Origin of the sequence: Psychrobacter sp. YP14 (genome assembly GCF_003209315.1) — a bacterium.
Classification (GTDB): Bacteria; Pseudomonadota; Gammaproteobacteria; order Pseudomonadales; family Moraxellaceae; genus Psychrobacter; species Psychrobacter raelei.
The window spans coordinates 2,306,859-2,364,529 of record NZ_CP029789.1; the positions used below are offsets into that span (position 1 = coordinate 2,306,859).

General features: G+C 43.2%; 46 protein-coding genes and 3 tRNA genes (2 of these 49 cut by a window edge). 21 read left to right on the forward strand and 28 right to left on the reverse strand.

Annotated elements, in window-relative coordinates; translation table 11 throughout:
• From DLE54_RS09415 to DLE54_RS09450, 8 genes are all read right to left on the reverse strand, one after another.
• Positions 1-3,404, reverse strand: the 5' portion of a protein-coding gene (locus DLE54_RS09415) for a hypothetical protein (RefSeq protein WP_110816979.1). It extends 1,696 nt beyond the left edge of the window; 3,404 of the gene's 5,100 nt are visible here — the first part of the coding sequence; its start codon is at positions 3,402-3,404; the stop codon falls past the left edge of the window.
• A gap of 2 nt (positions 3,405-3,406) precedes the next feature.
• Positions 3,407-3,883, reverse strand: a complete 477-nt coding sequence (locus tag DLE54_RS09420; RefSeq protein WP_264755949.1) for a protein kinase — start codon at positions 3,881-3,883, stop codon at positions 3,407-3,409.
• Entirely contained in the window at positions 3,876-5,861 is a 1,986-nt protein-coding gene (locus DLE54_RS09425; RefSeq protein ID WP_110816981.1) for an integrase, read from the reverse strand. Before DLE54_RS09425 ends, DLE54_RS09420 begins: the two co-directional genes overlap by 8 nt.
• Positions 5,862-7,427, reverse strand: coding sequence for a site-specific integrase (locus tag DLE54_RS09430; protein ID WP_110816982.1), 1,566 nt, complete (start codon positions 7,425-7,427; stop codon positions 5,862-5,864).
• Between the two features lie 9 nt (positions 7,428-7,436).
• Entirely contained in the window at positions 7,437-8,597 is a 1,161-nt protein-coding gene (locus DLE54_RS09435) for a tyrosine-type recombinase/integrase (RefSeq protein ID WP_110816983.1), read from the reverse strand.
• Between the two features lie 227 nt (positions 8,598-8,824).
• On the reverse strand, positions 8,825-9,508 hold the full coding sequence (gene ssb / locus DLE54_RS09440; RefSeq protein WP_110816984.1) for a single-stranded DNA-binding protein: 684 nt from the start codon (positions 9,506-9,508) through the stop codon (positions 8,825-8,827).
• A gap of 96 nt (positions 9,509-9,604) precedes the next feature.
• Positions 9,605-10,969 (reverse strand): MFS transporter, encoded by a 1,365-nt coding sequence (locus tag DLE54_RS09445; RefSeq protein ID WP_011961207.1) that lies wholly within the window; start codon positions 10,967-10,969, stop codon positions 9,605-9,607.
• Positions 10,970-10,979: 10 nt separating this feature from the next.
• Positions 10,980-11,237 carry a hypothetical protein gene (locus DLE54_RS09450; protein WP_011961208.1) on the reverse strand — a complete coding sequence of 86 codons (258 nt, stop codon included), beginning with the start codon at positions 11,235-11,237 and terminating at the stop codon, positions 10,980-10,982.
• 267 nt (positions 11,238-11,504) lie between these two features.
• On the opposite strand from DLE54_RS09450, the gene uvrA reads away from it, so the two are divergent.
• The 4 genes from uvrA to DLE54_RS09470 all read left to right on the forward strand — a co-directional run bounded on the left by uvrA (position 11,505) and on the right by DLE54_RS09470 (position 17,959).
• Positions 11,505-14,483: an excinuclease ABC subunit UvrA gene (uvrA, locus tag DLE54_RS09455; RefSeq protein WP_110816985.1), complete on the forward strand. Its 2,979-nt coding sequence runs from the start codon at positions 11,505-11,507 to the stop codon at positions 14,481-14,483.
• 241 nt (positions 14,484-14,724) lie between these two features.
• On the forward strand, positions 14,725-15,960 hold the full coding sequence (locus tag DLE54_RS09460) for an AAA family ATPase (RefSeq protein ID WP_110816986.1): 1,236 nt from the start codon (positions 14,725-14,727) through the stop codon (positions 15,958-15,960).
• A 9-nt stretch (positions 15,961-15,969) separates the two neighbouring features.
• Positions 15,970-16,719, forward strand: a complete 750-nt coding sequence (locus tag DLE54_RS09465) for an RloB family protein (protein WP_110816987.1) — start codon at positions 15,970-15,972, stop codon at positions 16,717-16,719.
• Positions 16,720-16,855: 136 nt separating this feature from the next.
• Entirely contained in the window at positions 16,856-17,959 is a 1,104-nt protein-coding gene (locus tag DLE54_RS09470; protein ID WP_110816988.1) for an ArsO family NAD(P)H-dependent flavin-containing monooxygenase, read from the forward strand.
• A 56-nt stretch (positions 17,960-18,015) separates the two neighbouring features.
• On the opposite strand, the gene DLE54_RS09475 is transcribed toward DLE54_RS09470, so the two are convergent.
• Positions 18,016-18,297, reverse strand: coding sequence for a DUF503 domain-containing protein (locus DLE54_RS09475; protein WP_110816989.1), 282 nt, complete (start codon positions 18,295-18,297; stop codon positions 18,016-18,018).
• Between the two features lie 226 nt (positions 18,298-18,523).
• On the opposite strand from DLE54_RS09475, the gene DLE54_RS09480 reads away from it, so the two are divergent.
• Both DLE54_RS09480 and DLE54_RS09485 read left to right on the forward strand, forming a co-directional pair.
• On the forward strand, positions 18,524-19,582 hold the full coding sequence (locus DLE54_RS09480; RefSeq protein ID WP_110816990.1) for an alpha/beta hydrolase: 1,059 nt from the start codon (positions 18,524-18,526) through the stop codon (positions 19,580-19,582).
• A gap of 60 nt (positions 19,583-19,642) precedes the next feature.
• The gene (locus DLE54_RS09485; RefSeq protein WP_162617741.1) at positions 19,643-20,722 is read left to right on the forward strand and encodes an alpha/beta hydrolase; all 1,080 of its coding nucleotides are present in this window, start codon (positions 19,643-19,645) and stop codon (positions 20,720-20,722) included.
• Positions 20,723-20,851: 129 nt separating this feature from the next.
• Here the strand turns inward: DLE54_RS09485 and DLE54_RS09490 are convergent, their stop codons facing one another.
• Complete coding sequence (locus DLE54_RS09490) at positions 20,852-21,364, reverse strand: SMI1/KNR4 family protein (protein WP_110816992.1); 513 nt, start codon at positions 21,362-21,364, stop codon at positions 20,852-20,854.
• A gap of 325 nt (positions 21,365-21,689) precedes the next feature.
• Here DLE54_RS09490 and DLE54_RS09495 point away from each other — a divergent pair, with 325 nt between their 5' ends.
• The 5 genes from DLE54_RS09495 to gorA all read left to right on the forward strand — a co-directional run bounded on the left by DLE54_RS09495 (position 21,690) and on the right by gorA (position 26,599).
• The gene (locus tag DLE54_RS09495) at positions 21,690-22,322 is read left to right on the forward strand and encodes an NAD(P)H-dependent oxidoreductase (RefSeq protein ID WP_110816993.1); all 633 of its coding nucleotides are present in this window, start codon (positions 21,690-21,692) and stop codon (positions 22,320-22,322) included.
• 246 nt (positions 22,323-22,568) lie between these two features.
• On the forward strand, positions 22,569-23,543 hold the full coding sequence (locus DLE54_RS09500) for a DUF368 domain-containing protein (RefSeq protein WP_110816994.1): 975 nt from the start codon (positions 22,569-22,571) through the stop codon (positions 23,541-23,543).
• 238 nt (positions 23,544-23,781) lie between these two features.
• Complete coding sequence (locus DLE54_RS09505) at positions 23,782-24,570, forward strand: threonine/serine ThrE exporter family protein (RefSeq protein WP_110816995.1); 789 nt, start codon at positions 23,782-23,784, stop codon at positions 24,568-24,570.
• Between the two features lies 1 nt (position 24,571).
• Positions 24,572-25,024 carry a threonine/serine exporter family protein gene (locus DLE54_RS09510; RefSeq protein WP_011961217.1) on the forward strand — a complete coding sequence of 151 codons (453 nt, stop codon included), beginning with the start codon at positions 24,572-24,574 and terminating at the stop codon, positions 25,022-25,024.
• 219 nt (positions 25,025-25,243) lie between these two features.
• Entirely contained in the window at positions 25,244-26,599 is a 1,356-nt protein-coding gene (gorA, locus tag DLE54_RS09515; RefSeq protein WP_110816996.1) for a glutathione-disulfide reductase, read from the forward strand.
• Positions 26,600-26,725: 126 nt separating this feature from the next.
• On the opposite strand, the gene smpB is transcribed toward gorA, so the two are convergent.
• Positions 26,726-27,202 carry an SsrA-binding protein SmpB gene (smpB, locus tag DLE54_RS09520; RefSeq protein WP_011961219.1) on the reverse strand — a complete coding sequence of 159 codons (477 nt, stop codon included), beginning with the start codon at positions 27,200-27,202 and terminating at the stop codon, positions 26,726-26,728.
• A gap of 429 nt (positions 27,203-27,631) precedes the next feature.
• On the opposite strand from smpB, the gene coaD reads away from it, so the two are divergent.
• The 8 genes from coaD (at position 27,632) to DLE54_RS09560 (ending at position 37,531) form a co-directional block, all read left to right on the forward strand.
• Positions 27,632-28,141 (forward strand): pantetheine-phosphate adenylyltransferase, encoded by a 510-nt coding sequence (gene coaD / locus DLE54_RS09525; protein WP_011961220.1) that lies wholly within the window; start codon positions 27,632-27,634, stop codon positions 28,139-28,141.
• Between the two features lie 104 nt (positions 28,142-28,245).
• A complete protein-coding gene (locus DLE54_RS09530) occupies positions 28,246-28,497 on the forward strand; it encodes a YfhL family 4Fe-4S dicluster ferredoxin (RefSeq protein WP_011961221.1) in 252 nt (83 codons plus the stop codon).
• A 347-nt stretch (positions 28,498-28,844) separates the two neighbouring features.
• Complete coding sequence (locus DLE54_RS09535; protein ID WP_110816997.1) at positions 28,845-31,298, forward strand: YgiQ family radical SAM protein; 2,454 nt, start codon at positions 28,845-28,847, stop codon at positions 31,296-31,298.
• 188 nt (positions 31,299-31,486) lie between these two features.
• Positions 31,487-32,320 carry a DsbC family protein gene (locus tag DLE54_RS09540; protein ID WP_110816998.1) on the forward strand — a complete coding sequence of 278 codons (834 nt, stop codon included), beginning with the start codon at positions 31,487-31,489 and terminating at the stop codon, positions 32,318-32,320.
• 314 nt (positions 32,321-32,634) lie between these two features.
• The gene (locus tag DLE54_RS09545) at positions 32,635-33,972 is read left to right on the forward strand and encodes a homoserine dehydrogenase (RefSeq protein WP_110816999.1); all 1,338 of its coding nucleotides are present in this window, start codon (positions 32,635-32,637) and stop codon (positions 33,970-33,972) included.
• Positions 33,973-34,091: 119 nt separating this feature from the next.
• The gene (locus DLE54_RS09550) at positions 34,092-35,273 is read left to right on the forward strand and encodes a thiolase family protein (RefSeq protein WP_110817000.1); all 1,182 of its coding nucleotides are present in this window, start codon (positions 34,092-34,094) and stop codon (positions 35,271-35,273) included.
• Positions 35,274-35,751: 478 nt separating this feature from the next.
• Positions 35,752-36,600: a DUF2382 domain-containing protein gene (locus DLE54_RS09555; RefSeq protein ID WP_110817001.1), complete on the forward strand. Its 849-nt coding sequence runs from the start codon at positions 35,752-35,754 to the stop codon at positions 36,598-36,600.
• Between the two features lie 229 nt (positions 36,601-36,829).
• Entirely contained in the window at positions 36,830-37,531 is a 702-nt protein-coding gene (locus DLE54_RS09560; protein WP_110817002.1) for a YsnF/AvaK domain-containing protein, read from the forward strand.
• A 211-nt stretch (positions 37,532-37,742) separates the two neighbouring features.
• Here the strand turns inward: DLE54_RS09560 and DLE54_RS09565 are convergent, their stop codons facing one another.
• Positions 37,743-38,087, reverse strand: coding sequence for a hypothetical protein (locus DLE54_RS09565; RefSeq protein WP_110817003.1), 345 nt, complete (start codon positions 38,085-38,087; stop codon positions 37,743-37,745).
• Between the two features lie 66 nt (positions 38,088-38,153).
• Positions 38,154-40,931, reverse strand: a complete 2,778-nt coding sequence (gene secA, locus DLE54_RS09570) for a preprotein translocase subunit SecA (protein ID WP_110817004.1) — start codon at positions 40,929-40,931, stop codon at positions 38,154-38,156.
• Between the two features lie 393 nt (positions 40,932-41,324).
• Between secA and mutS the strand changes: the two genes are divergently transcribed.
• The gene (mutS, locus tag DLE54_RS09575) at positions 41,325-44,369 is read left to right on the forward strand and encodes a DNA mismatch repair protein MutS (protein WP_110817005.1); all 3,045 of its coding nucleotides are present in this window, start codon (positions 41,325-41,327) and stop codon (positions 44,367-44,369) included.
• Between the two features lie 223 nt (positions 44,370-44,592).
• Positions 44,593-44,916, forward strand: coding sequence for a ferredoxin FdxA (gene fdxA / locus DLE54_RS09580; RefSeq protein WP_011961232.1), 324 nt, complete (start codon positions 44,593-44,595; stop codon positions 44,914-44,916).
• A gap of 122 nt (positions 44,917-45,038) precedes the next feature.
• On the opposite strand, the gene DLE54_RS12205 is transcribed toward fdxA, so the two are convergent.
• The 15 genes from DLE54_RS12205 to DLE54_RS09655 form a co-directional block, all read right to left on the reverse strand.
• Positions 45,039-45,431, reverse strand: a complete 393-nt coding sequence (locus tag DLE54_RS12205) for a type IV pilin protein (RefSeq protein WP_011961233.1) — start codon at positions 45,429-45,431, stop codon at positions 45,039-45,041.
• 144 nt (positions 45,432-45,575) lie between these two features.
• Positions 45,576-46,148, reverse strand: coding sequence for a type IV pilin protein (locus DLE54_RS09590; protein ID WP_110817006.1), 573 nt, complete (start codon positions 46,146-46,148; stop codon positions 45,576-45,578).
• Positions 46,141-47,034, reverse strand: coding sequence for a hypothetical protein (locus DLE54_RS09595; RefSeq protein WP_110817007.1), 894 nt, complete (start codon positions 47,032-47,034; stop codon positions 46,141-46,143). The genes DLE54_RS09590 and DLE54_RS09595 overlap by 8 nt, the downstream gene beginning before the upstream one ends.
• On the reverse strand, positions 47,031-48,044 hold the full coding sequence (locus DLE54_RS09600; RefSeq protein WP_110817008.1) for a PilW family protein: 1,014 nt from the start codon (positions 48,042-48,044) through the stop codon (positions 47,031-47,033). Before DLE54_RS09600 ends, DLE54_RS09595 begins: the two co-directional genes overlap by 4 nt.
• A gap of 3 nt (positions 48,045-48,047) precedes the next feature.
• Complete coding sequence (locus DLE54_RS09605; protein ID WP_110817009.1) at positions 48,048-48,590, reverse strand: prepilin-type N-terminal cleavage/methylation domain-containing protein; 543 nt, start codon at positions 48,588-48,590, stop codon at positions 48,048-48,050.
• Positions 48,591-48,624: 34 nt separating this feature from the next.
• On the reverse strand, positions 48,625-49,146 hold the full coding sequence (locus DLE54_RS09610) for a type IV pilin protein (protein WP_110817010.1): 522 nt from the start codon (positions 49,144-49,146) through the stop codon (positions 48,625-48,627).
• Positions 49,147-49,327: 181 nt separating this feature from the next.
• Positions 49,328-49,936 carry a ComF family protein gene (locus DLE54_RS09615; RefSeq protein WP_227535202.1) on the reverse strand — a complete coding sequence of 203 codons (609 nt, stop codon included), beginning with the start codon at positions 49,934-49,936 and terminating at the stop codon, positions 49,328-49,330.
• 145 nt (positions 49,937-50,081) lie between these two features.
• On the reverse strand, positions 50,082-51,383 hold the full coding sequence (locus DLE54_RS09620; RefSeq protein WP_011961240.1) for a phospholipase A: 1,302 nt from the start codon (positions 51,381-51,383) through the stop codon (positions 50,082-50,084).
• 152 nt (positions 51,384-51,535) lie between these two features.
• Entirely contained in the window at positions 51,536-52,153 is a 618-nt protein-coding gene (locus tag DLE54_RS09625) for a DUF3465 domain-containing protein (protein WP_227535204.1), read from the reverse strand.
• Positions 52,154-52,352: 199 nt separating this feature from the next.
• Entirely contained in the window at positions 52,353-54,656 is a 2,304-nt protein-coding gene (locus DLE54_RS09630) for a protein-disulfide reductase DsbD domain-containing protein (protein WP_110817012.1), read from the reverse strand.
• Between the two features lie 231 nt (positions 54,657-54,887).
• The gene (locus DLE54_RS09635; RefSeq protein ID WP_011961243.1) at positions 54,888-55,922 is read right to left on the reverse strand and encodes a hypothetical protein; all 1,035 of its coding nucleotides are present in this window, start codon (positions 55,920-55,922) and stop codon (positions 54,888-54,890) included.
• 248 nt (positions 55,923-56,170) lie between these two features.
• Positions 56,171-56,246: transfer RNA gene (locus DLE54_RS09640), tRNA-His, on the reverse strand.
• A 56-nt stretch (positions 56,247-56,302) separates the two neighbouring features.
• Positions 56,303-56,379 (reverse strand) — tRNA-Arg (locus DLE54_RS09645).
• Between the two features lie 78 nt (positions 56,380-56,457).
• Positions 56,458-56,534 (reverse strand) — tRNA-Pro (locus tag DLE54_RS09650).
• Positions 56,535-56,691: 157 nt separating this feature from the next.
• Positions 56,692-57,671, reverse strand: the 3' portion of a protein-coding gene (locus tag DLE54_RS09655; protein WP_110817013.1) for a 5-methylcytosine restriction system specificity protein McrC. The gene runs 538 nt beyond the window's last position; the window shows 980 of its 1,518 coding nt (coding positions 539-1,518); the start codon falls outside the window, past its right edge — the gene reads right to left on this strand; its stop codon occupies positions 56,692-56,694.

The following is a 57,671-nucleotide window of genomic DNA, read 5'->3' on the forward strand; positions in this document are numbered from 1 at the left end:
TGTTCAACAACTGCTATGGCATCATCTCTTAAGTTATTATCAAACTGCATTCTAAATAAAAGAGTTTCTAAACTCTCTCCTCGCCACGGTTTGAGTGCCGCGTTCCTACGCTCTGCAATATATATTTCCCTCATAGGTTCTTGAAGCATAAAGAAGTTTAACTCGTTAGCTCCTCTTTCTTGAGACTTACGGTTAAAATCTAAAATATATAAATCAGCAGTTCTTAATAGAGGTAACGAAGATTTACCTATTTTTTCAGGAAATCCTGTTGCAACTGATGCTAAAACGGAAGTAAGCAACACAGAATTACTATTACGTAGCAAATGATTAAAAATAAACTCTATTTGGTTATCCTCATTACTACAAGTTTCAAGGTAACCTATTAACCAGTTCTCTAAAGCCATAAGAGCACATTGAAGCACGTCAGGTAATGTTGAATGTCCTCGATACCCTTTCCAAAGAAGAGGAGACGCATATTGCTTCACCACAGACCCATCATTTAGAATTAACTCTACCTCCCTTACTGTAATTTCTGTGCTGAAGAAATCACTAAAAAATATTTCCTCCTCGCTGTTAATAGACGGTGATGAAAAATCAGATTCAGCATGTTTCTGCGCTGTGATGTTACACAAATTAATTATAAAATTTAGTGCTTTTCCAATGTCAGTCTGAAGTAAATACTTGAATGGTCCTTTGGCACCACTGGCAGGTGGCGATAACCCCCTCATCTCATCAATCCCAAAAGACTCTTCTACATCAATATTTCTTGATAATCCATAGATTGAAAGGTCTTGTTCCTCAACTTCTCCTAATAGCCACTCATGCATGGCCAACTTGATTACGAGATCGGGACAGTACTTACATAGGATGGGAGTATTTAATCCATTAAGAGCTAAAACTACTAATTCATCAACATATGGTAGTCTTACGGGATTATTCTTAACAACAAGAACGTCTTGCAACAATAGCTCATTAAATTCTGTTTGAATTGCTGGTGCAACTTTCAATAAGGCGCTAATTATCTCTTTACGTTGCTCTTCATCTCGATAACTACTTTTTAAAGGTTCTAGCAACCATATAGTTAATAACCCAACTGTTTTTGCAGCTTCAGGCAAGTCATCAAATATATTAATAATGCCACACCATTCTTTTATTACTTCCGTAATATGCTTACGAGTTACTTTATTTAAATCATCTCTCACTGAATAGATGAAATCAAACAGTGCTTTCCATCCTTGACCATAAGGAATCAGAAATAAAGAAGTTAGCGTGTCATGCTTGTCAACTTGCTTAATCAGTCCAGCAAAACGAGGGTGTGGATTTGGCCTTTGACAAGTTATCCTGAGAATAAAACAGAATCTTATTAAAAGCTCGCATTCATTACGAAGTAACTGAGGTTTTAATGTGTTTAAAAAATCTTCTGGGGCATCGTGTTGTAATATCGCAGCAATAGTTTCATCTTTCCAAAAGCTCTCGATGTTGCTAACAAACACTCTTTCTATAAATTCGTTAATTGATTTGTCGTACTTTAGCTTTTCGTATAACCATAGCCTGAAAGCTCTACTAATTGCAGGCTCACTACCTATAGACTCAAAGAAAATTGATAATTCATGTGAGTTTTCGACATACTCATCTTCAATAAACCTTTCTAATGCCCAATCTTCCAACACATCATGGGTTAGACTTATTAGTGAAGTGGACTCATTCCTATTGATTAAGTTATCTTCTTCTAGCTTCGAGATTGCTTCAGGATCAAAGTTTCTATCAGATAATCCATACACCATCTTTTTCGCACGTTGTTTAGCAACTTCGACAAACGTATTTCTACGTTTTAATGGCATACCAGAGTTACGATGTGACTGCTTTTCAATCACTGAAGACCAAACAACATTCTTAAACTCTTTTTCTGTACCACCTGATATAAAATCTGCACCATTACTAAAGGCTACTACAGCAATCTGAATAAAAAATGGTATCTTAATAATATCTACTAATGCGCTGTTATTATTCAAGCTATTGAGCTGTGGGATTTGTTCGCAAACCTCATTAAGTTGATCTTGGTTAAAACCTTTAATGTTGATACTATTGAATCGTATACCACTAGATTGAAGGTAAGTAAATACTAATTGCTGATAAGCATAATCACGTCCAGTAGCAATAATTTTCCAACCTGTTTGGTTATTGATAAAATTGAGCAGATCAGTGAAGGCAGATGTATTATCAAATTCTAAAACTTTTTCCAAAGATTCAATGACTAGAATTTTCTCATTGATAAGTGAGAAATATCCTTCAATCTCACCTAAGGTAGATTTCATCCCCATAGATGCAAAAACGTCATTAATATGATTTTTATCTAAATCTTCTGCTCTAAGATAAAAGACTGGTATGTCTACACCCTTTAAATCTATGTAGTCTTTTACAAGCCCTGATTTACCAGTTCCTCTAGCTCCCGTGACAAATAAGAAGTCACAATCATAAAAACCTTCTGTTATTTGCGTTAGCTCTGCAACTCTATCTATATGAGTTTCCTTAATTGAGCTAGATATTGCTTGAAGGATATATTCACTACGTTCTCTAAGTTTTAGAAGGTCGTGTTCAAAATCTACTTTGCTCTTAGTTTTAAATAATGAATTTACCTCTTCAGAAATATTATTCTGAGTTAAGACTCCTGCATTTTGATTAAACTCTTGAACCCAAGTGATTATTTTTGATAAGACAAGAGAGGGTGATTCTTCTGTGTAACATTCAATGAGTGAGCATAGTAGATTTGCAACCACCGAATACTCATTATCTAAATCAAATCCAATAAGATGGAATATCTTTAAAAACTGCCATAGTTCATCGTCCGATACATTATTGCCATCATTTGCACGAGTAAGCTGCGTTCTAAATTTATCAAGCCTCTCCAATTTGGTTTTACTAGTGAACCCTACCGTATTTACCTTCTTAATAAAATCAGTTGAGCTTGATGAGTATCTAGCCCATTCTAATATTGGTAGTGTGTTATTGATATCTACTTTATGCAATTGACCTGTTATCAAGGCAATTGAGTCAACTTTAGGGTTAAAGTCATCACTCTTGAAATCTTTCCATCCACTTTTAATAACCTCTCCAAATACTGAATCCTCATTCTCGCTTAAGGTTATTTCATGCTTGATTTGTGCGTACAGTCTGCTTTCTTTACCAAAAGAATCTGAAGCAACTAAAACAAAATCATCAGTATTTACACCATCGTATTTATTCTGAAACTTTAGTTCCTTAGCTCTCGTGTTCTTCGATAAACATGGAACAAAGGATTGTGTTAAAAGCGATATAGCAAAAGCTGCTTGGACTCTAGTTTCGAAATTAACGCCACCACCACCTGTAGAGAATGGATTACTCTGTTTTTTTAACTCTAGACTCATATCTATACTCTTCCTGATGGCGGTATTTTCTTATCAAAAGGTCTAAGTATTTTTGCCGTCTCGCTCTTTGAAGGCAAATCTACATCTGATTCGTTTACTCTCTTGTCAACTTCAGAAACCTCAATACCTTTCTGTCTAATATGATAAGCAATCTGTTGCCAACGTCTGAACCACAGTTGCTCTTTCTCTTTATATGTGTCGAGTTCAACCTTAGTTCTTTCTAGCTCTACCAGCAACTTTTTATACTCTTCTTCAGTCTGTTTCTTAGACTTCACTAATCCGCCAGATAAGGCATGTTTAGCGTTATCATACGCTGCTTTTATTTCAGGCTTGGCTTGTAATGACTGCCTACTAAATCCAAACTTATCAACCAGTATTTTCCAAGTTAATTTTGATCCTAGCTCTCCTAGCGTCCATTTATCGAGCTCTTGAACGATTAGTTTAATATCACCATCTGACATGTGACGAAATTTAGACATTATTCACTCCTTTTAAGTATTCAGCAGGATCAAAATCCTCTACTCCATAATCAGACAGCTGTTTTTCTAAAGTACGACGTTTCTTCTTATTATGTATTATCCAATCGCTACTTTTTTTGGGTTTATTGGACTCCATCTTTTTTTCAGCAGTTTCCTGAGCAAGGGTCGTTATCGCATATAGTCTCTTAACCTCCTCAATTCGCTCAGAATCGTCTTTAATCCATACATAGTCCTTACACTCTGCTGAGCACTGTAAATGCCTCTCACACGGCATCTGAGAGAAATTATGAATACACAGACCTGTGCCTACATCGTGTACTGCTTTAATTCGTGCTTCAAGCACTGCATCTTGATGCTCAATTGGTATTGAGTTCAGTTGGTCTGCTAATATGCCATTAGCATCGCCTTGTTTTATATCTTCTCTAAGCATCAAAGCACGCTTAGCAGGGCTGGTATGTTGATACGCCTTAGTATCCCTAGAGTTTTTTCTACCAAACCATTCAGTCTGTAATAAATCACTTAAGCCACCTTCATCAAGCAAAGTATTCATCGTATGTCGAAAATGATGGCTATTAAAATCTACGTCAATATGTTGACTAGCATACTCTCTAGCTAAATCTGGGAAATATCTTAAAAATGTTCCTAACATTGAGTGACTACAACTTGTAGCTAACCAATGAGCGTAGGCACCACCTGAAAGCCCTAAGTTCCTAATAAAAAGCAAGTCACTCAAATAGTATTTTTTTCCTTGTTGGTCAATATGGTATGACTTTAAATAATTAGGCTCGAAGTAATGGGTACAATATTCGACTACCCCCTTTTTACTAGTATAAAAAACTTGTTGATTGTTTTTGATCTCACTCCAAGCATAGTTATGATTTCTAAACCAGTATTTTTTCCATAATAGATGCGACCCTAAACCTAACCTCTCTATGTCCTTTGAGTATAGTTTCGCATTATTAGATATACCATTCAGAAACTCTAAGTCTGGACCATTAGTTGCTTGCATCACCTTAGCTGTCTTTCGTACCGGTTCAGTTAACCTGATCACTTCCTCTACGATATCTTTTGCTATAGGAGCTACTTTCGATGGCAGATACAATCTTTCCTTAGGGGTATATACATCACCTAAGCTTGATTTTCGTGGGAAATAATCAAGGTAGGGATAACCATCTTTGTCTTCTTGCACTGTCTGAAACGGCATTAACAAAATTTCGCTTAAACGTCTACCAGTCAAAACCAATAAACTTAAAATCAGCACATAAAGTCTATATTTATGATCCTTAGGTAATCCTTGATAAAGTTCTCCTATAATTTGGTATACAATTGGCTCAACCATTTGATCTGCTTTAGTTGGTTCTAAAACATTAGGATCATCTAGTCTTTTATCTTTCAGACCTCCAGTATTTTCAGGACGTTTCATTCCAGAATATTTATAATCTAAAAAAATTCTACACAACCCATTAGCATCGCAATGTGCTGCAAACTCTCCAACAGCCTTATGTAAGTTATACGCTGTAGATGATGCGTAATGATTTGAAATTAATTCACAGGCACTATCTAATACCTCTGGAGTTATCTGAAACAAACTAAGATTTAACCTTTGTGCAGAATAAGCTATATAACCAATAGAGGTTATAAAGTTTCTTTGATTAGATATAGCTTGATTCTTTTGATGAAACCTTAGTACAAACAAAGCTTTTGCTAATTCTGTCCATTCATCTATTAAAGGCTCTTCTCCTAGATTAGGAGGAAGTTTAAACTCAATACTAGCTATTTTAGAATTTTTTCCAGTTAAATTTACTAGTCTACCGCCAATAATAGTCCACAACTGATCTTCCCAATTAACGTTTTCGAACCCTTCTAGCTCAAGAGTCTTTGCTAAGCTGACTAAATCTTCAAGATTGTTTTGACGATCGTCTTTGATAGTAATAAATGGTATTACTTTTGTTTTCCGTTTTGAGCGATTATCAGACATTTAAGCCTCCTTACAAATGTTTATAACATTTGTTACAGCGATAATTACATCATCAAGCTGAACGCCCAATCTAGCATTCTCGTACTTCTCGAGACGTTGTTCTCTATTTTCTAATAAGCTTTCAAGTACATAATCATGATCAGCTGACTTATATGGCTGAAACTTAGGGCACAAGTAACAAGAAAACGGTGGATCTAAATGACAAATACTTGTGTTTCCACATACTCCAATATCTGTTGGTTGACTAAGCTTTTCTTCATCAACAAAGATTAGCTGTTTATCATCTCTATCACCATTAATGGCTTCAGTCTTATCACTAATAACCTTTCCTTGGAATAGCGTTACGTATTTTGCAAACTGTTGAGATAGAGCTTTATCTAAATGAGCTACAATGCTATTTCTAGTATCGTAGTAAACTTGGACATTTTGAGTATCACTATGGTCTAAAATTCTAGCTAGCTCTTTAGTACTAATACCTTCTGATGCTAAGCTAGTAGCTAAGGTATACCTAAACCTTCTAGCAGATACTTTTAAGGGCTTCTTCGTTATCGGAGATATAATGTTATGACGAGATACAAATGACTGTAGTAAGCTCGAGATATCTGAACTCTCCATATTGAAAACGTCTTCTATCAAATATGCTTTTATTGCAGAAGGGTTGCCTGATTGCTTGATAAATAGCGGTCGTTGGCTAGAGTCTGCATACTTATTACCATTCCATACTAATTCGATTTTTTTATTAGCATTTATTAACTCTTCTAAAATCCTACCAAACAAAGGATCTAAGTACTCTTCCATATAATCATCGCGAGGATGTAATTGTCTTTTCTTAATTCGAGGGACCTTTATTATATAAGTAGGTTCACTAATGCTATCAGGAGTTAACTTTGATAAGTCGCTTTCTCGCAAATAAGTCAAGTTACTTGGATTTCTTCCTAAAGCTATTGACAGTGCTATCGCAGCTTTCTCCTGTAAGTGATGGTGTATGTTACTATTATCTTGTTCTAGTGCTTTAATTATCAAAGGCAACTCTATAGACCTATCTAACGGTCCTTTTTCAGGGTCTAGGCTTTTAACAGCTTCTCCTTTAGGATTCCCAGGTATGGTCATACCTGAAAGTTGTTTTGCATACCTAGAAGAAAAGCCTAGACTAGGATTATTAGTTTCAGACCATATGTACCATTGAATTGGACGGTATAACGCCCATAGACGGTGATTAGCTCTCGCTTTAGAAATTGACTGTTCGAACGCCTTTACTAATAGATCTTCTACGTGGGTAGTTTTATTAGAGTTTTTTTCAATGAAGGGAAGTATTTCTCTAGCTACGTCTTCAAATAAAACTTTACCAGCATGAGTGGATGTATGAATCATGCGATGTATAACATAATTTTTTAGAGCTTCTCGAATTAAGATCGATTCAAATCTACTAAAATTAAGTCTGCTTGAGCATACTGAATAAGGTAAATCCCAAGTGTCACTTGAAACATCAACCTTATAACCTTCTCTTGTGATAATAGTTCCCGATTTATCTTTTTTTGTTTTACTAATAGAGTGTTGAAGTAGCATTAAGGTTCCTTATCTAATAAGATTTCTTTGATAATTGCTCATAGCTCTTCTTGCATTTTCATCCACTTCTTGAGCAATGTATACATTTTGAGACTCTAGACTGGAATCACCTCTCAAAAATGCTAAAGCTTGTTTTCTCTTGTTTTCACTCATTCCGCTCGTCCTAAGCTCTCTTTCCATTCTCGAGGAAAACGTATGCCTTAGAGACTTAGCACTCAAGTTTTCAGGTAAATCGTCAATGTACTTTCCTCTTAATAAATGAAATAACTGAGTTATAGAGGCCTGCGAGAGTGGAGTACCTTCATCACTCAAAATTAAATAATCAGACTCAATATCCGATTTTTCCTCTAACACCTCCCTCCAATTAACAATATATTCATTCAATCTATGTATTAATTCTGAATTATTGAGTGGTAATAAGCGACCGTTTCTCTTCACACTAGGCCTTGGCTTACGTGTATCAGATATATCTAGCTTCCTTCTAACCACCTCAACTGAAGATATAGCGCCAAATGTTATATCTTCTACCCTTAAGCTCAGCAGCTCTCCAGGTCGTAGACCGCAATAAAGCATTAAGCCTACTATGACGAAGTTCCTATTCTTTATAGCTTCATTAGACCCGAATGAATTCTTGAATGAGGGGTCTAGTACTTTCATCAGAAATTCCACCTCACTATCTGTTAAGCCTTTATTGAGATATCTTTTACTTGGTGGGTTAGATATGAATGATGAAGATAACCACTCATCAAGTATTATCTTTCTATCCGATAACCCCCTATATGTAGCAGAAGAGTAAGGTAATTTAGCTAGAAGTGTGCTCATAAACCAATTTAAGTATTTTCTAACAGTCATGAGCCTCAAGTTGAAGGTTGAAGGTGCAACTGCATTACCATCCTCTCTATTCACTCTTAAGTGATCGATTAATGATGATTTAATTTGCGCTGAACTAAAAGAAACCTTAGCTAATAACTTTGATTCAAGATTAATATTTTGATTGTCTAGCCATTCATAAAAAACAACTAATTCTCGGGCATTTCTCACTAATGTACTTATACTTTTACTTCGATTTGATAGTAGATACTCATTTGGCTCGATAAGTGGTAAATCAACAGAGTCAAGAATAATAGGAATCTGTTCTCCACTAAGGTGTGTAATAACCACTACTCTCATATGAATCTCGACTTAGAATTATATTTACATTTATTTTATATAACAATTTATATGTTTACAATAATTTTCTTATAATATTTACTAAAGTGCACGTATAAAAAAACCCTGAGTTTCAATCTAGATTGTTTACATTATATTTCTAGATCAAAGCTCAGGGAAATCAATTTAAATAAGGCTTTTAAGAGTTTATCTATACAATAACCTTAACACTTATTTATTTACAAGATTTAGAACGGGATATCGTCATCTTTAGGCGTATCAGTCATACCACCTGCAGGGATGGTTGTTTGATTGTTAAAGGCAGGGGTCTGCTGAGGCTGAGGTGGCTGTGCAGCCGGTGCTTGTGGCGCAAAGTTAGTTTGACCAGAAGTAGCAGCAGGTGGTGCATTAAAGGTATTACCACCCTGATTGCCGCCTTGTTGACCTTGAAAACCACCGCCTTGTTGACCTTGAAAACCACCTTGAGTGGTGTTCGGGTTGCCAGCAAAGCCTTGATTGCCCTGATTACCTTGGCCGCCTTGACCCCATTGGCCACCGGTCTGATTACCCGTAAACCCGCCACCGCCCATACCACCGGTTGCGCCATCTAGCATCTGCATTTGATCGGCACGGATTTCGGTAGTGTAACGGTCTTGCCCGTTTTGATCTTGCCATTTACGGGTACGTAGGCTGCCCTCGATGTATACTTTGCTGCCTTTACGTAAATACTGAGCTGCGATTTCGCCCAAGCGATTAAATAAGGTCACTCGGTGCCACTCAGTGGCCTCGCGCTTTTCCCCAGTTTGTTTGTCAGTCCACTGCTCAGAGGTCGCCACCGAAATATTGGTCACACTGCCCCCATTACTGAACTGGCGGGTCTCAGGGTCATTGCCTAAGTTACCAATAATAATGACTTTATTTACACCACGCATAAGTTATCCTTTTTGTATATTTATTAAATAGTGAGTTAATATAAACTATCTGTATCATACTTGCTAGCACTTGCCCTCACTGTACCGAAATTTTGGCTAAATATCTAGCTTAGTTTCGGTAAGTTGCGACAGTAACTGTCGTGAATAATCATCGATTTTTTGTTTATCAAGTTTTAAATAAGCCACCCCATCTTTGGGCATAACCACCACTTCATCCACCCCACCGACTGACATAACTTGCTGTGACCACGCCGTGACATCTACCTGTTTGGGAATCGCTAACGTGGTACTGGTTAAGTAAGGGGGCTGCGAAATCGGTAGAATTAAGACCAACGCCACAGCCATTACTGCACCGAGCAGCCCCCAGGCCAGCATCGGACCTTGGCTAAGTAACATACCGCCCAAGGCCCCACCGAAGAAGGCTCCTAAAAACTGGCTGGAGGAGTTAATACCCATCGCCGTCGCTTTATTGGCCACAGGTGCTTTTTTAGAAATCCAAGAGGGAATCGTCGCCTCAAGTAAATTAAAACCGATAAAGTAAAGACCGAGCCCAAACAGCAATACATAGCTTAACTTACTGCCTAGCGCCAGACAGACAAACGCTGCGACCAACACAGTTAATGCCGCTAAGAATATCTGACGCATTTTGCGTTTTTTTTCGGCAATAATGATAAAGGGAATGGCAATGGCAAAGCCAATAAACAGCAGCGGCAAATACACCATACCCTGTTGACGCACACTCAAATCTAGCACGTCTGCCAACTGCTGAGGCACAATCACAAAGATGGCGGTCATGGTTAAATGCAGTGCAAAGATACCGATATGCAGCCGGTTTAAATCGCCAATACGCAGCACCTCTTTTAGCTGCTCCCCTATCGATTGATTGGCCAGATTGTGTCGCAGTACTCTAAGCGGGGTAGGCACAAACAATAACAGCAGCATAGCAACCAGCGCAAATACTGCGGTCAACCAAAATAGCCCAGAGATACCTAGGCTGGCTACCATCATCGGTCCAATGGCAAATGACAGCATAATAGAAGTCGCAATGGTCAGTCCCATAGTGGCCATAGCCTTGGTACGCTGCTGCTCACGGGTTACATCGGCCAATAATGCCATAAGAATTGCCGAGACTGCGCCACTACCTGCCAGCGCCCGACCGATAATGACTTGATAAATATCAGTGGCAGTCGCAGCGACCACACCGCCGATGGCAAATAATAATAGCCCTAAAAATATCATCGGCTTGCGCGGAAATTTATCCGCTGCCATACTCATAGGGATTTGGAATAGGGCCTGCCCCAACCCATAAATACCGACAGCCAAACCAATTAATAAGGGTGTGGCATGGGCATAATTGTTACCATAAACCGAAAAGACCGGCACTATCATAAATAGGCCGATCATACGCAGTGCAAAGATACCACCTATACCGGCAATGGCTCGCTTCTCGATGCTATTCATATTGCTCCCACTATAGCGGCACCCACATGATGGGGTGATGACTGTCAAATAACTGTGCCATTATAATGGATTCACTCCCGCTATGCGCAGCGACATTATACTCAAATTTGGTTATACCATTTTTCTGCTCTGCAACATGAGTGGCTGCTGCCTTATCTGCCGTTAAGTATCGGTGCATGTATTCAATTTTAGCAACGCTATTTAAGCCATCTTGCTGCTGCTTGCTCTTGAATTTTGGCCAAATCACACCCATTAATAGCTTATTCATACTGCATTTATTGCTCTAAACAAACTCTAACTAACCTATACATTTATTAAACTCACCTCTTATTTAACTTAGCGAGTAACTGGGCTATTGTTGGCTCAATTACTAGGTATTAAATTGGCCGAGCATTAAATGAGTGGGGCAATAGCACTCCGCTTACTTTTATAACTAATTTATATTTCAAACCCAATTAAATCACCTCATCATCCATAAACCCAATTACCCCCTATTTATTTACTTACTTATTAAATTTATAACAAAAGGCTCTCTATGGCACACGAACACATTAAGATTCGCGGCGCACGCACCCACAACCTAAAAAATATCGACATTGACATTCCTCGTGATAAATTTGTGGTGATCACCGGCTTGTCAGGCTCGGGTAAATCGTCCTTAGCATTTGACACCTTGTATGCAGAAGGCCAGCGCCGTTATGTCGAAAGCTTATCGGCGTATGCGCGTCAGTTCTTATCACAAATGGACAAGCCTGAGGTTGATAGCATCGAGGGCTTGTCTCCCGCCATTGCCATTGAACAAAAATCAACCAACCACAACCCCCGCTCGACAGTGGGTACCATTACCGAGATTTACGACTACCTGCGCCTGCTTTATGCCCGCGTCGGCACCCCATTTTGTCCGGTGCATAACCTACCCATGGTGGCACAGACCATTACTGAGATGGTCGATGATATTATGGCGCTGCCTGAAGACACCAAGCTGATGATTTTAGCGCCTGTGATTCGTGACCGCAAAGGCGAGCATGTGGTGCTGCTTGAGCAATTGGTCGGTCAAGGTTTTGTGCGTGTGCGTGTGGATGGCCACGTTTATGATATGGATGAGCTGCCGGCGCTTGAGAAGAATAAAAAGCACACCATTGAGGTGGTGGTCGACCGCTTTAAAGTCCGTGATGATTTAGGCAATCGTGTGGCAGAGAGCTTAGAGACGGCGCTGCGCTTAGGCGGTGATTTGGCTATTTTGCATTATATGGATGGCAATCCCAATCCCGATGCGTCAAACCAAGATAGCGATGATCAAGTATTGTCCGCCAAGCATTCTTGCCCAGTCTGTGACCGCGCGGTCTCAGAGCTTGAGCCTCGCCTGTTTAGTTTTAACAACCCGTATGGCGCCTGCCCTGCCTGTGATGGCCTCGGCAAACGTCAATACTTCTCTGCTGACAAATTAGTCACCAATACTGAAAAATCCTTAAACCAAGGGGCGATTAATGGTTGGGATAAGCGCCATGCTTATTACTTTGGTTTATTAAGCACGGTGGCCAATCACTTTAATATTGATATGGATACCCCGTGGCAAGAGCTGGATAAAGCACACCGCGATATTATCTTAAATGGCTCAGGCAAAGAGAAAGTCGAATTTAACTTTACTGATGAGCGGGGCCGTAAAACCAAAAAGACCACCCCATTTGAAGGGGTACTGCCGTATCTTGAGCGCCGTTATGCCAAGACCCAAAGTAACTTTGTGCGTGACGAGCTGGCCAAATACTTAGCTGACACCACCTGTAACGTCTGTGATGGCGCACGTCTTAATGAGATTGCCCGTAACGTGCGTGTCGATGACAAAGGCATTGCTGATATCGTGCAAATGTCGATTGGCGATGCCGCAGATTATTATGCAGACTTAAAAATGTCAGGCGCCAAAGGTGAAATCAGTGAAAAGATTTTTAAAGAAATCAACGAGCGTTTAAACTTCTTAGTCAGCGTCGGTCTAGATTATCTTAACCTTGCTCGCTCTGCTGAAACCTTATCAGGCGGTGAGGCTCAGCGTATTCGTCTGGCCAGCCAAATTGGTGCGGGTCTCATGGGCGTGATGTACGTACTTGATGAGCCGTCTATTGGTCTGCACCAACGTGACAATGACCGTCTGCTTCAGACCCTAACTCGCCTACGTGACTTGGGCAACACCGTATTGGTGGTTGAGCATGATGAAGATGCGATTCGCCAAGCTGACCACGTGATTGACATCGGTGTCGGCGCCGGTGTGCATGGTGGTCATGTGATTGCACAAGGTACGATGCAAGAGATTATGGATGTGGAAGAGTCGCTAACCGGTCAGTATCTTTCCGGTAAAAAAGAGATTGCCATTCCTAAGGTGCGTCACAAAGCCAAAACCATTGATCTGAATAATCCGCCAGAAAAAGCACGCATTATGCCAATGGGCAAAGCTAAGGCTGCCGCTGCGGCAAAAGAGGCGAAGAACAAAAAGCCAAAAGCGAAAAAGATTGTGCCAATGCAAATTGAGCTAAAAGGCGCTAATGGCAACAACTTACAAGATGTGGATTTGACCATTCCAATCGGTACCTTTACCTGTGTGACAGGGGTATCAGGCTCAGGTAAGTCAACACTGATTAACCGCACCTTGATGCCGCTTGCTGCCACTCAGTTAAATAACGCATCTACGCTTATCGCTGATAAATACGACAGCATTACCGGTCTTGAGTATCTGGATAAGATGGTCGATATTGACCAAAGCCCAATTGGGCGTACACCCCGCTCTAACCCAGCGACCTATACGGGTGTGTTTACCCCTATTCGTGACCTGTTCTCACAGACCCAAGAAGCCAAAGCTCGTGGTTATAAAGCCGGCCGCTTTAGCTTTAACGTCAAAGGCGGACGCTGTGAGACCTGTCAGGGTGATGGCCTGATTAAAGTAGAAATGCACTTCTTGCCCGATATGTATGTGCCGTGTGACAGCTGTCATGGCAAGCGCTACAACCGTGAGACGCTTGAGATTCATTACAAAGGTAAGAGCATCGCTGAAGTGCTGGATATGACGGTGGAAGATGCCACTGAGTTCTTCTCTGCCATTCCGCCGATTCATCGCCGCTTGCAAGCACTGATGGATGTGGGCTTAAGCTACATTCGTCTGGGTCAGTCTGCGCCAACGCTATCAGGTGGTGAAGCGCAGCGTGTCAAGCTGGCACGTGAGCTTGCCAAGCGTGATACCGGTCAGACGCTGTATATCTTGGATGAGCCGACCACTGGTCTGCATTTCCATGATATCTATAAGCTGCTTAACATCCTGCATACCTTACGTGATAAGGGCAACACCATTGTGGTGATTGAGCATAACTTGGATGTGATTAAGACCGCGGACTGGATTGTGGACTTGGGCCCTGAAGGTGGTAAAAACGGTGGTATGATTATTGCTGAGGGTACGCCTGAAAAGGTTGCGAATACCAAAGAATCATTCACCGGTCAGTTCTTAAAGCCGATGCTTGATAAAGCGTCGTAGATTGTTTTTGAGTGTTTGAATAAGAAAAAGGCCGTCCTGATTGGGATGGCCTTTTTTTGTATTAAATAACTTTTATTTACGGTTATAGCTTTTACATATTAAATCAAGGGTACTATAAGACACCCATAAATATATTTAATCTAAAAGTTGCTTAAAAGACTAACATTATATTAGTATATAAGCGATATTTTGGATAAAGCATCCAAAATATCGCTTATATACTAAATTTAAGGCCATAGTAATGATTATTGACTTCACAGTTGAGAACTTTTTATCATTTAAAGAAAGCCAAACCTTGAGCCTTGTAGCACAGCCTCCTTATGATATTCATAACGATCACATTCTTAACACTCCAGACAATAATATTAAGTTATTGAAAGTGGTCGTTATTTATGGAGCTAATGCTTCAGGAAAGTCTAATTTCTTAACTGCTATCGATTATCTCAAGCACCTTGTTACGACTTCTAACAAAAACTCAGTATCTGACAGCTTCACTTTTACACCCTTCCTGTTAGATAAAAACTATAAGACTAGTCCAACATTTTTCGATATCAACTTCTTCTGTAATAACATTCGCTATAATTATAATGTTTGTTTAGATAATGAAAAGATTTATTCGGAAAGTCTTTCTTCTTATCCTAAAAAGCAAAAAAGAAACGTATTTAATAGAAAACTTGAAGGTGATAAATACACTTTTAAAGCTGGAGTAGACTTAAAACCTAAAAAATTCTATGAAGATATTGCTGACAAAACATTAAAAAATGTTTTATATCTATCAAAAGCCGTTAATGAAAATGGCAATGAACTTTTACCAATCTATCAGTGGTTTGCGAAAAACTTGAGTCAAGAAAGCTCTATTAACGAGGTTGCAGAAAAAGTTCATGAAGATATTAACTATCGAACACAGTTAATCGATTTCTTCACTCAGAATGATATTAATATTGTTGACTTGAAAGTTAACAAGAAAAGTATTGCCGAAGCGATCGTTAAAGATAAAGATATTCCTCCAGAAATCAAGGATAAAATCATTGAAAAACATAAGGATGATTTCTTCTATAAAATTCAAACCATTCATAAAGATTGTGATAATGATATCATCCCTTTTGATTTTGGATTGGAGTCTAGAGGCACTCATAAACTATTTTCACTCTCTTCATTAATCGCAAAAAACTCTGAAAATAAAACTTTCTATGTTGATGAATTAAGTGCAGACCTACATCCACTTTTAGTTAAAAGCTTTGTAAATATCTTCCAAAAAACATCCAGTAACCAGCTTATCTGCGTTACTCATGATACACATCTCATAAATCAAGATAATTTAAGAAAAGATCAGATCTATTTTGTTGAGAAAGACCCCGAGCAGTCTACTCAGCTTTATTCTTTATTAGAGTTTAAGGTTAGAAATGATCGTGAGAATTGGGAATCTCGATATTTATCAGGTAGATATGGCGCTACGCCTTCTGTTTTTAATTTTTAGGGGGTAGCTATGGGAAGCGATGATATTAACAAACGTAGAATTAAAGAAAACCGTGAAGCTCGTAAAAGAAAGAAACTCGCTCGTAAAGCTAATAATCGTTTATCTATACCAAAGATATTAATTCTTACTGAAGGATATTCAGAAGAAATATATTTCAACCAACTAAAGAATAATTTAAGGCTTAATACTGTTTATGTAAAAAAAAGCAATCATACAGATGCTCTTCGTATTATCGAAGAAGCTATAGATTATGGCGAGAAGTCGATCGAGCAAAAAAATGAGTATAATTATATTTTTTGTATCTTTGATTTAGATACAGTTAAAAACAAACACTTTCTTTCAACAATAAACTCTTATAATCATCGCTATAAAAAAGAAAATAGCATCATTTATCCCATAATTACTTATCCGTGCATAGAGTTTTGGTTTATATTGCATTATGACTGTTACGATACTCCTTTTAATGCAAAGAGAAATCATTCTATTGGCGATATTGCAAAAAAAGAGTTTAAAAAGTATGACAGTAATTATCATGAAACCAATAAAAATAGTATTACTGTACTAGTAACAAACTATAAAAATGCAATTTATAATGCACAGAGGGTTGTAGGGAAACAACAACAGAGTAATTCATTCAATCCCATCACTAATATTCATCAACTGGTAACCCTTCTAGATAATATCTATCACCGAAAACTAGATTCGGGATATAAATACATAGAGAGGATTGACTCATATATCCTTAGTCAAATCAATTAACATCTTAATCAACTTAGAGCCGACTTAACTATCATCAAACTGTACTTTAATAAATACTAAAGATCAGCTGATGACTCGTATATTATAATTAATAGATAAAATACTAATACACCACTATTTAAAAGTAACCACTGTTATGCCCTCAAAACCCACCACCAAAATATTCGACGTCATCGTCATCGGTGGCGGTCAAGCAGGCTTAGCGGTTGGCTACTACCTAAAACGTGCCAGCCGAAAGCAAACCCTCGACTTTATTATCCTAGACAATCAACCTGACAGCGGCGGTGCTTGGCAACACTTCTGGCCCTCATTACGCCTGTTCTCGCCAGCATCGGTCAGCTCACTGCCGGGCAGAATGATGACCTCTGCCAAAGACGATAGCAGTCCCTATTTAGACGACGTATTAAGCTATTTTGATAACTACGAAAAGCATTATAAGTTGCCCATCTACCGCCCCTATGATGTTCAAAGCGTGGAGCGTGATGAGGATAACGACTGCTTGCGAGTCAGCGACGGTAAGTTTACGTGGCTTGCCAAAGCGGTGGTCAGTGCCACTGGTATCTGGAGCAGTCCTTATATTCCACAGATTGAAGGACAACAACTATTTAATGATGAGCAAACTCACTCCGCGCACTATGCAGGGCCGCAGGCTTACAAAGGCAAACGTGTCTTGGTTGTCGGCGGTGGTAACTCTGGCGCACAAATCTTTGCCGAGCTGGTACAAGTGACCGATGCCAGCTGGGTAACCCGAGAGGAACCACAGTTTTTGCCCGATGATGTCGATGGTCGAGTGTTGTTTGAAAGAGCCTCAAAACGTATTAGAAGCAGCGCCAGTGATGAGTCTGAAGGTGATGATACTGACCAACAAGGACCCAAAGGCAATATCGTCATGATGCCAGCGATTAAAGAGGCTCGTGATAAAGGGTTATTAACGACACAGCCTATGTTTCAGCGGTTGACTGAACAAGGCGTTGTTTGGTCTGATGGTACCGAGGAATCAGTCGATGCGATTATTTGGTGTACTGGGTTTAATCCTGAGCTTGAGCATTTAGCGCCTTTGGGCGTGATTGAAGAAGATGGCAAAGTGTTAACCGAACAAGGGCAGTCGGTAAAAGAGCCTCGCTTGTGGTTATTTGGCTACGGCGATTGGGTCAGCCCAGCGTCGGCGACCATCATTGGTGCTGGGCGTAGTGCGCGAGAAAACGTGCCGGCTTTGGTTGAGTTTGTTCAGGGTTTGTAGGTTGGCGTCGAAGTACGAGACCCAACGCCCAACAAACCTCAAACAACCCTTTTCACCTAAATAAACTCCCGTCTCACATCCACTATTCGCGCCTCAACCACCTGCTGAATCTTATCCTCAATCTGACTCATTTCTGACTCAATCTCTTGTCTTTTGAGCCCCACCACCACAAACGTCCATTCACTGGCATCATGGCGATTACGCTCCCCACTTTCACACACCGCTACCGCTGGACTGCGCCCAAAGCGCTCATGTAATCCGCCCATCCGCATCCGTTTTTCTTTAAGTGAGCGGCATCCGGGCAGTGAAAATGTCAGGGTTAATATTCCGATTGGCATCAGCATCTCCTTATTATCAAAGCAATCAAAACGATACGTACAATGACCTATCCTAGCTGATTAGGATTATTTTTGTCATCCACAAAGCGCTAAATGGTATGAAGTGTCACCAAACGTTTAAATTATGTGGTGACTTATAGAGCGCTTTTGTTTACACCGCCCATCATCTGATATGGTATTAAAAAATATCCCGTTGTATCTTTTTAAATCGAAAAAGAGGCGTTGAATGACTATTATTAATAAATCTAACATCCATCAGCTAAGTACAAAAACCCGCAATGCCTTGATGAAAAGCGTGGTGCGCTTGCCGACAGCAGCCAAACAACAGATAGCAGGTGAGCCTATTGTCATTGATGGGCAAACCTTTGATTTATCCCTACAAGTGATGCTACAGCTGTTCGGCCCACCGCCCAATCATCTGCCCAGTGTCGCAGAGGCTCGGACAACCATTGAGGCGCAAAGCCCTGTGCTCAGTCAGACACCTCTGGACGACATTATCAAAGATGAGTTCCCATTAATCATGCCCGATGGCGAGACGATTCGCTTGCGCCGCTATCGTCACCGCAATGCGCCACGTGACAACCAACCCGCCTTGGTGTTTTACCACGGTGGCGGTTATGTGGGTGGTTCGCTCAACTCTCACGACTTAGTCTGTCAGCATCTGGCCAATGGCGGCGAGTGTACGGTGATTGCTGTCGATTACCGTCTGGCGCCTGAATACCCCTACCCTACGCCTGTTAACGATGGGTTAACCGCTTATCGCTATATTGCCAGTCATGCGGATAAATTCGGGATTGATGCCAATCGCTTAGCAGTCGGTGGTGACAGTGCGGGCGGCAACTTGGCGGCAGTGGTCGCACAACAAACCAAAAATGACACGCATTCGCCCAAGCTGCAATTATTATGGGTGCCTTGGGTCGATATGAGCGGTGAGCATGAATCCTATGAGCTGTTTGCCACAGGCTTTTTGTTAGAGCAGGCTCAGATGCGCTGGTACACCCATCACTATTTGGGTGATACAGATAAGATTGATACCACTGATCCTATGGTCTCCCCTATATATGGTAACCTACAAGGCGTGGCACCTGCGGTGATTATGGTGGCAGGGTTTGACCCACTGCGTGATGAGGGGATTGAATATGCCAATAAATTAACAGCAGCAGGTGTCGATACCACGCTTAAAGTGTATGACAGCCTGCCGCATCTGTTTATGCTTTATGCTGGTGAGATTGATGCCGCCAAAGTGGCCTTTGAAGATGCGGTACAAGCACTAAAGCGGTTATAAATCATCGAAACCAAATACCAAAAGCAGATGCCACTAATAAAACAAACAAGGTCACCTCTTATGTCAATGCAAATACTGAATAAGGCCGAGTTCTCTAAGCTTGCGCCAAAGCAAAAACAAACTTATTTAACCGAGCTATTTCAATTGCCTCAATCGATGCAGCGTGACTTGGCAGGCCCGCCTATTGTTATTGAGGGACACACCTTTGATGTCTCATTGCAATTGATGTTGCAGCTCACTACACCTTTAGATGATAAGCACAATGAGTTAGGTAGCGTCGTAGAGAATCGTGCCATGATGGAGGCACAAAGCCCTATGCTATCGCCGCCGCCTATTAAAGACATCTTAACTGACGACTTTAAGATGGCGGTATCAGACGGCAGCCAAATTACTTTACGCCGCTACCGCCACCAAAATGCGGCCTCTGATAACCAGCCAGCCTTAGTGTTTTATCACGGTGGCGGTTATGTTGGTGGCTCGCTCAACACTCATGACTTGGTCTGTCAGCACTTGGCCAATGATGGCAAATGCACGGTCATTGCTGTTGACTACCGCCGCGCTCCTGAGTATCCGCATCCAGTGCCTGTCAATGACGGGCTAACAGCCTATCGCTATATTGCCAATCATGCGGATAAATTTGGCATTGATGCCAATCGTCTGGCAGTCGGTGGTGATAGCTCTGGCGGTAACCTTGCCGCTATTGTGGCACAGCAGACCAAATCTGAGAGTTATGCACCTAAATTACAGCTGCTATGGGTGCCTAAGGTTGACTTTAGCCATGAGCGTAAGTCGCATACCCTTTTTGCATCGGGATTCTTTTTAGAAACGGCCAAATCTCGATGGTACAAGCAGCAATATCTAGGCGATGATGCAGGTGATACTAAGCTGCTGACAGACCCGATGGTCTCGCCAATATATGGTGACCTGCAAGGCGTGGCACCTGCGGTGGTTATGGTCGCAGGCTTTGACCCACTGCGTGATGAAGGCATTGAATATGCGGACAAACTAAAAGCAGCAGGCGTCAATACCACACTGCATATCTATCACAGTCTGCCGCATTTGTTTCTTTTATTTTCAGGCGTCATAAAAGAGGCCAAAGCAGCTTTTGATGATGCGGTACAAGCATTAAAGCGGTTATAAACAGTCAAAAATTATGGTTAAGATTCCGATAAGTCATATCATCTCTAGAGCTAACCCACTGCTTATCATAAAAAATACAGCAGAAAATGACTAGCACATCTAGGAGGGTTAGCTATAAGGAATAAAACCTTATAGTCTATCTAGATAATCCCAATTTGAATAATCAAACTCTTTTATTTTAACTAATAAATCCTCTAACCAATCTGTTAAAGAATTGAATATGACCTTCACTTCATCATCCCAACCATCTTGGATAACTATTTGACCAAAATTCTCCTCTGAAATATCAATACAGGTAGAGTCACCCGACCCATTATCGGTAAATGGCACCCAGATTCTTTGCCATCTATGTTGCTCGATGTCCCCTGTATCTAGCTGTCCACTCAACTCATCATACCATTCAATTATGTCTGCTATCGGCATCAAAATTTCATGTGTCTCAACATGAAAAGCCACATAAGGCGACCGATTTTGCCCATTATGCCACTTATAAAACATCTTAAATTCCTCAGGAAGCTTATTGCCCACAAGCGTTTCTAATGCTTCAAAATCAGACTCTGTCGCAGGTGGATTTAGTGTCTTTGCAAACTGAGGTATTTTCTGCGCTAATACAGCCTCTATTTGTTCAATAGTTTTTTGCATAATTTTTCCTTATAAATTAAATATACCTTTGAAACTAGGATACTAGGTTTTGAGAATTTAACACTTCGAACCTATCAAATATGGTGGCTGTCTTTATCATATAATATCGTTAAATCGTCAGCTGTAAAACTAATAACGTTCGATAGCTTTATCAACTTTCTTTTTAAATACATCAAAAGTGACTCTTTGAATTGCAATCATTCACTAACAACCTAATTTAACCAGTTGTAAAATATACAGACGTCCTCATCTATGAGATGTGTGATAGATACACGATTTATATTACGAATAATTTATAACATCAAATAAAAAAATAAGGGCAACCATGTCATTACTAGATCATTTAAACTGGCGTCATGCGGTTAAAGCATTTGACTCAACCAAAAAAGTCAGCCAAGAAAACATTGATAAGATTATTGAAGCGGCCAGATTGGCACCGACCTCTTCAGGATTACAACCGTTTAGATTATTGGTCATAGAAAGCCAAGAAATCAAAGAGAAGCTGGTTGAGGGTGCATTCAATCCAGACTGTATGCGTGAGTGTTCGCATGTATTGGTTTTTGCAGGCTGGCATGATTACAGCGAGCAAAAGATTGATGAGATGTATGACATGACCACCGAGCAGCGCGACTTACCGCAAGGCCGCTTTAGCAGCTATACCGATAAGATAAAAGAGATATATAACAATCAAAGTGCCGATAAGAATTTTGAGCACATCGCTCGCCAAGCTTACATTGCGATGGGTTTTGCTTTGGCACAAGCGGCTGAGCTAAGAGTAGATACTTGCCCTGCTGAAGGCTTTAGCACAGATTTAGTAGACGAAGTACTTGAGCTCGATAAGCAAGGTCTAAAAAGTATTGTCCTGATGTATGTCGGTGTGGCTGACCCTGAGCGTGACTGGATGGCACCGATGGCCAAAGTCCGTAACGCTGCTGAAGAGTTTGTGATTAAATACTAAGCATTTGACAGTCTGTGTGCACCAATAAAGGCCATTCTTTTAAGAATGGCCTTTTTATTGAGCGTGTTAACTGATTTTGGGGCAGAGGTTACCGTCATAATGCATTAACTTTTCATCAATAAACAAAACCTAAGCTTGGTAGATGCGGTAAAATGCAGGCTTGCTAAAATAGCGCAAACATTTATTATCCCCTGTACACACATTTATACCTCCTCTTTTTTAATCATTATCTAAAAAGGAATGTCGATGACGGCACCCAATTCACAGCGACCTTTAGAGCAATCTAATCCAGAGCTGACCACTAAAGATGGTCCAAAAGACTTAGCGACCATTTATGTCAAAGGCATGGCGATGGGCGCAGCAGACATCGTTCCGGGCGTCTCAGGCGGTACCATCGCGCTTATTGCCGGTATTTATGAGCGTTTAATCAATGCACTAGGCAGCATTGGCCCAAACTTATGGCAAGTGTTTCGTCAGCATGGCGGCATTAAGGGGCTGCTTGCAGTCTGGCGACAAGTAGATGCGACTTTTTTATTGACGCTAATCCTAGGCATTGCCACCAGCTTCGCCACATTGGCCGGTATGATTAAGTATCTATTAGAAAATCAGCCGCTCTATATTTGGTCTTTTTTCTTCGGTCTTGTGGTCGCCACCGTGCTGATTTTATTAACAGAGATTCAGCGGTGGACGCTATCTCGAGCTGTGTTATTTGCCGCAGGTATTGCCGCCGCTGTAGTGATTAGTAGCTTACCTATACTGGCCACGGAGCCAAGCCTGCCTTATTTGTTTGTTGCTGGGGCTATAGCCATTTGTGCCATGATATTACCTGGCATTTCAGGCTCATTTATACTGCTGTTGATGGGAGCCTACGACACGGTGCTTGAAGCCGTGCACACCCTAAACTTTAGTGTTATTTTTACCCTTATGGCAGGCATGGCCACCGGTTTACTGCTATTTACCCGAGCGCTAAAGTGGCTATTGGCCAATTACTATCAAGGTACCTTGGCTTTATTAACTGGGTTTATCGCCGGCTCTTTGGTCAAGGTGTGGCCGTGGAAAGTAGATGCTTTGGGCACCTTAAACAGTGATGCCATTATCAATGTGGCGCCTTGGCATTATCCCACAGGTGCGCAGTGGCTAGTCACTATTGGCCTTATGCTACTAGGCGCCGTATTAGTCACCGCCCTATCAGTATGGGGCAAAAAGAGCAAAGGGGCGTAACACGAATTAACCCTGTAAGCCGGCTATAATAAGTGACAAAATAAGTTCTAAAACGATTTAACCTTACCCATTAATAGGCTATCCTAAATAAATCCATTTATCTGGCATAGCCTTTTTTACGACTCAATTCAGCCAAGCGTAATGGGCTTAAGTTTAATTAATATAAGATAAGTTAGTATAAGATCAGCTTATTTAACTGCTCATTTTCATCTTATCAACCGAGCGTATCGATTATTATATGACGCCTATCACCTACGCCCAGCAACAGCTCATTACCCGCTTATGCGTGCGCTGTGGATTACTGTTGATGCAATACGGGGCAGAGTCAGCCGTGGTGGTTGACCTCTCCAAGCGCCTTGGTCTAGCGCTTGGTATGGACAGTGTTGAGTGTGCGTTAAGCTTTAATGCACTGACCCTAACCACCATATTTAATGAGCGCTGCATCACCACCACCCGCGATACGATCAATCAAAGTATCAACGTCAACTTATTGGTACAAATTCAGCAGATTGTGAATAAGACTGAAGCCACTGAGTGCAGCGGCGACTTGGTGATTACCACCTCTCAAGCTTTTGATGAGCTTGATAGAACCGTGTATCCGAGCTGGCTGGTGGCTCTCTTCGTCGGCAGCTCTTGTGCTACCTTTGCCGCGTTGCATGGTGGCAGCAGCTCTATTGTTGCGGTCACTTTTATAGCCGGCATGGTGGCTATGCTCACCCGTATTTTTTTATCCAAACACCACTTTAATCCTTTTATCACCGTCATTATTACCGCCTTTATTGCCTCACTTATTGGCGCCACCACCTATTATTTTGATATCGGTAATAATGCGGATATTGCGGTGGCCTCCAGTGTGCTACTGTTGGTACCAAGCTTTCCTTTAATCAACTCGTTATCAGATATCTTAAAGGGCTATGTCAATATTGGTATTGGCCGTGCTGTCTTCACTTATATGCTTAGCTTATCGGCCTGTGTGGGCATTGTGATTGCGCTGGTCTTACTGCAAATTCGGCATTGGGGGTTTTGATATGTGGCTATTAAAAACGGTCCTCCTCTCTTGCATCATCACCCTAGGCTGGACCTTGATGTTTACTGTGCCTAAGCGCTATATTTTGCCCTGCTTGCTGATGACTGGCTTTGGGTTTGGGCTAAAAACAGCACTGGAGCATTACCATCTACCTTTGCCAGTGGCCAGCTTTTTTGGAGCCATGCTATCGAGCTTTTTGGGGGTTTATTTTTCCAAAAAATACACCTTACCGCCAAAGGCTCTCATCTCACCCAGTGTCATCTGTATGATGCCTGGTATTCCAGCGTATAAGGCGATGGTAAGTATGGTACAGATTGGCTATTTCGGATTTTCAGATGCTCTATTTAGCCAGATGATGAGTTATTTTTTTGAAGCCTTATTCATCACATCAGCTTTGGTGCTGGGCTTGTCTATCCCAGGTTTACTGTTTTATCGACGCAGACCTATTGTTTAAATAAAGATTGCCCTGATTAAAGACACTAAGAGTCAAACACTTGCCGCCCATTGACAACTTCGGTACTTTTGATGGTGATTTTTTACCTTTAAAGGTATTGATTTAGTTAAACATAAGCGGTTTGGATAAAAATCAACGCCAATAACCGTTACAATTATCCGCATCTTGTAAAGTGTTAGTACTGTTAAATTAATACACACCAATAAAAAAGGATCCGTTATGAGTAGACATTACGACTATATCGCTATTGGGGGCGGTAGCGGCGGTATCGCCTCTATTAACCGCGCGGCCATGTATGGCAAAAAATGTGCCATTATTGAAGCCAACCACTTAGGCGGCACCTGTGTAAACTTAGGCTGCGTTCCAAAAAAAGTGATGTGGTATGGCGCCCAAGTGGCCGAGGCCATGCACAAATATGCGCCAGATTATGGTTTTGATGTCGAAGTAAAAGGCTTTGACTTTAATAAGCTTGTTGAGACCCGCCAAAAATATATTGCCAATATCCACCGCTCTTATGAGAATAATTTGGCCAAAAATAACGTAGAGGTCATCAATGGCTTTGCCAAATTCGTCGATAGCAAAACCGTCGAAGTCAATGGTGAGCACATTACTGCCGATCATATCTTAATTGCTACCGGCGGCCGTCCTATCTATCCAGACATTAAAGGCGCTGAGTACGGTATAGACTCTGATGGCTTCTTTGCTTTGCAACAGCTTCCTAAACGAGTGGCTGTCGTCGGCGCAGGTTATATTGCTGTTGAGATAACAGGCGTGTTGCGCAGCTTAGGGTCAGAAGTCGATTTATACGTTCGCCAGCATTCTCCTTTGCGCTCTTTTGACCACAGCATCGTTAATGTCTTGCTTGAAGAGATGGCCAAAGAAGGCATCGAGTTACACACCCATACGGTGATTAAACAGATTGTTAAAAATGAAGATGGCAGTCTTACTATAGAATTAGAAGATGGTCGCACAAATACTGTGGACTGCCTAATTTGGGCGGTGGGCCGCGAGCCTGCTACCGATAAGATTAACTTGGAAGTGACTGGGGTTGAGACCAATTCTATCGGTAAAATCAAAGTTGATAAGTTCCAAAATACCAATGTGGCAGGCATTTATGCCGTTGGTGATATTATCGAAAACAGTATCGACCTAACCCCTGTGGCCATAGCTGCCGGTCGCCGCTTATCTGAACGTTTGTTTAACAATAAGCCAAATGAACATCTTGATTATAGCTTAGTGCCCACAGTGATTTTCACTCACCCCCCTATTGGCACTATTGGTATGTCTGAGATGCAGGCCATTGAGCAATATGGTGAAGACGCTATCAAATGCTACACCTCAAGCTTTACCCCGATGTATAGCGCTGTAACTCAGCACCGCCAAAAATGCACCATGAAGTTGGTGTGCTTAGGTGACGAAGAAAAAGTCATTGGCTTACATGGCATTGGCTTTGGTGTCGATGAAATGATTCAAGGCTTTGCGGTCGCTATCAAGATGGGGGCTACCAAGGCCGATTTCGATAATACGGTTGCCATCCATCCTACCGGCTCTGAAGAATTTGTGACGATGCGATAAGTCATTACTATTTTGGGCATTGGTTACTGTTTTATATTTTAGGACGAGGCAGCCTACAAAAAAAGGCCACTCTATTTTAGAGTGGCCTTTTGCTATGCTCGGCAATAAATAACCCTACCAAGCACTTTAATCCAAATGCTGCTTAAAGCCGCGCTCTTTATCACGCTCCCAGTCCCTGTCTTTAAGCGTCTTACGTTTATCATGAAGCTTTTTACCCTTAGCTAGGCCAATTTTGCACTTCACCAATGAGTCTTTCCAGTAAACCTCAAGCGGCACACAAGCATAGCCTTTTTGGTTCACCGCACCGAATAAAGTATCAATCTCTTTACGATTTAGCAGGAGCTTACGAGTACGGATACTGTCAGGGTCGACATGGGTTGAGCTTGATAATAACGGCTGAATATGTGCGCCAAATAAAAACGCCTCATTACCACGGAATACGACATAAGCTTCAGTGATACTCATCTTGCCAGCACGGATGGCTTTGACTTCCCAGCCTTGTAATACCAAGCCGGCTTCATAGGTTTCTTCAATAAAATACTCATGCCGCGCTTTTTTATTAGCGGCAATCTGATTGGATGGTTTTTTGGTCTTTTTCGCCATATTATTGTCTCTTATTTAAGCCAAGCAGCGCCTTAGTGTTTAAATCATTTATACGGGCCTGCTTGTCGTACATGTCCCTACTGAGCCTTTAAGCCGCTGTTAGATAGCCATAAACCAGTGTGCTACACAGTGCTGCTCTATAAAGACTAGATAGGTCGAGCCTTTAGTATAGCAAATTTGTCCTCCATTATTTTTCGTAGCTTTGTAAGCAGCCTTTTTATCTGGGTTGTTATGCCAAAGCAGTTGTCATGCTTTAATCACTAACTCCATTTTAGATAATCCGGCTCTATCTTAGATAATCTGGTTGTCTGTTTTTGGCCGATTACTACAGTAAAACTAAAAAACCTTGCTTGAATAAACTTACCTCTAGGCCAAAAATTTGTTACGATAGGCGCCTCTTTAATTCATTTATCATCTAAGCTTATCATCATGAATAAACCATCATCGCTCCATACTAAAGTCGTCTATCCAGGGACCTTTGATCCGATCACCAATGGTCATCGTGATCTGGTTAAACGCGCCGTTAAGCTATTTGATGAGGTGGTAATCGCCGTTGCTTTAGGCCATCATAAAAAACCCATGTTCAGCTTTGAAGAGCGTGTTGAATTGGTCGAATCGGTATTTGAGGATTTGCCACAAGTATCTGTGGTAGGGTTTGAGGGATTATTGGTTGAGTTCATGCGTGAGCAGCAGGCGACCGCTGTCCTGCGTGGTCTACGCGCCATGTCTGATTTTGAGTACGAGTTTCAATTGGCCAATATGAACCGAGAGCTTGATGAGAACTTTGAGGCCGTATTTTTGACCCCTGCCCCTGAGTACTCGTTTATCTCATCAACGATGATCCGCGAGATTGCCAAGTTAAATGGCGATGTGGATAAATTTGTTCCTGTTTGTGTTCAAAAAGCATTTGATAATAAGCGCGCTAATAACTGGCAATAGCTTTCCCTATTTACCCCCTTACACCCCTTATATTTTCAATACATCCTATGAACCGTCTTTTTGGGCGGTTTGTTAATTTTTTGACTTAGATTTGGAGCAGCATAATGGCTTTAATGATTACTGATGAATGCATTAACTGCGATGTTTGCGAGCCAGTTTGTCCCAATGACGCCATTTATGAAGGCGAAGAGATTTATGAAATTAATCCTGATCTGTGTACCGAGTGCGTCGGCCATTTCGATGAGCCACAATGCGTTGAAATTTGCCCAATAGACTGTATCCCTAATGACCCCAATCATGTGGAATCTGAAGGGGACTTAATGGCTAAGTATAAACGGATTGTGGGTCAGAATTAACCGTCTATTCTTAAAAGATAACGCGACTTAAAGACCATAGAGCTTTAATCTTCGGATGCGGGCTCTTTTTTATTGGCTATACCTATTGCATCCATCACAATGCCATATCAAGTTATGCTTTTATCACAACCTGAAGCAGATTCATGTTAAAATGAGCCCAATTCTATAAGCGCTTTTTTAAGCCGTTTACTGTACCCCTTATAATCCCTCAGTTTTATCACTATATTTTTTGACTACTACCCTCTTTTGACGTTGATTTATCGATCCCTATCGGTTTATTCCGAGAGCTAAACGATACAAAACAAACCCAAAGATTAAGTCTATAAATCATTATTTAGGTCATTACCATGTCTGCTGAAACCATCGCCCGCACCGCTTTTAAACAAGGTATTACGCCTTTATACGACTATGATAAGCACTGGGCCAGTTGCTATGAGCCTGCCCCCTTCCTACCCATGAGCCGTGCCGAGATGGACGAGCTGGGCTGGGATGCTTGTGATGTGATCATCATCTCAGGTGATGCTTATGTCGATCATCCAAGCTTTGGCATGGCGATTATTGGCCGCTTGTTAGAAGCGCAAGGCTTTCGTGTGGGCATCATTGCACAGCCTGATTGGACCAGCAAAGATGCCTTTATGGCGCTTGGCAAGCCAGTTTATGCTTATGGTGTAACTGCTGGCAATATGGACAGCATGATTAACCGCTATACCGCCGATCGCCGTATTCGCAGTGATGATGCTTATTCACCGGACAATGCACCAGACAAGCGCCCTGATCGCGCGGCCATTGTATATAGCCAGCGCTGCCGTGAGGCTTATCCTGATGTGCCGATTATTTTGGGCGGTATTGAGGGCAGTTTGCGCCGTATTGCCCATTACGATTATTGGTCAGATAAAGTGCGCCGCAGTGTGCTACTAGACAGCCGCGCTGATGTGCTGCTATACGGCAATGCTGAGCGTGCCATTGTCGATATCGTGCATGGTCTGTCAAAGGGTTATACCTTCGAGCAGATGAGTGATTTACGAGGGACGGCTTATCTATTGACGCCATCACGCCGCCACTGGAAAGCGGACATGATTGAGGTGGCCAGTAATGATGTGGATACCATTGGCCGTGTCGACCCCATTATCAACCCTTATGTGATGACTGAGGATTTAGACAGCTGCTCGATTGAAAAAGAAAAAGGCAACTCTGAGCGTAAGGTGAATGAAAGCCTATCCTCAATGGAACGTCAATACAAAGGCTTTGTCGCTGAAAAAGTGGATAACAAAGTCCTAAATGCCGATCAGGTTAATGAAGATGTACAAGTCGTTAAAATGGTCGGTCTTGAAGCAGATAAGCCAAAAACTGCCCGTAAGCACAAACTAAAGCTGCCACCACGCGAAAAGACGGTGATTCGCCTGCCCGATTATGAGCAAGTAAAATCAGATCCAGTGTTGTATGCCCATGCCAACCGCATTCTGCATTTAGAGACCAACCCAGGTAACGCCCGCGCCTTAGTACAGCGTCATGGCACCGGCGGTGGCAATTCAAGAACCGACATTGATGTGTGGTTAAACCCGCCACCGATTCCCTTATCTATGGAGGAGATGGATTACGTCTTTGATTTGCCTTATGCGCGTGTGCCACATCCCAGCTATGGTAAAGCACGTATTCCAGCTTTTGACATGATTAAGTTTTCGGTCAATATCATGCGTGGCTGCTTTGGTGGCTGTACTTTTTGTTCTATTACTGAGCACGAAGGCCGTATTATTCAGAACCGCTCTGAAGAGTCGATTTTACGTGAAGTGGAAGCCATTCGTGATACCGCGCCTAATTTTACCGGTGTGATTTCAGATTTAGGTGGCCCAACTGCCAATATGTACCGACTCAGCTGTAAAGATGAGACCATCGAGAAGAACTGCCGTAAACCTTCTTGTGTGTACCCTGATATTTGTGACAACTTATTGACCGATCACAGCAACTTAACCAAGCTGTATCGTAAGGCTCGTGATATCAAGGGCATTAAGAAGATTCTCATCGCTTCAGGTCTACGCTACGATTTGGCGGTCAAAGACCCTGAATACGTCAAAGAACTGGTCACCCACCACGTCGGTGGTTATCTAAAAATTGCTCCTGAGCATTCTGAAACCAACGTTTTATCGAAGATGATGAAGCCGGGTATGGGCTCCTACGACACCTTCAAACAAATGTTTGAGCAGTACAGTCAGGAGGCCGGTAAAGAGCAGTATTTAATCCCCTATTTCATCGCCGCGCACCCTGGTACAACGGATGAAGACATGATGAATTTGGCATTGTGGCTCAAGCGCAATGACTTTAGAACCGACCAAGTTCAAGCTTTCTACCCAAGCCCTATGGCAACTGCGACCACCATGTATCACACTCACAAAGACCCGCTGCATAAAGTGACTCGTGAAGGCGGTGATGTGGATATCGTTAAATCTGGCAAGCAGCGCAAATTGCACAAGGCGTTTTTACGTTATCATGATCCAAAAAACTGGGCAATGCTACGCGCAGCCTTAAAACGTATGGGCCGCGAGGACTTAATTGGTACCGCTCGTCATTGCTTGATTCCACCGTTTAACTCACGCTTAGAGGGCAAAGACAGCCAAGACACTTATCAATCGGCCCGTAAAAAGAACAGCCGTGTGGGCTCAGACTCCATCAAGCGCTCAAATGCTAATAAGCGCAGTACCGGCGCCGCCACTGCAGGCAAGCTGGGCCGAAATCCAAGTAAACAGGTCAAAAAAGGAAACTTTCAAACCCAGCATACCGGATTGCCGCCACGCGCGACCAAATAGGCAGACCAAAGTCTGAGTTTTAGACGGGCTATTTTTAGCAAAGTAATCGGCGTTTTTACCCAATAATTGCCTCACTGTTAACCGCAGTGGGGCTTTTGTTTATCTCAATTCTATCACCGATATAATATGCTAAACTGAGCGCTGCTTGTTAACTTCATTTGAGCATTACCCGCTAAGAGACACCTGTTATGACCCCTTTATTTCGCCAAAACTTATTAAAAAAATCACCCGCTTTCACCAAAGCGTCATTGATGGCATTGGCCATCGCCGTTGCTGGCTGTAACAGCAACAGCACTGAAGCTAGAAACGAGCCGAGCAAGACGCCCACGAGCGCCAAGCAAAATACCAGTGCCAGTTCTGACTCTGATCCGAAGGTAGTGGCCGCGTTAGAAGCCAACTTTAAGGCCTCAGGTTTTGAGCAAAAAATCATCTCGGCCATCCCCACCTCAATGGACAATATTTATTGGGTGACTGCCGAGGGCATGTCCGCCTTTTTTAGTGATAAAGAAGGTAGGCACATCATTCAAGGTCAGATTGTCGAGATTGGTCAAGCGCATCCGATTGATATCAGTGCCGACTTGATAGCACAGAGTGCCAAGCAAAAACTGGCAGCCGTGGATAAAAAAGAGATGATTATTTATCCGGCCAAAGGCGCCACCAAAGCTGTGGTCTATGTCTTTACCGATGCCGACTGCCCTTATTGCACCAAATTGCATTCTGAAATGAGTGATATCAATGCCCAAGGGATAGAGGTGCGTTATCTTGCTTGGCCACGCAGTGATGCCAGTATTCCAAAAATGGAAGCCATCTGGTGTAGCAGTGACCGTATGCAGGCCATGGACGACGCCAAAGCCGGTAAGCCATTATCCTCGCCTAAGTGTGATAGCCCTGTTCGTTCACACATTGAGCTGGGCATGAGCTTAGGCGTGAGTGGCACACCTGCTATCTTTACCGAATCTGGTCATCAAATTGGCGGCTATTTGCCTGCCAAAGAGCTGGCCGCCGCCGCCCTTGCTCACTAAGATTCTAATAACAGATAAAGGCTGTGCTCAAGTCAGTATCTGATGCTTTGTCTAGTCGATAAGTTAACACTTTATTCACCTAGCATTGGCTGCTAATATAAATGTCGTTTAGGGAAAAATGTTCAAGCAAATGCAGTGGGTTTGTGAAATTTAGGCATAAGTTTGTGCACTATTTAGTTTTTTAAAACAATAGTATTATAAGCCCTGATAGTAATACACTATGATGCATAAGAGGCGTACATACGGCGCTGTATCACGCGCTCTGCAAGATTGAACAATCGATAATAACGTTGGATAACACTACTGAGGATACCGTGAGTAAATCAATTAAATTGGCTATATTAGGGCTGGGCACTGTAGGTACAGGTGTCTTAGACCTACTTCAAGATAACTTATCAGAGCTAAAGAGGCGCAGTGGTCACGACATTGTTATTACCCAAGTCGGTACCCGCCGTCAGCGTGATGACATTGATCCCAGTATTAAGCAACAAAGTGACTTAATGGCCATTGCCCAAAGCGACGATGTGGATATTATTGTTGAGGTAATTGGTGGCCAAACCGTAGCCAAAGAGGTGATTATCCACGCCATAAAAAATGGCAAACATGTGGTTACTGCTAACAAGGCGCTACTGGCCGAACATGGTAATGAGATTTTTGACCTCGCTGATAAGCACAACGTCCATGTGGCTTATGAAGCAGCTGTGGCAGGCGGTATTCCTATTATTAAAGTGCTGCGTGAAGCTTTAGCGGCCAATAAAGTAGATTGGCTCACCGGTATTATTAATGGTACCGGCAACTTTATTATGTCAGAGATGCGCGATAAAGGCCGCACCTTTGAAGATGTGTTAGCAGAGGCCCAAGCGCTGGGGTATGCTGAGGCAGATCCTACCTTTGATGTCGAGGGTATTGATGCGGCGCATAAATTAGCGCTACTGGCCTCAATTGCCTTTGGTATCCCCTTACAATTTGATAAAGTTTACTGTGAAGGCATTACCGCTATCACTTTGCAGGATGTCACATACGCTGAAGAGTTGGGCTATCGTATCAAGCACTTAGGCTTTGCGGTACGTCGTTATGATGGGCAAGACCCTCAATCGGTTAGCAAAAAAGTAACCGGTATTGAGCTGCGCGTCCATCCGACCCTTATCCCACAAGATAAGCTGTTGGCCAATGTTAATGGTGTAAAAAACGCGGTACTGGTCAACTCGCATCCTTTAGGTCAGACTCTATACTATGGCGATGGCGCAGGTGCCGGAGCCACTGCGTCTGCGGTCATGGCCGATGTGATGGATTTAATTCGGGTATTGACCGTAAAAAATGGCCATCATGTACCGCACTTAGCCTTTATGCCCAACCAATTATCAGACACACCCATCTTGCCTGCTGAGCAGATGGTAACCGGCTATTACTTACGTTTGCAGGCCACCGATACCCCAGGTGTACTGGCTGACGTGACTCGTATCTTAAGTGATGCCGGCATTAACATTGATGCCATTTTACAAAAACCGGCACATCAAAAAGGACAGGTGCCTATCATCATTTTAACGCTACCGGTTATTGAAAGTCAGATGAATGTCGCCATTAAGAAGATTGAAGCCTTGCAAGCGATTACATCAGATGTGGTACGTATTCGCTTAAATGAGCTGGACTAAAAAACTTAGACTAAAAGAGTTAGACTAAGACATTAACAGAAGCAAATTAAGTGATCGATTTGGCCAAGCCATCAAGTCGCTTGGCTCTTAAATAAATAATATTAATTAAGGATAATACTATGTCATCAGATTCAATCGTTATTGTTAGTGGCGCCCGTACCCCAATGGGTGGTTTCCAAGGCGACCTTACTGGCGCAACTTCTCCGCAGTTAGGTGCAGCTGCTATTAAAGCTGCTGTAGAGCGCTCGGGTGTAAAGGCTGAAGAAATCGACGAAGTTATTATGGGCTGTATCTTAACCGCAGGCGTAGGCCAAGGCCCTGCTCGCCAAGCCATGCGTAATGCAGGTATCCCTGATAGCACTGGCGCTGTGACCATTAACAAGCTATGTGGTTCAGGTCTAAAAGCAGTGATGCAGGCGCATGATGCTATTAAAGCAGGCAGTGCTGAGATTATCGTGGCAGGCGGCATGGAATCTATGACCAATGCGCCTTATATTCTGCCAGGTGCACGTAACGGCTACCGCATGGGTCACAAAGAAGTCAAAGACCATATGTTCTTAGATGGCCTAGAAGATGCCGATACCGGTAAATTGATGGGTCAATTTGCTCAAGAGATGGCCGATGAAAAAGGCTATACTCGTGAGCAAATGGATGACTTCGCTATTGAGTCATTAAACCGTGCGCTGACAGCCATCAAAGAAGGTCACTTTAAAGATGAAATCACGCCCGTTACTGTAAAAACGCGTAAAGGCGAAGTGGTTATCGAGACCGATGAGCAGCCTGCTAAAGCCAATGCTGAGCGCATCCCTACCCTACGTCCAGCCTTCGCAAAAGAGGGGACCATCACCGCCGCTAATGCCAGCTCAATCTCTGATGGTGCTGCTGCGGTTGTGGTGACCTCTGAACAAGTAGCCCAGGACAAAGGCTTAAATATTGAAGCGCGTATCATCTCTACCGCTACCAACTCGCTGCACCCTAGCAAATTCACCATTGCCCCTATTGGTGCAATCGAAAAAGTGCTACAAAAAGCAGGTTGGTCAGTAGAAGATGTGGATCTGTGGGAGATCAATGAAGCCTTTGCTATGGTGACCATGGCGGCAATGGATGAGCTAAATATTCCTCATGCCAAAGTCAACGTTGAAGGCGGTGCATGTGCCCTAGGTCATCCAGTGGGCTGTTCGGGTGCCCGTATCTTGGTTACTCTAATCAACTCATTGAAGCGCACCGGCGGCAAAAAAGGCGTGGCCTCATTATGTATCGGTGGCGGTGAAGCCGTTGCTGTCGCCATTGAACTTGCTTAGAGCAATTCGGCCAAGTTAGGCCAAAATCTATTTATAAAAATTCTTAAACAGAGCCTCCAAATTTGGAGGCTCTTTTTTTTATCACACCGTAGCAACATTTACCCTACTTATCTTATCGGTTTGTAAAGCTAGACTCAAGCTGTGTTATTGCACTTACAGCAACTTACAGCGCTTTACGCAACTTAATACAGTGATACTCGTTTACTATATAAAGTCCCAAATTCAGTTGTTAATCTATAAATCAAGTCATCGACACAGCTTAAAGAATAGTTAAACAAAAATTTATATCACCTGTTTGACATTTTATAAGAACACTAAATTGAAGATTTAATTTTAGACAATAAAATACAACTTCAATCTAAAACGCCTTACTGAGTACTGTCAATGATTTTGGTAATGACTACCGTGCGAGAAATTAACTTTAGCAATAAATCCTTGATGGATTTTCAATTTAAATAATAAGACAAGGAAAACTATAATGAGCCAACTAATTCGTTTAAAAGACATCCAATCAACTCACCGTGACATTATTGGTGATGACTACTATGATCCAACTGGCAAAGCTGCCTATGGTGCTGGTGAAGAAAAAATCGGTAAAATTGAAGGCGCTTTAGTTGAAGATATCACTGGCCGTATCCGTTATTTAATCGTAGATGTGGGTGGCTGGTTTAGCTCAAAAGAAGTTTTAGTTCCTGCAGGTCTTGCCCGTATTGTTGGTGATGATGTGTTCTTTGACTCTTTAACTAAGTCTCAAGTAGAAGCTATGGAAGAGTATGACCATGACTATCAGTATAGCTATAAAGAGCAAGCGAACAAAGACCGCGCCGCCTTTGTTGCTGACACTGTACCTGCCGCTGAGCGTGTAGATATCAAAGAAGATTACTACAATGCACCAAACACTTTAGAGCTATTAGAAGAGCGTCTAACAGTTAACAAAGATCGCATCGTAGCTGGCTTGGTAAAAGTAGGCAAACATGTGGTCACAGAGAACCGTGCTGTAGATGTAGAGCTTGAAGAAGAGCATGCCCATATTGAGCGTACTGAAGTTAACCGTCCTACCACTCGCCGTATCGGTGATGATGCCGGTGCTGACTCAGTAGAAGTTGAGCTAGAAGCTGAGCGTGCTAATGTAAACAAAGAAACTTACGTTACTGAAGAAGTGAACGTAGGCAAAACTACTGAGCGTCACACAGAGACTATCAATGAAACTATCCAGCGCGAAGAGCTAGATATTGACCGTGATGGTAACATTGTCGACCGTGAAGGTAACATTGTAGAGCGTGATGACCTAACTGCTGATGATGTACGCGCTGCTCGTGGCAAATAAGCCCAAAGCCTTCTTATCTGCCCTAGCATAATATTAGTAAATTAGTTTTTACGATAATGAAAGCAGATAGGTACAAGCAATGACGTAAAAAGCCAGGGCAATGCTCTGGCTTTTTTAACGTCTAAAGCTTAGTTATACCTTGCCATTAGTTAAATGGCCATAGCGGCTAATCATATCAATAACATCCCCATCTTCAGATACCCATCCCTAATCATTATAGGAAATCATCATGAGCGATTTTAATTCAGACAATCAAAACAAAACCGACCCTTTTGTCAATCCCAATACACCACAGACCCAAAACCATTTAGACACAAGCATAGGTACAAGCATAGACAAAGCAGATAGCATAAATGGCTTGCCTGACAAAGCTGCCCCACGTCAAGGCGTCACTGACTTATCACATGAGGATAACCTACAAAGCCATAGTTCAGCTAATCCTAATGGGCAACGCACTGTGGTAGGCAGCTTAGAGCTATTAGAAGAAAGAGCAGTAGTAGATAAAGAGCGCTTGGATATTGGTAAAGTCAAAGTCCGCAAAGAAGTGCGTAGAAAGACGGTGAATGTGCCCATTGAGCTCATGGAGGAAATCTTAGTTATTGAAACTGACTATTATGATGCCGACTCAAGAGCATTTTTGACCAATGAGGTGAGCGATGAGGACATAGTGCGTCACATCGAGCCTACCTTAGACAGTCAGCCTAGCATTATGGTCAATGGCAATCAGGTTTTATTAGATAGTAATGAGCCGTTAGAGATCGTGATCTCACGCCAAGTGGCACTCATCAAAAAAGAGACTCATGCGGTGCAAGATGTGCGTATCGAAAAATCGACTCATTTGCATCAAGATACCTTTGAGGTGGAGCTTAAGCATGAAGAGCTTGATGTGCAAGAAGAAGGCTTTTTTGAACATGAGCGCCGCAAACGCTAACGTCCTGCAAGTCCAATATAAACTGATGAGATTTTGCGTCAATAATTCACAATGATTGGCTTTATTTGACTTAGAATTTTTACTTTAATAAAAAAAATAGCCGATACAAGTATCGGCTATTTTTTTAATGCTAGGTTATATAAATAGTGAGCATCTTAATACGATAGCGTTTTAATACGACAGTAAGCCACTAACCTCTTATTGAGCCCTCTTATTGGGCAGGGGCTGTCTCAGTAGTTTCAGCTGCAGCCTCTGACTGAGTATCTACATCAGCTGGTGCTGGAGTTTCAGCGGTAGGTGCGGCGTCCACGTCTGTTGCCGCCACATCGGCTGCGGCCTCATCTGCATTGGCAGAGCGCGCATCTACGTCATCTAAATCGTCGGCTACGATGGCAGGATCATTGCCTTCTGCCGGCTCAGCTGACATGGCTACTTCTGCCTCTTCATCTTGTGCAGGGGCTGGTTGCTCTTGCTTTTGACAAGCCGTTAACCCCAGTACTGCTGTAAGTGCCGCTATCCATACGGTTAGTTTTAATGATTTATTATTCATAGTCATAGTTTTATCCTCACCGTCTACAAAATTACGGTCTAGTTATGTCGGGAGTTTATACACGAAAAATTATTAAATTTTTCCGTGGCACTGCTTATAGCGTAAGCCAGAACCACAAGGACAGGGGGCATTACGGCTAATATTCATATTTGCGTACGGGTTATTACCATTGGCAGCAGCAGGTGCCTTAGTTGCAGTTGCCTGTTGTTCAGCCGCTAAGTTGCGCGCTTCAACATCAGGGTCACTATGACGTTCACCGGTTAGGCTGTCCACCTCATCGTGTTCAAACATCATCTGTTGGCGCTCAGCTTGAGCCAAACGCTCCGCTTCCATCGCCTCAAGCTCCTCACGGGTTGGGATATGCACGCGTGATAAGTCTTGTACTGTGTCTGACTTGATGGCACCTAGCATCATCTGGAACAGCTCAAACGACTCACGTTTGTACTCTTGTTGTGGGTCTTTTTGTGCATAACCACGCAAATGAATACCTTTACGCAGCTGATCCATCTGCGTTAAATGCTCTTTCCAGTGACGATCTAGGCTTTGTAGCATAAAATGACGCTCAAGCTGGGCGGCATTTTCTGGGGTCATCAGCTCACGGCGCTCACGATAACGGGCAATAGCGGTTTGAACAATCTTCTCACGCAGCCCCTCTTCATCTAAGCGGCGGTCACTATCTAACCAATCGTTAATTGGCATGTAGTATTTAAATTCGCTCTCAAGCTCATCTTCTAAGCCATCAATATTCCACTGATCATCAATAGATCCTGGGGGTACAAACTGGCTAATGAGCGCATCATAGACATCGCGATGCATCGCTTCGATGGCCTGTTTAAGATCGGCTTCTGCCAGCAAGTCATCACGCTGAGAGTAGATAACTTTACGTTGTTCGTTGGCGATGTCATCGTATTTTAGAAGGTTTTTACGCGCATCAAAATCTCGGCTCTCTACTTTTCCTTGAGCATTTTCGATAGAGCGAGATACCATTTTGTGTTCAATGGCTTCATCTTCTTTTAAACCCATAGCCCGCATCATATTTACCACGCGGTCGCCGGCAAAGATACGCATCAAGTCATCTTCTAGCGATAAGAAGAAGCGAGACTGGCCAGGGTCACCTTGACGACCGGCACGACCACGCAGCTGGTTATCGATACGGCGTGACTCGTGACGCTCTGAGCCAATAATATGCAACCCGCCTGCAGCCAATACTTCGTCATGCTTTTTCTGCCAAGCTGCTTTTAGACGCTGCATTTCCTCTGGGCTAACATTATCCGGATCACTAATGTGTGCCTGCCAGTTACCACCTAAAATGATGTCTGTACCACGGCCCGCCATGTTGGTGGCGATGGTCACCGCTTTGGGGCTACCTGCCTGAGCGATAATTTCTGCTTCACGCTCATGCTGCTTAGCGTTTAGGACGTTATGCTTAATACCTTCTTGGTCAAGCAAATAAGACAGCTCTTCACTGGCTTCAATGGTCGCTGTACCGACTAACACAGGTGCGCCTTTGGCTTGAATCTCTTTAATCTCACGGATAATACCTTTGTATTTACCCAGCTTGGTCAAGAAGATCTGGTCCTCTAAGTCGATACGCGCAATTGGCTTGTGGGTAGGAATAACTACCACATCAATATCATAAGTAGATTTAAATTCTGCCGCTTCGGTATCGGCGGTACCGGTCATGCCTGATAACTTGTCGTAAAGACGGAAATAGTTCTGGAAAGTGGTGGTGGCAAGCGTTTGGTTTTCTGCTTGAATTTCAACCCCCTCTTTGGCCTCTACAGCTTGATGTAGACCATCTGACCAACGGCGACCCGGCATGGTACGACCGGTGTTTTCATCTACGATGATGACTTCACCATTATCAACAATGTAATGTACGTTTTTAATAAAGATGTGATGCGCACGAATGGCGGCTTGTACATGCGCAAGTAGAGGCAAGCGAATTGGGCTATATAAGCTTTCATTTTCGCCAAGCTCACCCACTTCAATTAAGAAAGATTCAATTTTCTCGTAGCCTTTTTCACTAATCTCAATCTGGCGGTTTTTCTCATCGATCCAAAAGTCGCCATCTTCATTTTCTTTATTGGCTTCTTCGTCAGTTGAGCGAGTCAAACGCGGGATAATATTATTAATCAAAGCATAAGTGGCTGAAGAATCATCGGCTTGACCTGAGATGATCAGCGGCGTACGTGCCTCATCAATTAAGATAGAGTCAATTTCATCGATAATACAGTAGTTTAGTGGACGCTGTTTTTTTTCAGCCAAGCTAAACACCATGTTGTCACGTAAGTAATCAAAGCCATATTCGTTGTTGGTACCATAGGTAATATCGGATTGATAGGCCGCGACTTTTTCATAAGGGGGCTGCTGAGAGTAGATGACCCCAACGGTTAGTCCCAAAAAATCAAACAAAGGACGGTTTAATTCAGCATCACGCGCCGCTAAGTAATCGTTCACAGTAACCACGTGTACCCCTTTGCCACTAATGGCGTTGAGGTAAATGGCTAAGGTTGCCATCAAGGTTTTACCCTCACCGGTACGCATTTCTGCAATTTTGCCTTCATGAAGGGTGATACCACCGATGATTTGCACATCATAATGGCGCATACCCAGTACTCGTTTTGAGGCTTCACGACAGACCGCAAAGGCTTCAGGCAATAATGAATCTAAGCTTGCCCCCTCATCAAAACGACTTCTAAACTCTGCCGTCTTATCACGAAGCTGTGCATCTGTTAGCGCACTAATTGCCGCTTCTTGAGCATTTACCTTTGCGACAATTTGACGCATCCGCTTTAGCTCACGATCATTTTTGGTACCAATTACGCTTCCGACTATTTTTGACAACATAACTTTGTAGACCTACATATCGACTCAGTCAGACGCACATCTGCGCAGACCATAAAAAAATTTTATCTATTATATATGGTAACAGCCTTGATAGATACAAGGGTAATTGATTCTGTAATCACAAATTATTTGTTGCTTTTTAGCAAATCAGGCGTTGTATTTCTCCGCCTTAGATTTATGAGCAGAATCAATGCGGCAATAAATGCTAAAATAGAGGGTGGTTTTATCTCTCATTTACCGCATTCAAAGCGGTCACTAAATAAGCCCCCTACTTTAGATAATGCGTATCAGCTAAATGACCCACAATATAAATCATATAATAATGTAAACCGCTTGGTCTTTTAACTACGCCCCTTTTAAGCCACTTAATCTTTAAGCAAATAAGCAAAAATTATGTCTGACACCGTGCACACCACCTCACTGCTCAATATAGCTGGCGTTGAATACAATCTTGATGACCATACCCCAATGATGGTGCAATATTTAACCCTCAAAGCGCAGTATCCGCATGCGCTCTTGCTATACCGTATGGGCGATTTTTATGAGCTTTTTTTTACCGATGCTCAGCGAGCGGCTGATATTTTAGACATTACTTTAACCCGCCGCGGCAACGATAAAGCAGGTAACAATATCGCTATGGCCGGCGTGCCCTTTCATGCTGCCGAAAGCTATATGGCACGTCTTATTGCAGCGGGTGAAACCGTGGTTATCTGTGAGCAAGTCGAGGATGCCCCTGAGCTGAATGAAGAGCATGACACGAATAAGCCCACTGCGGCCAAAGGTATCATGCGCCGTGAAGTGGTCAAAACATTAACCGCTGGCACTCTCACCGATGATGCACTTATTGCGCCCAATCACACCCCAAGCGTTGTGGCACTTGATTTCAATTTAAAGAAAAATTGGCAACACCTAAAGAGTAGCTCAAATCAAGCGAGCCTAAACCAGATAGGTATCAGCCAGCTAGACATCAATGCCGGTACCATTCGTACGCAAACCCTGCCACTTTCTGAGGTTATTAAGCCGGCTGAGGCCAATATTGCTTATGTATCTGAGTCACAGGTGGATTATGAGGTACTGTTAAAGCAGCGTCTGCTCACCGTACTCAACAGATTTGCCCCAAGTGAAGTGATTATTCCAGAGACGTTAAGCGATGACTGGCGCCACTGGCTACAAGACAAGCTATATTGCCCAGTTATTAGTGTGGCGGCCAGCGACTTTCACCCCCAGCATGCCGGCGAAACAGTATGTCGACAGTTTAATGTACAAACCTTAGAGGGACTGGGCATCGCCGAAAGTTTGGTGGCACAAACCACCAGTGCCGCCTTAATCCATTATGCTCAGCAAACCCAGCAGCGCCATACGCCGCAGCTCACTGAACTGATTGTTGAACGTGATGAAGACTATTTAATCATTGATGACATTAGCAGCCGTAACCTTGAGTTATTTACCCCCGTTAGTCCCACGGGCACCAGTCTATTAAGCGTGGTCAATCAGTGCCAAAGCGCCATGGGCAGACGCTTATTAATCAACCAGCTCAAGCGCCCGCTACGTCTGGCCACTCATGTTGAGTCGTTAGGCTTGCGTCTTGATGCCTGCCAGTGGCTGATACAGACACCCACCAGCGCTGAGATAACTCAGCTGCAGCAAAGCTTACACAGTATCGCTGATATTGAGCGTATCAGTAGCCGCATTGCATTACACAGCGCCAAACCCCGAGACCTGCGACGCTTAGCAGACAGTATCAGACACAGTGAGCAGCTGGCCCACACGTTACAGAGCTTAGGGCTACAGGCGGACAGTGAGGGTCTACTGCCAAGCCTGCTACAAAACTTACCACTGCAAAAAAACACTTTATTAAAAATCGCTGAACACATCGAGTCGGCTATTATAGAGGAGCCGCCAGCACATATACGTGACGGTGGCATGATTGCAGAGGGGTATGACAGTGAGTTTGATCGCCTGGTTCATCTGCATGACAATATCCAGCAAACCCTTGATGACATGGCTGATGAAGCCCGTCAAAATTATCAGCTCCCCAGCCTAAAAGTAGGCTTTAACAAAGTCAGCGGTTTTTACTTTGAATTACCCAAAGCGCAAGCGTCTACAGCGCCGGATGTTTTTATTCGCCGCCAAACCCTTAAAAACAGCGAGCGTTTTATCACTGAGCCGTTGAAGAATCTGGAGGTAGAATATCTAGACGCCCAAAGCTTAGCACTCAGCTGTGAAAAGGCGTTATATCAAGAGTTACTGGTGCGCTTAAGTGAACAACTTCAAGATTTACAACAACTTAGCGCAGCCATCGCTCAGATTGACGTGCTGCTTAACTGGGCTGTACTTGCCAAAGATAATGACTGGGTACGCCCCACGCTTGACCCAAGTGGCAGTTATTTAGACATTCGCCAAGGCCGGCACTTAGTCGTAGAAGCCATGAGTCAGCCCAAAGCAACCCATGGCAATAGCCAACCCACCTCTGGGCCGCAGCATTTTGTGGCCAATGATTGTCAACTGGGCACGGAATCATTTAATGAGCGTCTACTACTCATCACTGGGCCAAATATGGGTGGTAAATCTACCTATATGCGCCAAACTGCCCTTATTGTGCTGCTTGCCTGCTGTGGCAGCTTCGTGCCGGCCGCCTCAGCTACCCTCGGTGACATTGATCGCATTTTTACTCGTATTGGATCAGCCGATGACTTAGCTGGTGGCAAATCTACCTTTATGGTGGAAATGATTGAGACCGCACAAATCTTAAATCTGGCCAGCCACTGCTCTTTGGTATTAATGGATGAGGTCGGCCGCGGTACGTCCACCACGGATGGTCTAGCGATTGCTCATGCCTGTGCCGTCCAGCTGTGTGAAATGGGTAGTCTCACATTATTTGCCACCCACTACTTTGAATTAACCGAGCTTAGTCAACAACGCAATCTTAGCGGTAAGCTAAGAAACGTTCATGTCGCCGCCAGTCACATCGATGGCCAGCTGTTATTACTGCACAAAATTGAGCCAGGTGCTGCCAGCTCAAGCTTTGGGCTGCATGTGGCAAAGATGGCCGGTATTCCTGACAAAGTTTTAATCGCCGCCGAACGCTACTTAAGCTTACAAAAATCCCTAAACGCAGTCACCCAAGAGCGTCATCACCCCTCAATAACGCCTAGGGATAATCATGCTAATTTTGATAAAGCTTATGCTAATGACGACGATAGCCGCTACGCAGCAGATTTAAATAGCTCAGCTCTTGATTCTGTGACACAAGATAGCCTGTCAACAGCGCCTGACTTGAGCCCTCATTTATCAAGTGAATCTAAAGTGCTTAGCCCTTTAAATACTAAGGCCAAAGCGATTTTAGATACGCTAAATGACATCTATCCTGATGAGTTGACACCCAGACAAGCCTTGGACTTAATTTATGAATTAAAAAAACAAGCACGCTTGGGCTAACAGCAATTTGTGAAAAATGCATTAAAAGGGTAAAATATACCCCTAAAATAAATCTTCTCTCTTACTCCCAACTTACTTATCTTTTATAAGCAGGTATAAGTGCGATTATTTAGCCCGATACTGGCTCAAGAAGACATCACAGCTACATGGCTGTGCTACTTGCCCCCAGTCCGCCAAAATAATTGCCGATGCTTGAAGATAACTTTTATAAAGGTAGCTCGCTATGACATTTGTTGTCACTGATAATTGCATTCGCTGCAAATACACCGATTGTGTTGAAGTCTGCCCTGTGGACTGCTTTTATGAAGGGCCTAACTTCTTGGTCATTCATCCTGATGAGTGTATTGACTGCGCTTTGTGTGAGCCTGAGTGTCCTGCTAATGCCATCTTCTCAGAAGATGAAGTGCCAAAGGGTCAAGAAGAGTTTATCGAACTAAATGCTGAGCTGGCTGAAGAGTGGCCTAACATCACTGAAATGAAAGGTCAGCTGCCTGACGCTGAGAAGTGGGATGGCGTTGAGGGCAAAATTCAGTACCTAGAGCGTTAGACCCTATCCCACCCTCAAGCTCTGAATTTTTTATTTTATCTGACTAAAAATTTAAAAAGCGGCCCTAGGTCGCTTTTTTTATTGACTATATTTTACGTTCAACTGTGTATTTTATCGTCTAATTATAGATTACTGGCTTCACATTGTACGCTCTTATCTAAATTACAGATAATATGGGTGTGATCAGAGCCTGGGTTTTTAATTTTTGATTGCACGCTTGGCATCACTGCCGGCGTTACACTCGTGCCATCGTTATAAACCATAGTCTCGCAAGCTGTTTTATCACTCGCTGTATTCAATATGCGGGTCGCTTTATCAGCATCAAACTCATTCGTAGGATCATTACGCTCTAAAAATATCTGATTACTAAACGCCTTGGTCTGTGACAAACAGGCAGCTTCAGAGGTCTTTTGGGCATAGCTTTGATAGCCAGGAATGGCAATTAAAGACAACACGCCGATGATGGCCACCACTATCATCAGCTCAATTAAAGTAAATCCTTGCTGTGAAGACATTGCACTTCCTTATCAGTTTTAATATAAAATAATAATTATAAATTAAGTAAAAATAAACAATAACACAAAAAACTCTATTGCTAAACTTAAGTCAATAAATTTTTTAAAGCGTGCACCCTACCCTGTCCCCGCGCTTTCTTAACCCTACCAAGTTAAGCGGCAGTCTGCCTGACCTTGGGAGGTTATAAGTGCCACAGTCTGCGCGCTGGAGTAACGGCAGCGCTGATGAAGACTGTCCAAGTAATAGCTGTCTAAATGGGCATTGGTAAGCTCAAAAAAGTTAGCGTGTACATTGGGCACAACCCACATCTGCCATCCTTGTCCATTGGCCTGAAGATCAGTTAAGACAAACTGCCCAGTGGCATCGCTTAAACGAATTTCATAATGATGTGTCTTCTCATTTGAACCCAAAGGCAGATACAGCCGCTCTGCTAAGTTACTGGCCAATAAAGGCTGATTTGAGGAGAGCTGTAATGAGGATTGTGACAAACTAAAGCCTGCATAAGTCAAATACTTACCCCGCCACTTGGCCAAGTCATGGGCCAGCTGTAGCGCTTGCTGCTGCGCCTGCCACTGCACTTTTTGATTGAGATATTGCTGATAGCTGGGTAACAGTATGGCGGTTAATAGTGTCATTAGCGCCACTACGATAAGCAGCTCTATCAAGGTATACCCTAAGGGTCTGTTGAGACTTGATTTAAGCTGACTGCTACTCATTATTCACAGGCGTTTGATAGATATAAAGATAGTCTTGTACCTGCACATCATGAGGTGTCTTGGTTCTACTCAAACAGGCCATTTGGCTTTCTTGTTGCTGTGAGCTATGGCTTGAGTCATCAGCGGTGATCACTACCATAGACTTAGCCAAACAGTCATCTATTTGCTTTAATTTTGCAGAACTAAACACAGGCATGACCGAGGTCACATACACTCGGATCAAAGTCTGCTGCGGCACTGTATTGTCAGTTACAGAGCCATGATTTTGCACCACAGGATTTGTATGATGAGCAGGTTTAGGACTGCCTAAGGCATCGAGCACAATGGCCATACCATCTACCGCCCCGCTTATCGTATTATCAGCAGATTCTGATACCGCTATAATAGGCCGAGTAAAAGACAATTGAGTGGCAATCAGTTGGCGATCACTGGTGTAATGATTCATTTGTCGATTGGCAATATTACAATAGCCTTGTGGATTTATGATGCCACCTTGCACCCCAACACGCTTGTGCCGTGCGCTGCCCTCTAACCAAGACTTGTAACGCGTCGGCTGATAACACACCACGTATTCAGCCCAGCTGTGCTGATTGGCCTTAATAAAAGGCTGCTTGATCAGATAGCCCATAGGACCTTGCGGCGACATTAATTGCGCCAGATTATCAGGCTGATCGACCATCGTCTTTAGGTGTGCTAACGGTACATCTGATGCTTGAAACAGCAATCGATTGACCTGAGCGGCTGTTATGACCTCTAACGATGTTTGAGAGTTTTTTAAGGCAATAACACTGGCGGTAGAGAGTAATACTACCAGCATCAGCACAATCACAAGTACTGACCCTTGCTGCTGGTCACTCTGTGCGAACACCGATACTGGGAAGGTCATAATGACTCACGACTGTTTCTGAGCGCCACCACACTGGTCAATGAGCGGCGTAAATAACTGGGATGCTGGTGTCGAATGGTATGCGGTTTGCCTTGTAAATAAAACACACTTTTGCCCGGCATCGACTTCGCCTGTGCGGTACTGGCCCGGCTAATGATTCCAAGTTGCACCGATACGATGGGGGCGTGATATAAATACTCAGAGTGAGCATCCAAGGGACTACTTTGGGTCAAGTACTGCTCAATGGACATATAAGATACGCCTTGCTTTAATCTTACGCCAAGCTGCACGCCAAAATAATCCACCCGATTCATCAGCACTACCCCATTATCACCAAAATCTTTAATGTATAACTGATGCGCCTTGGCAGGGCTATTTCGAATGGCCGTTGGTAATTGATAGCGCCCTGCATCGCAGGCCAGAACGATTGCCAAGTCTTTGGTTTCATTGGCGGCACGCTGTCTATCGAATCGGGTAAAAAAACGCTCAATAATCATATCGCCTGGATGCACTTTTTTGCCCTCGCAGTCAAAGCTTGGAAAAGCAGCTTGGTACTGTATGGTTAGTTGATCACTGTTGGTCGGCGCAACCAAGTTACTGGGTCCTAGGTTGCTACGACTAAATAACTGTTCATTGAGATTGACCACGCCGCGAAGATTGCCCCATTTTTCAGATCCTCCTACAGCATTCAACGGAGCATTATCATAGGAGCCGGTCAACACTATGCCGGTCCATGCAGATGCTTGATGCATGGTCGAATGAGACCCTAAATTGGCCTTTCTAATGGTTTTATGAATCGCAGGCAATTGAAAGACGGCATCATCTTGTAGCTCAGAGACTGCTAACTGTATACGCTGCACCGCCAGACTATGAGCGAACAACTCAAATGCGGCGCCACTTACCACAAGCCCTAAAGTCAGTGCCAGCATAAGCTCAATCAAGCTAACCCCTTGTTGAGCGGTGATAGAGTCGAGCCCTATATGCTTGGGGTTGGGCGGTTTTGATGGCATGGATTAATAGGCCTCCATATACAAGCAATCCGACCCTACTCGATAATTGCCCTGAAGATGTAAGCAGCCGTCTAAGACCTCGCTGCTGACATATTCAGCCTGTGTTCCATGCCATGCAGCGACTAAGCAGTAGTTTTCAGTGGTGGACAACCGGCCAGGACAACTGAGCATGGCAAGTGTCATACCTTGCTGTTTGGCTTGTAGGCGTAATACCGCCACATCGTTTTGTACCACTTGAGTCGCATTACAGCCCGCTCTTACAGTGCAGCTGGTCATAGCTGGAATAGTGGCTGCATCAAACTGTAATTGATACGCCCTTAGTGCCACCCACCCCATATTAGTCCGAATACGCTCTGCAGCTTCCGTTAATATAACCAAAGCTTGTGTCCGCATCACCGCATCATCTACCGCTGCCAAAGATTGTGCCTGCAAACCAACATAACCGAGCGCTGCCACACTAAATAAAACTAGAGCCACTAACACTTCAATGAAAGCCATACCTTGTTGACTAGATACGGGTATATGCGTTGGTGGCCCACTTTGCATCGCTGTCTCTTCCTAAATCAGATGACGGAACGTCTTAAGGTATGGCTTGAACCCTACTACAGCTTTGCTGATGACACTGCTGACCCAAATAATTAAGGCTCAGTACACCATCTGACGCCATCTTGCCAGCTGCAGTTGGGGTGGCTATCAGCTGCCAGTGAGCAGAGGTGAGATACCCCTCATTGTCTAAGGGGGTGAGCGAAATTATATAAAGCGCTTGAGAGTTTTGTCTGTTACCGCTGTTGGGCTGCTGATGGGTATAGGGAAACTTCACCAGCAAAGCCTTGGATGCAGTACTGTTTTTATGATCAGGAGCATGGGTGCCCGCACTTTGTAACAGCAGTGCCATATGCACTTTTCGGTAATCCCCTTGAACCAGCTTGTGGTGCTGTAATTGCACCGCCAAACGCTGCAACTCTGACATCATCTTTAGGCGATTGGCTTTGATGTGGTGCTGCTGATAGGTGGGATAAACGGCAGTGGTCAATATTCCAATCAGGGTCATGACTATTAAAATGTCGATTAGCCCATAGCCTTGGATGCCATTGCTATGCATGCAACCTTCCACTTAACTTAAGTGTTAACTTAAATAAATACGCTAGAGCACTTGCTGCATCCAATTTTTAAACTCTATAATAAAAAAGTTAAATTTAACTTAACATCTTATAGTGACTATTAATAGATTTAATTGCACTTATTACCTAATTGAGCGAATTTTAGATTAAGATAACGATGCCCTAATGACCATGGCTGAGTGCATAAGCCATGATATGTGTCTCAGGGCAGGCCTGTTTGATAGTTACAGCTAAAGCAGTTAACGTCGCTGCGGTGGTGACCACGTCATCAAATAAAATAACGCGCCGAGTCGGTACCGCTTGAGTCACTTCAAAGGCATTAAGGATGTTTTGTTGACGCGATTGTCTATCAAGCCCTTGCTGACTACCGGCCTTATCAATACGGTGTATGCCCTGCCAAAGCGGAATTTTCCAGTGCCGTGATAAGTAATAAGCCAACACAGATAACGGACTAAACCCTCGGGTGGCCAAGCGATGCTTTGTGGTAGGTGTGGCAACAATCACACTGTTTGTACTGTGGCAGCCTTGTGGTCTTGGTAACTGACGAATAGCATGCACTAATATCGGCAGTGCGCTTAGCTGCTGCTTGTACTTAAATGCAATGAGTGCTGAGCGTAGGTAGCCCACGTGTGCAGCGGCAGGTTGAATAACGAAATGGTGGTTGGCGCCTAATTGCGTGACCGGTAGCTGCTGATGCAGCGCATCTGGCAACCAGCTGACATCATCATGGCACCACTGACAAAGCAAAGATGAAAAAAAAGAACGCCTCATAGGAAGGCGCTCTTTGGTTATTGCTCTACAATGGATATGGCACACACAGCAGGTTTGTTGAAAGTACTGTACCCGCCACATACCCAGTTGGTAGTAAGCGGGAATCATACGCGTGGGGCTTTGCCAAGTGAAGTGCAAGAAAGACTTACAGCCCTTTCCAATCGTTTAATGATAAACCCACACCCACAGCGGTTGTCTCATCATTATAGTCAATAATAGACTCACCATAACCGTGGAATACTTGGATAAAGGCGCGTACATCACGGGTAATCGGGTGAGTATAATCTAATTGAATCGCCCCTTTTTGTGTATCGAAGTTATAACGACCTGTTGCGGCTAATGTTTCACCTTTACCAAAGTCATAAAGGGTTTGGATTTCCCCATTACCATAGTAATCGGTAATGTCTGGGTTATCACCTCGTTTTCCCCCTGATTTTTTCTCTTTAATATGCGTCCAGACTTTCGGTATCACGCTAAGCTTACCCCACTCAGCACCCCCCATTAAATACAGACGATTCCATGAGCGCGATAATGGATCAGATTGTCCGTTTGAGTGGTGAATGGCACCGGCGCCTATCATACGCAAACGACCGTTAAACGGCAGATCGGCTTTTACTGGCTGAGTGATGAATATCTCAGGCATATAGTCGGTGGCTCTAAAAGGACGCGAGTTATCTTCATTATAGACTTGCCAATGCATTTGCTGGGTATAGCCAAACCACACATCTGCATTGGTATCAAAGACATCTTCAGCCACTTTTGTCTTTAAAGAAATTTGAGCTTTTAGCTCTAAAGGATCGTATTGATCGCCATAATCTTTGGCCGTTGGCTCAGGCTGAGTCGGTGATTTCGGATTACGGTTAGGATCATAATGAGCGTATAACGGCATTAAGTAAATGGGGTTATGGGGTCTTACTGTCCACGTACCATTTTCGCTATTTTTATCCAAATCATAAGCCAAGCTTAGGGTGGTATAGGGTGAAAAATCATCCACCGTTAACCCAGCTTTGGCCAACTTAAGGTTGCCAGAGGCAGTAGGCGCACCGACATCTATAATATCGCCCTCTGCCTCTTCAGCGAACTCACGCTTATCATTCTCATCAGCGAAGACGGCAGTGGGACGCAAGTCACTAAAAGTGGCCTTAACAGACTGCGCTAAATCAAGCGGTTTTTTCTCACGGCCTACAGTAATCGGATCCCCTGTGGTCACTTTGTCATAACAGGCCAAACGAGCGGCTGCTAATTTTAAATCTGAACACTTCAAAAAATCATCCACAGTCACCTGCTGATCCGCAGTTGACATAGACATAGAGGAGTCACTTTCAGCATGCGCAGCAGTCATAGCCAGCATTGGAGTACAGCAGGCTGCTGTAATAGAAAGCGCTAAAACTTTAAGAGTAGACGAAGGCTCTGCAAAGAGCTGGGTCGAAGGCCGCGAAGTTGTCATGCCTGTTCCTAATGAATATGGTAAAAATGCCATTATACTATTAAAAAAAAATCTAAACCAACTATATTATAAACAATACATTGCTACACAATAAAGACAGATTAATTAGGTAAGCAAAAAAATAAACCTGCTACATTTGGCAGGTTTAGAGGTTATTCGAAGCGATGATCGTTGTGTTCAATCCATCCATTTTGATGATTGGCAGCGGGATCAGCATGCGTCCAATGTACCACGCCCCCTTTCGGGTTATATTCGTATTGCCCATAAAAAAGTACATCATCGCCTACATTTAGCTTCCCAAGCTTAGGTGCTAAGTCAATATTATGCGCAATAAGTATGGTGTGTTGGGCATCCACCCCATCTAGCTGTACGATAAAGCGTTGATGACGACTGCCGTCATTGTCATCAGGCAAGATGGCTGTGACTTGACCACAACCTTTAACCTGTACTGAAGATTGCTGCGCATTAAACGCGTTGATAATCGAGCTATTGCGACACGACAAAGGCATAGCTAAATTATTGCCTGAGGCATTTGCACTATCCAGACTCTTAGAATCCAACTCTATCTCAATAGGGCTAATACTCACTATGCTGTCTTGCGTACCCAGCACTTCACCAGATTCAGGCTCACAGCCACTGAGCATAACTAAACCCAAAGCAAAGATTAGTAAGGCCGCAGGAAGCTTATGCTCTGAGTCAGAGGATGGGCGCGTGAGGCGCAATTTGCCACTACTTGCTAGCAAGCGGCGATGCTGTAAATAATTTTTCACACACTCTACCTACCTATGTTTTGATAAGTAATATAGTGTAATGTTATGTATTTATCAAGTAATAAACCAGCATAGGTATAGACAAAAATAATTACAATTTGCGACTTATTGATTCCCTAAAAAAACAAGGCGCCTTAACAATAAGGCGCCTATTACTGATTAGTATCTCTTATTAATGACAGTCTGTCGACGTTAACGCTTAAAGCTTAGCCAAAGTCTGCTCAAATTCATCACGCTCTATGGTGCCCACCTGCTGAACTTGCAATTTACCATCCACAAAATATAGCAGTGCTGGCGGACCAAACAACTTAAGCTCCGATAAGATACGAGCAGACTCCGCATTACTCTCAGTCACATCCAGTCGTACCAATTGCCACTGTTGCATGGCAGCTGGACGGTTGGTAAAGAGAGTCTTGTCCATAATGCGGCATTCGATACACCACTCTGCAGTGACATCTACCAAGACCTTAGGATTATTTTGTACCAAAGGAATTAATGCATCTAAGCTATTAATATGCACATCTTTAATACTTTGTGCGGCGGCTGGTACCCCATACCCACCATCTGCAGCGGCGCTCTGTGTCTGCACTGTCGCCATGACTGGCATAGGCGTCTTTTGTGATAACACTTTTAGCGGCTGCCAAGCATCGTTACTGCCGGCGGCGGCACCCACCAAAGTTGCACCTGCCCATAATCCAAATAATAGGGCAAGTGGCTTGGTCAATAGCTCACCGCGGCCATGCCAGCTCCAAGCCCAGGCTGCCACCACCATAAACCATAACGCCCACAGCAGCAGCATGCCAGGATGGATAATCACCCGCTCAACCAACAACAAAGCCACTGCAAATAGCAATAAAGCAAAACCTTGCTTAACCCAGTTCATCCACTCACCCGCTTTGGGCATTAAGTTGCCTTGGCTGATGCCCAGCAGCATTAATGGTGCCGACAAACCAAAGCCCAGCATAAATAAAGCAGCAAAGCCCAGTAGTGGATTGCCGATAGTAGAGACCGCGAGCAATGCGCCAAATAAGGGCGCTGATACACAAGGCGATACCACCAAGGCAGACAGCAGGCCTGCAATAAAGCTGCCTGTGCTACTGCCCAGATACTTATCTCCGGACTGACTCAATGCTTGGGTTTTTTGACGTAACACGCTGGGTAGGCTAAAGCTTATGACATCAAGCATATACAAGGCAAGTAGTACAAATACTGCGGCAAAACCCAATAAGATTACCGGATTTTGTAACCAGCCGATAATGCCCAGCTGTTGACCAAATATGGCAATGATTGCACCCAAAATCCCATAAGCAACCGCCACACCTAAAGCGTAACTGCCACTCATCATAAGCCCTTTTTTAGCAGTGGGCTTGTGCTGACGGGCAACAATATTACTGACAATGGGCAGCATCGGCAGTACACAAGGGGTGAATGCCAGACCTAAGCCTGCCAAAAATAGTAAACCCAGCGCCAGCCATGGATGCTCGCTAAGACCAAAAGGATCTTGATCTACCACCCCATCGCCGACCAATGCGGCACTCACATTAGTTGTATTTACATCGGCATCTGCACTACCTTCAGCACTGGCAGCGGCTGAATAAGTCAGGCTCTCATCTTCAGCTACAGCCTTATCCGTAGCAGGGTCAACCAAATCGGTATTCATCACGCTGCCATCTTTTAGCTCACTGGAATCTGACTGGCTGCCCGCCAACTGATCTGGCGGCGTGGCTTCAGCTTGGACTTGATTATTTGGCGCGCTAGATTCAGCCACTGCTGCAGAGGTAGCGGCGGCCGCTTGAGCCACTTGAGGTGTGATTTGCGCTTTGGTGGTAGCCGGCACCTTACTACTCTGTGCAGGCTCGATGGCTGCTTTGTCAACCTTAGGAGCCGCTTTGGCAGCGACAGTCGGCGGCAGATTTATGCTTAATATTTCTTTTTGCGGAGGATAGCAAAGACCGGCATCAGCACAGCCTTGCCAAGTAACTATGACATCGTCATTGATAGCCGCAGCAGTCGTATTGGTCAACGTCGCCGTCGCCGTCACTTGAGGCTGCTTAAACACCTGAACCTTACCAAAAGTGGGGTCATCTATGCTTTGCGGGACGTGCGAAAACTTTATGGCACTGGCGCTCACCCCTTCAGGTAACTTTAAGCCGAGCTTGTCTTTATAAAGATAGTGCTTGGGTGTGATGTTCAGGGCAATGGTAATTTTATTGCCGCTTTGACTGGGCTTTACCGAAAATGCTTGCTCCACTTTCAAGAATTTTTGCTGACCAGACTCCACTTCAGCACTGCCAAATAAGTCCCCCAAGCTTGCCGCCTGCGCAGGCAAGGCAGCCGTCAGGGTTAATCCAGCCAGACTTAACCCAAAAGCTAATGAGGCGGTTTTGATTTTTTGACCTATTGGCTTGGCGGGTTTTATACCTGCTAAATACCCAGGCTCTGCGTCTGAGCTTTTAAGTTTTAAGCATTGTGCTTGCATCTTTGTTGCCACTTGATCTGCCATAAAAGCCTTATTTATTTCTACTGAGTTTTTTATCACTATCACTTAACGCTTAAAGCGGCCTGTTGCTATATCTAGGCCCTTAAATGATAAGTCATGACAGTCTATTTGCTTGGAGTTCAATATCTAGGCACAAACCCTAATTTATTGTAAAGATAACTTGCGACTGTAGACCATTTAACTTACTACACAATATAAATTTGTATAACAAATATTACGAGCGTGCTGCCCACCTTAGTCCTTTTTACCAAAGCTACCCGGAAAGTCTTTGAGTATTACCCTATCTGGCATTTCAGGCATGATGCCACGGCTTAATAATAGATCTAAGTGATCAATTTGCTGTTTTTTGTCAAACTCATTGACCTCAGCTATCAGCATTTTTTCGATATATTTATCTAGCTGATAGCAGCTCAAGCGGGCACACAATACGGCCAACTGATAAATACGGCGCTTACAGTGCACATCAATGCTGTGTAATAAGCGTACCAATTTGGCAGTATCCAGCGAGGCATAGTCATAGTCTGCTACCGTGTCACTTGGTAAAGGCGTAACCCCGTAAGCAATGGATAAATGTGCCAGGTAATAACAGCAAAATAGATAACCTAAAACATGACCAATAAAATAGGCTCGATCATAAGTATAGCTCATGACCCCAAAGTGACTGAGTACGTAGCTATTTAGGCTGCCTTGATCAGCAACGCTATCGTTATCTCTTAATCTACCCACTGTTGGCAGCTTTAAATGGTTTTTATTGACTGACGTCAGCTGCCAACCTACAGGATTCTGGGCGGGCATGGAATAAACAATATCAGCTATCAAGTCATCAACAATGTGCAGCTGCTGCCACATCATATCGGTCTTATCCAAATCAATTAAACCACGCTGATCTAACGCACGCGCCATTTGAAACTGCTGATATTCAATGAATTGCGGCTTTAGGGCTTGTACCATATAAGTGGGACGTAGTTCAGGCTTAACGGTATAAAAAAACTCAGTACGCTTAAGCTGTTGTTGATACAGCTCAACACGCAGCTGAGCTACTTTTTCAAGCTCTTTGGGCTGTATGGCGTTATTGATAGGTAAAGCGTCTACCTGATATAACGCCAAAAGCTCTGCCTTACTGGCAGGGGGCTTTATTACCGCATCAGCGACACCAAGCTGCTCGTCATCGGCAATAACGGGCGCTTGTTTGGCTTCTTGTTTTGACTCATTATTGGCTTCAGCGCCTGATGCTTTTTGCACCGTAATCGTAACTGAAGATTGGGGCATAATTTTATCTCAAATGCTTGATAGATGGGGTTATCATAGCACTATTGCCAAATTGCAGCATCCTTGTTTAGCGAAATGCAAACAAAGCGAATGAACTAAAATTGGGGGATACAAACACAAAAAAACCAATCAAGACGTAGGTCAGATTAGTGAGTTTTTAATACGATTGAAGTGTTTATAACAGAATATAACGAGGGATTTTTTAACTAAAATAGAATCATGCACAGATGAGAGAAGATAAGAAATAATGGGGCGACTGATGGGACTCGAACCCACGACAACCGAGATCACAACCCGGGGCTCTACCAACTGAGCTACAGCCGCCATAATCAACACAGAGTGTATTGAGAAGTGCAGTACTTAACTTCTACAGGCGTAAATGGTGCGCCTGGCAGGATTCGAACCTGCGACCACCTGCTTAGAAGGCAGATGCTCTATCCAACTGAGCTACAGGCGCTCATGGTGCTGACACTCTTACAAAAAAGACTGTCTTATTTAAAGCATAAAAAAAAGCCTGTAAGGCTCTATTAAAAAGTGGTCGGAGTGATAGGATTCGAACCTACGACCCTCTGGTCCCAAACCAGATGCGCTACCAAACTGCGCCACACTCCGATATCTTACTTTTTTATTTACGATTTTGATAATCATCATTGACTGTTAATCAACTCTGTCATCGCTATCGAGGTGCATATAATAGGATGAAACCTTAATTCTGTCAACACTTTTTTTCAATTTATTTTCAAAAAGTGTCATTCCTATTATAAAGCGATCAAATCAGTATCACACCTTGCTGAACATCAAACGGTATCACGCTCATTTGCGTGCTATTTAATGCCGGTTTAGCATCGTCCTGATTAGGGTGCCTATTCTCGTTCAAATTACTTAAAACGTCAAGCCTTTGGTTAAAATTTTTATTTTTGGGATAAATAAGCCAAGCTTGCGGCCTATTTAGATAGTGCTGATACACATAAAGCTGCTGCCAATCACTGCCACTCACCTGCTGTACTGTGCTCAAAGCTTTATATTTTATATCAATAACATGGGTTATCTTAGCACGGCTGTCATAAATACAGGCATCAGGCTGCAACCTTTGAACCAGATGATAAGCCGCTGTAGGTTTTCCACAGACGAAGGCTAAGTGGTTTGAATCCTCTAAGTGGGCATACAACCACTCAAAACTTGGCTGCACAATCAGCCGGCTTCCAGGCAAGGTTTGCTGTACCCAAACAGAGAGCTTACCGAGTACCCAGCGCTCAAATGCAAATTGCATATTGATCATTAAAGCAGCGGTTGGCAATAAGCTAGTGCTATTGCGAGCACTTGGGTCAGGCGGCTGACTTTGTAAGCTATGAGACAACAGCCACCACGCCCAATCAAGCGCCTGTGTTAACAGCTGAGCCTGTCTTGTACCAAGCGTGGCACGCCATGTTAATGCTTCAGACTGCAGCGCTTTATAAGTCGGCAGCCATTGATCGGCAGCAAGTGCTTTTAGCTGCTGCAAAGCTATTGGTGTGGCAGAGTGTGGGCTATGATTTAGATGCTGCTGCCTATGACTGTGGGCACTGACTGCATAATTGCTGTCTACTTGAGACGGATGCAGGAGATAACGCAGCTGCTGCCAAGCCGTGAATAAGAATTGTGCCAAGCGTTTGTCAGTATCAAAAACAGTCTGCTCACTGTACAAATAATGCGGCCGATGCCAGTTGTTTTTTAACTGGGCAGACATCTTTATTTTGCCTTGGGCCTTGG

What these genes read in the sequence shown, in the direction of transcription:
- DLE54_RS09595 (WP_110817007.1), bottom strand. Translation starts at nt 47,034, where the DNA reads ATGACCTTCCCAGTATCGGTGTTCGCACAGAGTGACCAGCAGCAAGGG.
- uvrA (WP_110816985.1), top strand. Translation starts at nt 11,505, where the DNA reads ATGGCACACGAACACATTAAGATTCGCGGCGCACGCACCCACAACCTA.
- DLE54_RS12205 (WP_011961233.1), bottom strand. Translation starts at nt 45,431, where the DNA reads ATGTCTTCACAGCAAGGATTTACTTTAATTGAGCTGATGATAGTGGTG.
- DLE54_RS09615 (WP_227535202.1), bottom strand. Translation starts at nt 49,936, where the DNA reads ATGAGGCGTTCTTTTTTTTCATCTTTGCTTTGTCAGTGGTGCCATGAT.
- coaD (WP_011961220.1), top strand. Translation starts at nt 27,632, where the DNA reads ATGAATAAACCATCATCGCTCCATACTAAAGTCGTCTATCCAGGGACC.
- DLE54_RS09630 (WP_110817012.1), bottom strand. Translation starts at nt 54,656, where the DNA reads ATGGCAGATCAAGTGGCAACAAAGATGCAAGCACAATGCTTAAAACTT.
- DLE54_RS09565 (WP_110817003.1), bottom strand. Translation starts at nt 38,087, where the DNA reads ATGACTATGAATAATAAATCATTAAAACTAACCGTATGGATAGCGGCA.
- DLE54_RS09450 (WP_011961208.1), bottom strand. Translation starts at nt 11,237, where the DNA reads ATGAATAAGCTATTAATGGGTGTGATTTGGCCAAAATTCAAGAGCAAG.
- DLE54_RS09505 (WP_110816995.1), top strand. Translation starts at nt 23,782, where the DNA reads ATGACGCCTATCACCTACGCCCAGCAACAGCTCATTACCCGCTTATGC.
- smpB (WP_011961219.1), bottom strand. Translation starts at nt 27,202, where the DNA reads ATGGCGAAAAAGACCAAAAAACCATCCAATCAGATTGCCGCTAATAAA.
- DLE54_RS09600 (WP_110817008.1), bottom strand. Translation starts at nt 48,044, where the DNA reads ATGCCATCAAAACCGCCCAACCCCAAGCATATAGGGCTCGACTCTATC.
- DLE54_RS09480 (WP_110816990.1), top strand. Translation starts at nt 18,524, where the DNA reads ATGACTATTATTAATAAATCTAACATCCATCAGCTAAGTACAAAAACC.
- DLE54_RS09475 (WP_110816989.1), bottom strand. Translation starts at nt 18,297, where the DNA reads ATGCCAATCGGAATATTAACCCTGACATTTTCACTGCCCGGATGCCGC.
- DLE54_RS09425 (WP_110816981.1), bottom strand. Translation starts at nt 5,861, where the DNA reads ATGTCTGATAATCGCTCAAAACGGAAAACAAAAGTAATACCATTTATT.
- fdxA (WP_011961232.1), top strand. Translation starts at nt 44,593, where the DNA reads ATGACATTTGTTGTCACTGATAATTGCATTCGCTGCAAATACACCGAT.
- DLE54_RS09605 (WP_110817009.1), bottom strand. Translation starts at nt 48,590, where the DNA reads ATGCAAAGTGGGCCACCAACGCATATACCCGTATCTAGTCAACAAGGT.
- DLE54_RS09495 (WP_110816993.1), top strand. Translation starts at nt 21,690, where the DNA reads ATGTCATTACTAGATCATTTAAACTGGCGTCATGCGGTTAAAGCATTT.
- DLE54_RS09470 (WP_110816988.1), top strand. Translation starts at nt 16,856, where the DNA reads ATGCCCTCAAAACCCACCACCAAAATATTCGACGTCATCGTCATCGGT.
- DLE54_RS09560 (WP_110817002.1), top strand. Translation starts at nt 36,830, where the DNA reads ATGAGCGATTTTAATTCAGACAATCAAAACAAAACCGACCCTTTTGTC.
- DLE54_RS09500 (WP_110816994.1), top strand. Translation starts at nt 22,569, where the DNA reads ATGACGGCACCCAATTCACAGCGACCTTTAGAGCAATCTAATCCAGAG.
- DLE54_RS09445 (WP_011961207.1), bottom strand. Translation starts at nt 10,969, where the DNA reads ATGAATAGCATCGAGAAGCGAGCCATTGCCGGTATAGGTGGTATCTTT.
- DLE54_RS09540 (WP_110816998.1), top strand. Translation starts at nt 31,487, where the DNA reads ATGACCCCTTTATTTCGCCAAAACTTATTAAAAAAATCACCCGCTTTC.
- secA (WP_110817004.1), bottom strand. Translation starts at nt 40,931, where the DNA reads ATGTTGTCAAAAATAGTCGGAAGCGTAATTGGTACCAAAAATGATCGT.
- DLE54_RS09620 (WP_011961240.1), bottom strand. Translation starts at nt 51,383, where the DNA reads ATGACAACTTCGCGGCCTTCGACCCAGCTCTTTGCAGAGCCTTCGTCT.
- DLE54_RS09435 (WP_110816983.1), bottom strand. Translation starts at nt 8,597, where the DNA reads ATGAGAGTAGTGGTTATTACACACCTTAGTGGAGAACAGATTCCTATT.
- DLE54_RS09530 (WP_011961221.1), top strand. Translation starts at nt 28,246, where the DNA reads ATGGCTTTAATGATTACTGATGAATGCATTAACTGCGATGTTTGCGAG.
- DLE54_RS09420 (WP_264755949.1), bottom strand. Translation starts at nt 3,883, where the DNA reads ATGTCTAAATTTCGTCACATGTCAGATGGTGATATTAAACTAATCGTT.
- DLE54_RS09550 (WP_110817000.1), top strand. Translation starts at nt 34,092, where the DNA reads ATGTCATCAGATTCAATCGTTATTGTTAGTGGCGCCCGTACCCCAATG.
- DLE54_RS09555 (WP_110817001.1), top strand. Translation starts at nt 35,752, where the DNA reads ATGAGCCAACTAATTCGTTTAAAAGACATCCAATCAACTCACCGTGAC.
- DLE54_RS09465 (WP_110816987.1), top strand. Translation starts at nt 15,970, where the DNA reads ATGGGAAGCGATGATATTAACAAACGTAGAATTAAAGAAAACCGTGAA.
- DLE54_RS09590 (WP_110817006.1), bottom strand. Translation starts at nt 46,148, where the DNA reads ATGAGTAGCAGTCAGCTTAAATCAAGTCTCAACAGACCCTTAGGGTAT.
- gorA (WP_110816996.1), top strand. Translation starts at nt 25,244, where the DNA reads ATGAGTAGACATTACGACTATATCGCTATTGGGGGCGGTAGCGGCGGT.
- mutS (WP_110817005.1), top strand. Translation starts at nt 41,325, where the DNA reads ATGTCTGACACCGTGCACACCACCTCACTGCTCAATATAGCTGGCGTT.
- DLE54_RS09535 (WP_110816997.1), top strand. Translation starts at nt 28,845, where the DNA reads ATGTCTGCTGAAACCATCGCCCGCACCGCTTTTAAACAAGGTATTACG.
- DLE54_RS09510 (WP_011961217.1), top strand. Translation starts at nt 24,572, where the DNA reads ATGTGGCTATTAAAAACGGTCCTCCTCTCTTGCATCATCACCCTAGGC.
- DLE54_RS09635 (WP_011961243.1), bottom strand. Translation starts at nt 55,922, where the DNA reads ATGCCCCAATCTTCAGTTACGATTACGGTGCAAAAAGCATCAGGCGCT.
- DLE54_RS09460 (WP_110816986.1), top strand. Translation starts at nt 14,725, where the DNA reads ATGATTATTGACTTCACAGTTGAGAACTTTTTATCATTTAAAGAAAGC.
- DLE54_RS09430 (WP_110816982.1), bottom strand. Translation starts at nt 7,427, where the DNA reads ATGCTACTTCAACACTCTATTAGTAAAACAAAAAAAGATAAATCGGGA.
- ssb (WP_110816984.1), bottom strand. Translation starts at nt 9,508, where the DNA reads ATGCGTGGTGTAAATAAAGTCATTATTATTGGTAACTTAGGCAATGAC.
- DLE54_RS09610 (WP_110817010.1), bottom strand. Translation starts at nt 49,146, where the DNA reads ATGCATAGCAATGGCATCCAAGGCTATGGGCTAATCGACATTTTAATA.
- DLE54_RS09490 (WP_110816992.1), bottom strand. Translation starts at nt 21,364, where the DNA reads ATGCAAAAAACTATTGAACAAATAGAGGCTGTATTAGCGCAGAAAATA.
- DLE54_RS09485 (WP_162617741.1), top strand. Translation starts at nt 19,643, where the DNA reads ATGTCAATGCAAATACTGAATAAGGCCGAGTTCTCTAAGCTTGCGCCA.